Annotated in this window: 53 protein-coding genes and 2 pseudogenes (2 of these 55 running past the window's edge); 24 read left to right on the plus strand and 31 right to left on the minus strand. The window is 62.4% G+C overall.

Features of this window, described 5'->3' with window-relative positions; translation table 11 throughout:
• On the plus strand, positions 1–1028 hold the 3' portion of the coding sequence (gene pqqE / locus H4I97_RS01325; RefSeq protein ID WP_182306176.1) for a pyrroloquinoline quinone biosynthesis protein PqqE. Its footprint begins 103 nt before the window's first position; 1028 of the gene's 1131 nt are visible here — the last part of the coding sequence; its start codon lies off the left edge, out of view; it ends in the stop codon at positions 1026–1028.
• Here the strand turns inward: pqqE and H4I97_RS01330 are convergent.
• The 6 genes and pseudogenes from H4I97_RS01330 to H4I97_RS01355 all read right to left on the minus strand — a co-directional run bounded on the left by H4I97_RS01330 (position 993) and on the right by H4I97_RS01355 (position 6050).
• The gene (locus tag H4I97_RS01330) at positions 993–1616 is read right to left on the minus strand and encodes a hypothetical protein (protein ID WP_182306177.1); all 624 of its coding nucleotides are present in this window, start codon (positions 1614–1616) and stop codon (positions 993–995) included. The genes pqqE and H4I97_RS01330 overlap by 36 nt on opposite strands.
• Complete coding sequence (locus H4I97_RS01335; RefSeq protein WP_182306178.1) at positions 1613–2485, minus strand: ABC transporter permease; 873 nt, start codon at positions 2483–2485, stop codon at positions 1613–1615. Before H4I97_RS01335 ends, H4I97_RS01330 begins: the two co-directional genes overlap by 4 nt.
• Complete coding sequence (locus H4I97_RS01340) at positions 2482–3294, minus strand: ABC transporter ATP-binding protein (RefSeq protein ID WP_182306179.1); 813 nt, start codon at positions 3292–3294, stop codon at positions 2482–2484. Before H4I97_RS01340 ends, H4I97_RS01335 begins: the two co-directional genes overlap by 4 nt.
• A gap of 64 nt (positions 3295–3358) precedes the next feature.
• The gene (locus H4I97_RS01345) at positions 3359–3814 is read right to left on the minus strand and encodes a cupredoxin domain-containing protein (RefSeq protein ID WP_182306180.1); all 456 of its coding nucleotides are present in this window, start codon (positions 3812–3814) and stop codon (positions 3359–3361) included.
• A gap of 28 nt (positions 3815–3842) precedes the next feature.
• Positions 3843–4817, minus strand: a complete 975-nt coding sequence (locus H4I97_RS01350) for a YVTN family beta-propeller repeat protein (protein ID WP_182306181.1) — start codon at positions 4815–4817, stop codon at positions 3843–3845.
• A gap of 22 nt (positions 4818–4839) precedes the next feature.
• Positions 4840–6050, minus strand: a pseudogene (locus H4I97_RS01355) (ABC transporter substrate-binding protein).
• A gap of 170 nt (positions 6051–6220) precedes the next feature.
• Here H4I97_RS01355 and H4I97_RS01360 point away from each other — a divergent pair.
• From H4I97_RS01360 to H4I97_RS01380, 5 genes are read left to right on the plus strand one after another with little or no spacing between them, the layout of a single operon-like run.
• Positions 6221–7405: a (5-formylfuran-3-yl)methyl phosphate synthase gene (locus H4I97_RS01360; protein WP_182306182.1), complete on the plus strand. Its 1185-nt coding sequence runs from the start codon at positions 6221–6223 to the stop codon at positions 7403–7405.
• Positions 7402–8040, plus strand: a complete 639-nt coding sequence (locus H4I97_RS01365) for an amino acid kinase family protein (protein ID WP_182306183.1) — start codon at positions 7402–7404, stop codon at positions 8038–8040. The genes H4I97_RS01360 and H4I97_RS01365 overlap by 4 nt, the downstream gene beginning before the upstream one ends.
• Entirely contained in the window at positions 8037–8588 is a 552-nt protein-coding gene (locus tag H4I97_RS01370; RefSeq protein ID WP_182306184.1) for a flavoprotein, read from the plus strand. The genes H4I97_RS01365 and H4I97_RS01370 overlap by 4 nt, the downstream gene beginning before the upstream one ends.
• Positions 8581–9978: a DUF6513 domain-containing protein gene (locus tag H4I97_RS01375; RefSeq protein WP_182306185.1), complete on the plus strand. Its 1398-nt coding sequence runs from the start codon at positions 8581–8583 to the stop codon at positions 9976–9978. Before H4I97_RS01370 ends, H4I97_RS01375 begins: the two co-directional genes overlap by 8 nt.
• Positions 9975–10538, plus strand: coding sequence for a DUF447 domain-containing protein (locus tag H4I97_RS01380; protein ID WP_182306186.1), 564 nt, complete (start codon positions 9975–9977; stop codon positions 10536–10538). The genes H4I97_RS01375 and H4I97_RS01380 overlap by 4 nt, the downstream gene beginning before the upstream one ends.
• On the opposite strand, the gene H4I97_RS01385 is transcribed toward H4I97_RS01380, so the two are convergent.
• Positions 10535–11614, minus strand: a complete 1080-nt coding sequence (locus H4I97_RS01385) for a hydantoinase/oxoprolinase family protein (RefSeq protein ID WP_182306187.1) — start codon at positions 11612–11614, stop codon at positions 10535–10537. The genes H4I97_RS01380 and H4I97_RS01385 overlap by 4 nt on opposite strands.
• Before the next feature lie 31 nt (positions 11615–11645).
• Here H4I97_RS01385 and H4I97_RS01390 point away from each other — a divergent pair, with 31 nt between their 5' ends.
• Positions 11646–12371: a HisA/HisF-related TIM barrel protein gene (locus H4I97_RS01390; RefSeq protein ID WP_182306188.1), complete on the plus strand. Its 726-nt coding sequence runs from the start codon at positions 11646–11648 to the stop codon at positions 12369–12371.
• A gap of 121 nt (positions 12372–12492) precedes the next feature.
• On the opposite strand, the gene fae is transcribed toward H4I97_RS01390, so the two are convergent.
• The 7 genes and pseudogenes from fae to H4I97_RS01425 form a co-directional block, all read right to left on the minus strand.
• Positions 12493–12999, minus strand: a complete 507-nt coding sequence (gene fae / locus H4I97_RS01395; protein WP_182307507.1) for a formaldehyde-activating enzyme — start codon at positions 12997–12999, stop codon at positions 12493–12495.
• Positions 13000–13159: 160 nt separating this feature from the next.
• Positions 13160–14121, minus strand: a pseudogene (locus H4I97_RS01400) (triphosphoribosyl-dephospho-CoA synthase).
• Positions 14016–14945 (minus strand): ATP-grasp domain-containing protein, encoded by a 930-nt coding sequence (locus H4I97_RS01405; protein ID WP_244658750.1) that lies wholly within the window; start codon positions 14943–14945, stop codon positions 14016–14018. Before H4I97_RS01405 ends, H4I97_RS01400 begins: the two are co-directional and overlap by 106 nt.
• Before the next feature lies 1 nt (position 14946).
• Complete coding sequence (gene mch / locus H4I97_RS01410) at positions 14947–15906, minus strand: methenyltetrahydromethanopterin cyclohydrolase (RefSeq protein ID WP_182306189.1); 960 nt, start codon at positions 15904–15906, stop codon at positions 14947–14949.
• Positions 15903–17033 carry an ATP-grasp domain-containing protein gene (locus H4I97_RS01415; RefSeq protein ID WP_182306190.1) on the minus strand — a complete coding sequence of 377 codons (1131 nt, stop codon included), beginning with the start codon at positions 17031–17033 and terminating at the stop codon, positions 15903–15905. The genes mch and H4I97_RS01415 overlap by 4 nt, the downstream gene beginning before the upstream one ends.
• Positions 17011–17904, minus strand: a complete 894-nt coding sequence (locus tag H4I97_RS01420; protein ID WP_182306191.1) for an NAD(P)-dependent methylenetetrahydromethanopterin dehydrogenase — start codon at positions 17902–17904, stop codon at positions 17011–17013. The genes H4I97_RS01415 and H4I97_RS01420 overlap by 23 nt, the downstream gene beginning before the upstream one ends.
• 15 nt (positions 17905–17919) lie before the next feature.
• Positions 17920–18906 carry a beta-ribofuranosylaminobenzene 5'-phosphate synthase family protein gene (locus H4I97_RS01425; RefSeq protein WP_182306192.1) on the minus strand — a complete coding sequence of 329 codons (987 nt, stop codon included), beginning with the start codon at positions 18904–18906 and terminating at the stop codon, positions 17920–17922.
• 103 nt (positions 18907–19009) lie between these two features.
• Between H4I97_RS01425 and H4I97_RS01430 the strand changes: the two genes are divergently transcribed.
• Entirely contained in the window at positions 19010–19408 is a 399-nt protein-coding gene (locus tag H4I97_RS01430) for a 4a-hydroxytetrahydrobiopterin dehydratase (protein WP_182306193.1), read from the plus strand.
• Between the two features lie 178 nt (positions 19409–19586).
• Here the strand turns inward: H4I97_RS01430 and H4I97_RS01435 are convergent, their stop codons facing one another.
• A complete protein-coding gene (locus H4I97_RS01435; RefSeq protein ID WP_182306194.1) occupies positions 19587–19793 on the minus strand; it encodes a hypothetical protein in 207 nt (68 codons plus the stop codon).
• Positions 19794–19910: 117 nt separating this feature from the next.
• Between H4I97_RS01435 and H4I97_RS01440 the strand changes: the two genes are divergently transcribed.
• The 6 genes from H4I97_RS01440 (at position 19911) to H4I97_RS01465 (ending at position 26239) form a co-directional block, all read left to right on the plus strand.
• Entirely contained in the window at positions 19911–20597 is a 687-nt protein-coding gene (locus tag H4I97_RS01440; RefSeq protein WP_182306195.1) for a molybdopterin-binding domain-containing protein, read from the plus strand.
• Positions 20591–22222: a formylmethanofuran dehydrogenase subunit A gene (locus tag H4I97_RS01445; RefSeq protein ID WP_182306196.1), complete on the plus strand. Its 1632-nt coding sequence runs from the start codon at positions 20591–20593 to the stop codon at positions 22220–22222. The genes H4I97_RS01440 and H4I97_RS01445 overlap by 7 nt, the downstream gene beginning before the upstream one ends.
• A complete protein-coding gene (gene fhcD / locus H4I97_RS01450; protein WP_182306197.1) occupies positions 22210–23118 on the plus strand; it encodes a formylmethanofuran--tetrahydromethanopterin N-formyltransferase in 909 nt (302 codons plus the stop codon). The genes H4I97_RS01445 and fhcD overlap by 13 nt, the downstream gene beginning before the upstream one ends.
• Positions 23115–23930 (plus strand): formylmethanofuran dehydrogenase subunit C, encoded by an 816-nt coding sequence (locus H4I97_RS01455; RefSeq protein ID WP_182306198.1) that lies wholly within the window; start codon positions 23115–23117, stop codon positions 23928–23930. Before fhcD ends, H4I97_RS01455 begins: the two co-directional genes overlap by 4 nt.
• 123 nt (positions 23931–24053) lie before the next feature.
• Complete coding sequence (locus H4I97_RS01460; protein ID WP_244658691.1) at positions 24054–24806, plus strand: pseudouridine synthase; 753 nt, start codon at positions 24054–24056, stop codon at positions 24804–24806.
• Between the two features lie 383 nt (positions 24807–25189).
• On the plus strand, positions 25190–26239 hold the full coding sequence (locus H4I97_RS01465; RefSeq protein ID WP_182306199.1) for a PAS domain-containing protein: 1050 nt from the start codon (positions 25190–25192) through the stop codon (positions 26237–26239).
• Positions 26240–26255: 16 nt separating this feature from the next.
• On the opposite strand, the gene H4I97_RS01470 is transcribed toward H4I97_RS01465, so the two are convergent.
• A complete protein-coding gene (locus H4I97_RS01470; RefSeq protein WP_182306200.1) occupies positions 26256–26867 on the minus strand; it encodes a DNA-3-methyladenine glycosylase in 612 nt (203 codons plus the stop codon).
• Positions 26839–27114: a hypothetical protein gene (locus H4I97_RS01475; protein WP_182306201.1), complete on the minus strand. Its 276-nt coding sequence runs from the start codon at positions 27112–27114 to the stop codon at positions 26839–26841. Before H4I97_RS01475 ends, H4I97_RS01470 begins: the two co-directional genes overlap by 29 nt.
• A gap of 204 nt (positions 27115–27318) precedes the next feature.
• Here H4I97_RS01475 and H4I97_RS01480 point away from each other — a divergent pair, with 204 nt between their 5' ends.
• The 4 genes from H4I97_RS01480 (at position 27319) to H4I97_RS01495 (ending at position 32583) form a co-directional block, all read left to right on the plus strand.
• Positions 27319–27927 carry a TetR/AcrR family transcriptional regulator gene (locus H4I97_RS01480; protein ID WP_182306202.1) on the plus strand — a complete coding sequence of 203 codons (609 nt, stop codon included), beginning with the start codon at positions 27319–27321 and terminating at the stop codon, positions 27925–27927.
• Between the two features lie 52 nt (positions 27928–27979).
• A complete protein-coding gene (locus tag H4I97_RS01485) occupies positions 27980–29125 on the plus strand; it encodes an efflux RND transporter periplasmic adaptor subunit (RefSeq protein WP_182306203.1) in 1146 nt (381 codons plus the stop codon).
• 38 nt (positions 29126–29163) lie between these two features.
• Positions 29164–32301 (plus strand): efflux RND transporter permease subunit, encoded by a 3138-nt coding sequence (locus H4I97_RS01490; RefSeq protein WP_182306204.1) that lies wholly within the window; start codon positions 29164–29166, stop codon positions 32299–32301.
• Between the two features lie 90 nt (positions 32302–32391).
• Positions 32392–32583 carry a DUF3008 family protein gene (locus H4I97_RS01495; protein WP_182306205.1) on the plus strand — a complete coding sequence of 64 codons (192 nt, stop codon included), beginning with the start codon at positions 32392–32394 and terminating at the stop codon, positions 32581–32583.
• Positions 32584–32598: 15 nt separating this feature from the next.
• Here the strand turns inward: H4I97_RS01495 and H4I97_RS01500 are convergent, their stop codons facing one another.
• Together H4I97_RS01500 and H4I97_RS01505 are read right to left on the minus strand one after the other, a co-directional pair.
• Positions 32599–33084: an MgtC/SapB family protein gene (locus tag H4I97_RS01500; protein ID WP_182306206.1), complete on the minus strand. Its 486-nt coding sequence runs from the start codon at positions 33082–33084 to the stop codon at positions 32599–32601.
• A 47-nt stretch (positions 33085–33131) separates the two neighbouring features.
• Positions 33132–33509, minus strand: coding sequence for a hypothetical protein (locus H4I97_RS01505; protein WP_182306207.1), 378 nt, complete (start codon positions 33507–33509; stop codon positions 33132–33134).
• A 211-nt stretch (positions 33510–33720) separates the two neighbouring features.
• Between H4I97_RS01505 and H4I97_RS01510 the strand changes: the two genes are divergently transcribed.
• From H4I97_RS01510 to H4I97_RS01515, 3 genes are all read left to right on the plus strand, one after another.
• Positions 33721–34101 carry a response regulator gene (locus H4I97_RS01510; RefSeq protein WP_182306208.1) on the plus strand — a complete coding sequence of 127 codons (381 nt, stop codon included), beginning with the start codon at positions 33721–33723 and terminating at the stop codon, positions 34099–34101.
• 192 nt (positions 34102–34293) lie between these two features.
• The gene (locus tag H4I97_RS24490) at positions 34294–34434 is read left to right on the plus strand and encodes a hypothetical protein (protein ID WP_244658692.1); all 141 of its coding nucleotides are present in this window, start codon (positions 34294–34296) and stop codon (positions 34432–34434) included.
• Positions 34431–35234 (plus strand): 1-phosphofructokinase family hexose kinase, encoded by an 804-nt coding sequence (locus H4I97_RS01515; protein WP_244658693.1) that lies wholly within the window; start codon positions 34431–34433, stop codon positions 35232–35234. The genes H4I97_RS24490 and H4I97_RS01515 overlap by 4 nt, the downstream gene beginning before the upstream one ends.
• Positions 35235–35258: 24 nt before the next feature.
• Here H4I97_RS01515 and H4I97_RS01520 read toward each other — a convergent pair whose 3' ends face one another.
• The 5 genes from H4I97_RS01520 to ppsA all read right to left on the minus strand — a co-directional run bounded on the left by H4I97_RS01520 (position 35259) and on the right by ppsA (position 42129).
• Positions 35259–36368: an ABC transporter ATP-binding protein gene (locus tag H4I97_RS01520; RefSeq protein WP_182306209.1), complete on the minus strand. Its 1110-nt coding sequence runs from the start codon at positions 36366–36368 to the stop codon at positions 35259–35261.
• A 4-nt stretch (positions 36369–36372) separates the two neighbouring features.
• Positions 36373–37260, minus strand: coding sequence for a carbohydrate ABC transporter permease (locus H4I97_RS01525; protein ID WP_182306210.1), 888 nt, complete (start codon positions 37258–37260; stop codon positions 36373–36375).
• A complete protein-coding gene (locus H4I97_RS01530; RefSeq protein WP_182306211.1) occupies positions 37257–38159 on the minus strand; it encodes a carbohydrate ABC transporter permease in 903 nt (300 codons plus the stop codon). The genes H4I97_RS01525 and H4I97_RS01530 overlap by 4 nt, the downstream gene beginning before the upstream one ends.
• Before the next feature lie 107 nt (positions 38160–38266).
• Positions 38267–39514, minus strand: a complete 1248-nt coding sequence (locus H4I97_RS01535) for an ABC transporter substrate-binding protein (RefSeq protein ID WP_182306212.1) — start codon at positions 39512–39514, stop codon at positions 38267–38269.
• Between the two features lie 221 nt (positions 39515–39735).
• Positions 39736–42129: a phosphoenolpyruvate synthase gene (gene ppsA, locus H4I97_RS01540; RefSeq protein WP_182306213.1), complete on the minus strand. Its 2394-nt coding sequence runs from the start codon at positions 42127–42129 to the stop codon at positions 39736–39738.
• Positions 42130–42726: 597 nt separating this feature from the next.
• On the opposite strand from ppsA, the gene H4I97_RS01545 reads away from it, so the two are divergent.
• Positions 42727–43506 carry a DUF1932 domain-containing protein gene (locus tag H4I97_RS01545; RefSeq protein WP_182306214.1) on the plus strand — a complete coding sequence of 260 codons (780 nt, stop codon included), beginning with the start codon at positions 42727–42729 and terminating at the stop codon, positions 43504–43506.
• 12 nt (positions 43507–43518) lie between these two features.
• Here the strand turns inward: H4I97_RS01545 and H4I97_RS01550 are convergent, their stop codons facing one another.
• The 3 genes from H4I97_RS01550 to H4I97_RS01560 form a co-directional block, all read right to left on the minus strand.
• Positions 43519–45063 (minus strand): bifunctional aminoglycoside phosphotransferase/ATP-binding protein, encoded by a 1545-nt coding sequence (locus H4I97_RS01550; RefSeq protein ID WP_182306215.1) that lies wholly within the window; start codon positions 45061–45063, stop codon positions 43519–43521.
• Between the two features lie 178 nt (positions 45064–45241).
• Entirely contained in the window at positions 45242–46783 is a 1542-nt protein-coding gene (gene amaB, locus H4I97_RS01555) for an L-piperidine-6-carboxylate dehydrogenase (RefSeq protein ID WP_182306216.1), read from the minus strand.
• 54 nt (positions 46784–46837) lie between these two features.
• Positions 46838–48121: an NAD(P)/FAD-dependent oxidoreductase gene (locus tag H4I97_RS01560; protein ID WP_182306217.1), complete on the minus strand. Its 1284-nt coding sequence runs from the start codon at positions 48119–48121 to the stop codon at positions 46838–46840.
• Between the two features lie 219 nt (positions 48122–48340).
• Between H4I97_RS01560 and H4I97_RS01565 the strand changes: the two genes are divergently transcribed.
• On the plus strand, positions 48341–49270 hold the full coding sequence (locus H4I97_RS01565; RefSeq protein ID WP_182306218.1) for a LysR family transcriptional regulator: 930 nt from the start codon (positions 48341–48343) through the stop codon (positions 49268–49270).
• Here the strand turns inward: H4I97_RS01565 and H4I97_RS01570 are convergent.
• Positions 49256–52180 carry an aminotransferase gene (locus H4I97_RS01570; RefSeq protein WP_182306219.1) on the minus strand — a complete coding sequence of 975 codons (2925 nt, stop codon included), beginning with the start codon at positions 52178–52180 and terminating at the stop codon, positions 49256–49258. The genes H4I97_RS01565 and H4I97_RS01570 overlap by 15 nt on opposite strands.
• 116 nt (positions 52181–52296) lie before the next feature.
• Positions 52297–53181: a formyltetrahydrofolate deformylase gene (gene purU / locus H4I97_RS01575; RefSeq protein ID WP_182306220.1), complete on the minus strand. Its 885-nt coding sequence runs from the start codon at positions 53179–53181 to the stop codon at positions 52297–52299.
• Between the two features lie 310 nt (positions 53182–53491).
• On the opposite strand from purU, the gene H4I97_RS01580 reads away from it, so the two are divergent.
• On the plus strand, positions 53492–54565 hold the full coding sequence (locus H4I97_RS01580; RefSeq protein WP_182306221.1) for a glycoside hydrolase family 5 protein: 1074 nt from the start codon (positions 53492–53494) through the stop codon (positions 54563–54565).
• On the opposite strand, the gene H4I97_RS01585 is transcribed toward H4I97_RS01580, so the two are convergent.
• Complete coding sequence (locus H4I97_RS01585) at positions 54513–55802, minus strand: UDP-phosphate alpha N-acetylglucosaminyltransferase (RefSeq protein WP_182306222.1); 1290 nt, start codon at positions 55800–55802, stop codon at positions 54513–54515. The two genes, H4I97_RS01580 and H4I97_RS01585, sit on opposite strands and share 53 nt — an antisense overlap.
• 67 nt (positions 55803–55869) lie before the next feature.
• A protein-coding gene (locus H4I97_RS01590; RefSeq protein WP_182306223.1) for a GumC family protein crosses the window boundary here: on the minus strand, positions 55870–56387 show its 3' end. The gene runs 1465 nt beyond the window's last position; only the last 518 of its 1983 coding nucleotides appear in the window; its start codon lies beyond the right edge, outside the window; the stop codon is at positions 55870–55872.

The raw sequence follows: 56387 nt of genomic DNA on the forward strand, positions 1-56387 counted from the left end.
ACCGGGAACTGCCGACGGAAAGCTGGTTGTCGCTCTTCGAAGAGGCCGCTGATCTCGGGATCCTGCAGGTTCATCTTTCCGGAGGCGAGCCGACGCTTCGGCCGGATCTCGAAGAACTGATCGCCTGTCTCGCCCGCCGCGGGGTCTATTCCAACCTGATCACCGCCGGCGTCGGCATACCGGAAGGGCGCATGCAGGCCATGGCGGATGCCGGCCTCGACCACGTTCAGCTGAGTTTCCAGGGCGTCAATGCTGCGACGACCGAGCTGATCGGCAATCACAAGGGCGCGCAGGAAAAGAAGCTGGAGACCGCTCGCCAGGTGCGTTCCGCCGGCCTTCCACTCACGATCAATGCGCCCATTCATCGGCACAACATGCACGAAGTGCCGGCCTTCATCGAACTCGCCCTGTCGCTTGGGGCGGAGCGGCTTGAAATCGCCAACGTCCAGTATGCAGGCTGGGCGCTTCTCAACCGCAACTCCCTGATGCCGGACAGGGCGGATGTCGAACGGCAGGTGGAAATCGTCGAAGCGGCCCAGGAGCGGCTGCACGGGATCATGGCGATCGACTTCGTGACACCGGACTATTTTGCCGTCTATCCGAAGCCGTGCATGGGTGGCTGGGCGAGGGATGCGCTTGTCGTCACCCCCGACGGAACCGTCCTGCCGTGTCATGCTGCGGCCACTATTCCCTCTCTGACGTTCCAGAGGTTCGGTCAGCGAACTCTTACGGATATCTGGTATCGCTCCGACGCGTTCAATGCCTTCCGGGGCACGGCCTGGATGCCGGAGCCGTGCCGCAGTTGTGATCGCCAGGAAATCGACTGGGGTGGCTGTCGCTGCCAGGCTCTGGCGATTACCGGAGACGCGGCCGCCACCGATCCCGCCTGCGTCAAATCGCCATTCCATCACCGCATGGCGGAACTGGCAGAAGAGAAGGTCGTCGAGCCAGCGAGCCTGCAGTACAGGCGGATCGGGCGTGTCGCGCCGCCGTCAGCTCTTCGGCATGAGTTGGCCGATGAATTTTGACAGGCCGTAAAGCCGCTGCTCGATGATCGTCGGCACCTCGCAGACGTAGCTCAGCGACTGGACGCGCTCCTCGAAGACGCGTGTTTCCCATTTCAGTTGGTCGCTCTGCTTTTCCATTTCGGTGGGGTCGGCATTCGCGTCCCGCCTGAGCTTGTCGACATCCGATGCCTTCTTGCGGAGATCGGCCGCCAGTTGCCGCTGTTTGCCGGCATAGCGGGCAATGCCGGAGATGACCTGTTCCCTTTCCCGGTTGAGTTTCTCGAACAGGCCCTGGAAGACCTGTGCAAGCTTCTCGTCGGTCTGGTCGGCGGGTAGCGTTGCCGCGAAAGCTTCGAGCTGCTTTTGTGCTGCATCCATCGGAGTGCGCCGCGCCGCCAGTTCATCGACGAGTTGCGCGACGTCGGCATCCTTGTTCCAGTCCTTGGCTGTTTCGGGGAGCGCGTCGCCGTTCCATACCTGTGCGACGGAAAGTTCCGGCACCTTGCGCTGGACACAGGGCCAGTCCGGATCGGTGTTGCTGGCGGCCGCCGTTAGCCCCGGCACCATGGTTATGCCGACAGCGACCACGGCAATGATCGAGGTCCTCATGTGTTTCCTCCCGTGTCTTGCTTGCGGGTCGTCAGCCCCAGGCTCGGATTGTAGGCGAGAATGGCGCCTGCCAGGAACAGAAGTGTGACGGCTGCAACCACCAGAAGCGATGTCCATTCGATCTGCCCATAAAAGGCGAAACGGACCAGTTCGACCGCATAGGTGAACGGGTTCAGCAGGCAGATCCGATAGAGCAGGGGAGAGGCTTCCTGCACGCGCCACAGCGGATAGAGCGCCGACGAGGCGAAATACATCGGGAAGATCACGAAATTCATGATCCCGGCGAAATTCTCCAGCTGCCGGATCAGGGAAGACAGAAGCATGCCGAGCGCACCCAGCATCAGGCCCGAAAGAAACAGTGCCGGCAGCACCAGAAAATAGCCCACGACAGGCGCCTTCACATCCCAGAACCAGGCGATGGCCAGGAAAACATAGACCTGCACGATCGACACCGCGACGCCGGCAAGAAGCTTCGAAACCAGCAGGAACCAGCGCGGAAAGGGACTGACGAGAAGGGTTCGCATGTTGCCCATCTCGCGATCGTAGACCATCGAAAGGGAAGACTGCATGCCGCTGAAGAGGAGGATCATCCCGCAGAGGCCGGGTGTGATGTAGACTTCGTACAGCACATAAGTCTGGTAGGGTGGGATGATCGAGACGCCGAGGACCTGACGGAACCCGGCCGCGAAGATGAACAGCCAGAGCAGTGGCCGCACCAGCGAAGAGATGAAGCGTTCCCTCTGGTTCAGGTAGCGCAGGCCCTCGCGCTTCAGAATGCCCTTCAGGCAGACGAGATATTGTACTAGCCCGAGCCGTTCGCGGGGCGCCCAGTGCGGCGTTGATCCGTCATGCCCTGCAATGTCGGTCATGGGCGCACGCCTCCCCCGCGGATGTCAACAATGCCGGTGAGTCTGGAGAATGCCTGATGCAAGGTCGTCGATCCCGTCTGTCGGATCACATCGGCGACGGCGCCGTCGGCGACCACTTTTCCGGCATTCAGGACGACGACGTGATCAGCCTGGTTCACTTCGTCGATCAGGTGGGTCGCCCACAGGACGCTTGTGCCTTCCTGCTCGACGAGACGCCGGATGTCGGCGAGGATCGCCGCTCTCGACTTGATGTCGAGCCCGACTGTCGCCTCATCCAACAGCAGCAGTGACGGACGATGGAGGAGTGCGCGGACGATTTCCACGCGGCGCATCTGGCCACCGGAGAGGCTGCGCGCCTTATCATGCAGCCGGTCCTCCATGTCGATCGAGGCGAGCAGTTCCCGAATCCGATCGCGTGCTGCACCCGTGCCGATCCCGTGGAGCGAGGCGTGGTAGGAGAGGTTCTGCTGGACGGTGAGATCGAGATCGAGGGTTCGGGCCTGGAAGACGATGCCGAGTTGGCGAAGCGCGCTTCCGGCCTTACGGCGGATATCGTGACCGAAAATGCGGATATTGCCGGTTTGTGGTGAGAAGAGGTGACTGATCAGCGAGAAAAGCGTCGTTTTGCCGGCACCGTTGAGACCAAGCAGCACGGTGAACTGGCCTGAATCGATCGAGAACGAAACGTCGTCGAGCACTTTTCTGCTGCCATAGCTATAGCTCACAGTCGTCAACTCGAGCGGCGGCTGGGCCGGCTTCTCCTTCGGCCTGACGTGTGCATCTTCTGGCTGTCCGGCTCTGATGGTCATGGGTTCCGCTTTCCACGGGTGGCGGCACTCCGCGCCCCTTCTGTGTTGCACGAAAAGTGGGCGGTTACTTGATGATGATCTTGCCCTTCATCCCCTTGTCGGCGAGGTCGGGCACGGACCAGGTGTATTCTCCCGGCCGGACGGTGGTGAACTGAACGTTGATCGTTCCCTCGGCGTCGAATTCCAGCCAGGCGGGAGCCCCGTTCATGTGCACTTCCAGATCATCGATGATGATCTGGTTCATCCAGACGTTCCGGAAGAGGTCCGTCGCAAACTTGTATTCAAGCCCCCCTGCCGAAGTGATTTTCCAGCGGTAACCCTGGCCTGCGACGAGTTCGAAGTCCTTCTGGTTGACGGCGTAGATATCCTCCTTCGAACCGAGGACCAGTTCCGGCAGATTCTTGCTGGCGCGAGTAACCTTCGGCTGGTCCTTGTCGTCTTCCTCCTGGGCGGCTGCGTAAGGCTGGATTGAAAGCAGGCTTATGATGGCTGCGCAGGCGACGAGTTTGAGCTTGGACATTCATTCCTCCCGTTTTTCTCGATGCAGATCAGTTTGGTGCCACTGTCACGCCCCAGGGCAGGGCTCCGACAGTCACCGATTTGACTGGCTCGTCGGATTGCGTGTCGATGAAGGTGATGTCGTTTGAAAGCCCGTTCGTGCTGATGACGTACCTGCCGTCAGGCGTGAACGCGAGCTGCCAGACGCGCTGGCCGACCAGCACGTACTTCTCCACCTCGTAGGTTTCCGCATTGACCACCGCGACCCGGTTGGCGGGACCGAGGGCGACATAGGCTTTCTTGCCGTCGGCGGTGATCCGCACGCCGACGGGCTGGATGGCTTCGGACCTCAGCCCCTGGATCTCGAAGCTGATCTTGTGTTTGACCTCGCGGGTGGCATTGTCGATCACCGACACCGTGCCGCCGATCTCCGCACTGACCCAGACCTCCGAACCATCAGGCTTGAACTGTGCGAAGCGTGGGCGTGCATCGACCAGCACATTGGAGACGATCTCGTGGCTTGTCGTATCGATGAAATGGGCCATGTTCGTAGTTTCGGATGTGTTCACCATGGTTTTTCCGTCGGGGCTTATGCCCATCCCTTCCGGCTCCACGCCGACCGGGATTTCGGCAAGCACGGTCTTCTGCTCCACATCGATCACGGTGACGAGGTTGTCGTCTTCGTTGGCGACGTAGAGCGTCTTGCCGTCAGGCGACAGGACGAAGAGTTCCGGGTCCGGCCCGGATGGCAGGCTGCCGACGATTTCGTGGGTCGCCGTGTCGATGATCTCCACGGTATCGTCGTCGCTGGCGCATACGTAAAGGAACTTGCCGTCGCGGGAGACGGTAATTCCCCGGGGACGCTGTCCGACATTGATCGTCTTGACCGGCTCCATCGCGTCGGAGTCGATGATGGTCACCGTGTTGTCCTTTTCGTTGGACACGTAGACCGCATTCGCCCAGGCGGGCTGGGCGATGACCGTCGCCACGGCGGCGCAATAGAGCTGCCTGAGAAGTCCTTGCATTCCTCTCCTCCTCCCACTCTTCCTATTTCAGCTTGCACTTGGTTTCGGGCCGGTCGACACCGAGAGTATCGAGCTCCGAGAATTGATGGAGGAAACCGTCCTGGGGAGAGGTCGAGACGACGCCGCGGCCGTCGCCCAGCAGGATGGGCTGGCGCAACTGCCAGTTCCAGGTGCGGAAGGTGACCTTCTGCCCCTTGAACGCGGCGATCGAGAAGTCGTCCGACTTTATGAAGGCTTCGATCTTCCCGGCATCGTTTCCTTGCGTGCGGGTCGCCGCTTCGCCGAGGATGCGCACCGCCGTCCACGCCTGCATGTCCTTGGACAGCATGCGCCTGCCGGTTGCCTTGGAGAAACGATTCTGGATCTGCGATCCGCCCCACTGTTCACTGGCCGGATGCCAGCTTGAAGGGATGAGCCCGGCGGTGCCGGCGACTGGGCGCGGTGTCCACGTGCGGTACGGGACATAACTGCCGAACACTTCGCTCTCGTCGGCAACGATGACGACGTCATGCTCCGGGAGGTTCTGGGTGAAGACGGGCATCTGGCGCTGTACCTGGATGACGCCCGTATCGGTACGGCGGGCCGAGCCTGTATCCTTGTAGAGGCGCTCCTCGACGATCGTCGCACCGAAGCGCGTGGCAGCGCGACGGATCGCGTCGGCATAAAGCTGGTCGCGCTCGTGGGAGCCGTAGAGCAGCACCCATTTGCGCCATTGCTTCCACACCAGATACTGCGCGAGGCCATCGGCCAGCATGCTTCGGGTCGGCGCAGTGTGGAACACATTCGAGCGGCATTCCTCCTCGCGCAACACGTCGTCGGTGGCGCCGACGTTGAAAAGGAGAGCGCCGTTTTCGCGCGCGAGGTCGGCGATCGAGAGCAATTGCGCGGCGGAGATATCGGTCAGCACGAATTTGTCGCCGCGCGCGAGCATCTCCTTGAATGTGGCGACTACGTCTGCCTCGAACTTGACCTCCACGACGTCGAGACTGAACGACTGGCCGAGGAATTTTCCGGTCGTGTTGTTGTCGTTGATCGCGACGTTCGCACCGGCCACGCCCTCGTCGCGCGGGGGACGTCAAGGATCGACAGCGCCAGTTGCGGTTCGTAAGCGCGCAGGTAACCGATGCTGATTTTGGTCGGCGTCGGCGAGGCGCCGGTATCCTGCGCGCGAAGGTCCGTCGCATTGACGAGCAGCAAAAAAAAGCCCAATAAAAACGCGAGAGTTTCAGGCACCGTGCTCTCCGCAGCAAAACCACTTTCTACGCCGTCACGCGAGTGACGACGGCTGATGCAGTAAAGGTGCCCAACTTGTTTTTATACAACCTATCCGCAATCTCAAGCCTCGATTTACGCTTTTCTCGTCGCCCGGGAGACGCTAACCCTTTCGTGCGAGGAGAATTTTGATGACCAAGATGTTGGCGAGTGTTCGGAACCGCCAGGAAGCTGAAGTTGCCCTGCAGATCGGCGCCGATATTATCGATCTCAAGGAGCCGTCGCGCGGTGCGCTCGGCGCCGTCGAGACCAAGGAGATCGCCGAGATCGTCGCTTTCGTGAAAGGCCGCCGGCTCACCAGCGCCGCTTCGGGTGATCTGCCCATGGATGCGGAGGCAGTGCGCGCAAAGGTCGAAGAGTTGGCCTCGACCGGTGTCGATTTCATCAAGATCGGCTTCTTGCCGTCAGAACGACTCGCGGATTGTGCAACGGCGGTTTCCGGCATTGCGGCGCGTCAGAAGCTTGTGGCGGTTCTCTTCGCCGATCATATGTATCCCGTAAACGTGCTCGACGTGTTCGCTGAAGCGGGCTTCCACGGCGTGATGATCGACACGGCTGACAAGACGAAGGGTCGGCTGCTCCAGCATCTGAGTACCGACCGGATAGGCACCTTCGTCGCTGATTGTCATGCCCGCGGACTCACCTCCGGTCTTGCCGGCTCGTTGGAGGCGCCAGACGTCCCGCGGCTTCTTGCCTATAATCCTGATTTCATCGGCTTCCGGGGTGCACTTTGCAGCAATCTGGAGCGCGGCGCGGCGATTGATCGCGACGCGGCGTTGAAGGTGCGGGCGCTGATCCCGGAGGAACAGCCTGCGGATACGCAATCACGCGTCGATTACAAGCTGCTCGCCGCGCGCGGGTACTTTCCGGATGCGTCCGAACTCGGCCTCGGGACCGACAAGATCTTCGTGCGGGACTTTGTTCTTCCGGTGGAAATCGGAGCCTACAGCTTTGAGCACGGCAAAACGCAGCGAATGCGCTTCGACGTGACGGCGGATGTCTTGCGGGTCACCCGCAACCCCGAGGACATGCGGCACGTCGTCTCCTACGACATCATCATGGATGGCATCCGCTCACTCGTTGCGCGCGGCCATGTCGAGCTGGTCGAAACGCTGGCCGAGCAGATCGCCGCGTTCGTGCTCGAGAATCCGCGTGTGACCAATGTCGTCGTGCGGGCGGAAAAGCTGGAGCTCGGCCCGGGTGGCGTCGGGGTGATCATCGAGCGCAAGCAGGACCGGCAGAATGCAGTGAGGGCGGGGGAGAGATCCGGCGGGCAGGCGGCTGGCCGACAGGGGCAGGGAGCCCTGCCGTCATGAAGCCGCTGGTCGTGAAACTGGGAGGAAGCACGGCCGGCAGCAACGAGATGCAGCAATGGATCGATCTCCTCGCGGATGCTTCCTTGCCTTTGGTTCTGGTGCCTGGGGGCGGTGCTTTTGCAGACCATATACGGGCGATGCAGAAGCCGCTCGGCTATTCCGACGAGGCTGCTCATGACATGGCGATTCTTGCGATGGACCAGTTCGGCCTTGTCGTCGCCGAGCGGAGCGAGCGGTTCCGGCCAAGTATGACGATCCGTGACATGGAGCAGGCGTGGAACGCCGGTCTCGTGCCGGTCTGGCTGCCGTCGACAATGACGCGCGGAGCGCCCGACATCCTGCGATCATGGCGCGTAACCTCCGACTCACTGGCCGCCTGGCTGGCCGGGCGTATCGGGGCTGAAAGTCTTCTCCTGATCAAGCAGGCGACGATTGATCCCGCCGAGATGGAGCTGGATACGCTCGTGGCCCGGCACTTGGTCGACGACTACCTGCCACGTGCCCTGGATGATGAAACGAAGCTTTACCTTGCGGGGCCGGAAAGCCTGGGAAGTGCGCGGGATGTTCTTGCTGCTTCGGACGTTCCGGGCCGTCTCGTTGTCCGCGAGGCACTCGAGGAGGTTCTCGGGTCATGACGCGTCTCGAAACGCCGCGCTGGGCCTGGGTGTTGACCGGCTCCGGACACTTCTTCGTTGAAAGTTTCGAGCTTATCCATGCGCTTACGCACTGCGATATCTTCGTGTCGAAGGCTGCGGCCGAGGTGCTGCGGATGTACAAGCTGAAGCTGGATTTCCCGGATACCATGCGGGTGCTGCACGACAAGACGGCAAGCTCGGTCCCCGTCGGGAGCTTCTATCACGGTGTCTACCACACCGTGGTCATCGCACCCGCAACCTCCAACACGGTCGCTAAATGTGTCGTCGGTATTTCCGACACCTTGGCGACGAACGTCTATGCGCAGGCCGGAAAATGCCGAGTGCCGTCCATCGTCTTTGCCTGCGATACCGCGCCTGAACTCGAAACCATGGCGCCGGGCGGGCTGGTGAAGGTCTATCCTCGCCGGATCGATCTCGAAAACACCGACAAGCTCAAGACCTTCGAGCGTACGCAGGTTGTCGAATCGCTGGCCGAGCTGAGGCTTGCGATTGCACATCGCAAGGAGGCACTTGCCGGCGATGGTTGAACATCTCGTCTTCCTGACCGGACATCTGGCGAAGATCAGGCTCGAGAACGTTCTCGCCGGGCTGGAGAAGAGGGATTTCACCTATGATATCGTCGACATCGGCGTGAAAGTCGCGGCGCTGATGACCGAAGAGATCATTAAACGGCGGCTCAAGTGTCCTTCCGGCGCGGATCGCGTCGTTCTGCCCGGGCGTTTTCGGGGCGACATTGAGCGACTGACGGCGGAATTCGGCGTCCGCTTTGTCCGGGGACCCGATGAGATCGCTGATCTGCCGGCCTTTCTCGGACGCAAGGGCAGGGCGATCGACCTTTCCCGGCATGACGTGCGGATATTTGCCGAGATTGTCGACGCTTCGGCGCTTCCGCTGGACGTTCTGCTGGAGCGTGCCCGCGCCCTGGCTGCGGCAGGAGCCGACGTCATCGATCTCGGATGTCTGCCCGATACGCCTTTCGGGCACTTGCAGGAAGCCATTCGGCGCCTGAAGGCGGAGGGGCTTTCCGTCAGCGTCGATTCCGCCGATCTCGCCGAACTGGAGGCGGCGGCCGAGGCGGGCGCGGATTTTCTCCTGAGTCTTACGGAACACACGCTTGATCTTGCCATCCGTCACAAGGTCACGCCGGTCCTGATCCCTGCCATTCCGGGTGATCTCGACTCTCTCGGGCGTGTCATCGAGATGGCGCGCGAGGCGGGCATCGACTTCATCGTCGATCCGGTCCTCGATCCCATCCATTTCGGTTTTGCAGCTTCGCTCGGCCGCTTCATCGAGGCGCGCCGGCGCTGGCCGGACGCCCCGATGCTGATGGGCACGGGGAACCTGACCGAGCTCACGGATGCGGATTCCTCCGGCGTTACGGCCGTGCTTCTCGGCCTTTGTTCCGAGCTCTCGATCGGCAACGTGCTGGTCGTCAATGTCAGCCCGCACACCGTGCGCACGGTGGAAGAGCATGATCGCGCGCGGCGGATTATGCATGCGGCGAAGCGTGACGGTGCTCTGCCGAAGGGCTACGATCAGGGGCTGCTGCAGGTGCATGATCGCAAGCCGTTTCCCTTTACGACGAATGACATCGAGGCTCTGGCGAACACTGTCCGCGACGCCAACTTCCGCATCATGACGGCGGCGGACGGCGTACATGTCTTCAATGTGCGGGGCCACCGGACCGGACAGGATGTGTTCTCCTTCTTTCCCGATCTCAACGTTGCTACCGACGGTGCGCACGCCTTCTATCTCGGCGCGGAGCTCACCAAGGCGGAGATCGCCTGGAAGCTCGGCAAGCGGTACGTACAGGACGAGCCGTTGGCCTGGGGTGTTGCCGTTCCGGAAAAGACAGACGACCGGACGCGGCTCGCCGAGGCGGGCCACACGCTCCGCGCGAAGAAGGAGGGCAAGTGAGCTATATTCGCGAAGTGATCGTGACCACTGTCGATGCCGCCGGCGCTCCCCACATTGCGCCGCTCGGCATCATTGCCGAGGGCGACGGCTGGGTGATTGCTCCCTTCCGCCCCTCCCGAACGCTCGATAACCTCGCCGCCGTGCCGTTCGCCATCGCAAACTATACGGATGACATGCTGGTCTTTGCGGGTTGCCTCACCGGGCGGAAGGACTGGCCGCTCGTACCTGTCGCCGACTGGCCGGTGCCGCGGCTGCAATCGGCGCTCAGCCATTCACTGCTGCAAGTGGACTCGGTCGATGACGACGGCGGGCGCCCACGGCATTTCTGCAAGGTCGTCGGCGAGGCAATGCATGCGCCTTTCACAGGGCTCAACCGAGCCAAGGCCGCCGTGCTGGAACTCGCCATTCTGGTGAGCCGGTTGCACATGCTGCCCAAGGACAAGATCGATCGGGAGATTGACTATCTCAAGATTGCGATCGACAAGACATCCGGCCCCGACGAGCAGATGGCTTGGAACTGGCTTATGGAGCGGGTCGAGCAGTACCGGGCGGCAGACTAGACCACATCCGCAGACTTGCTGATCTGCGCCGCTGCGAGCAAGGCCACGGCCGCGGCCGGCGCCGCCTTGCAGGCCGCGTCGCGCGCAGGTTCGACGGCGCTGATCAGCGTGCCGAAATCGACAAACGGCCGTTCCAGCCGTGCGGCGAGTCTCCGGATCTGCGGTCGCCCGATGCCGGCGCCAATCACGGGGGCTCCGCGGGCGAGCCGATGATCGGTCGCGACGCGGAAAGCACCGTCATGCACCATGCGCAACTGATGCTCGCTGAACCAGAGCGCGATGTCGCTCCACTCCTCGGTCGAGAGGTCCGGCCCGTCGCGGCCAATCATCCGTGCCAGCCGGCCGATCGATCCGGCGACCGTCTTTTCCCTCCGGTCGGCTGAGGGATACTGGTCATCCGCCTCGTCGAGCATTCCGAGAATACGCGCGATGTCGGCCGTGTTGGCGAAGTATTCATTCATCAGCGGCGTCATCGTGCCACGAACCGGGACAAGATTGGCGATGCCGATCAGTGCCGATCGCGCGAAGCCGGTGTAGACCAGTTCGCCGGACAAGAGGCGTTCCGCGTCGGCATAGCCCGTGTTTGCCACCTTGCCGTCCCGCAGTGCGACGATATCGGTCGTCGTCGATCCCATGTCGACGAACAGTGCTTCTCCGACCACGCTTGCGGCGAGCGCCGCTGTTGCGTGCCAGTTCGCGGAGGCGATGTCGGGCGCGAGGCCGCGTGCACGCAGCGTGTCGACAAAGCCTGAACGGCCGGCGTAGATGAACGTGTTCCGGACGCCGAATTCTTCTTCAATTAGGGTGAGAATACCTTCCACGCCCTCGGATCTGTCGGAAAATCCGTCGGAAAGCTCGGCCGTCATAGTAAAGGCATTTGCCGCACCCGCCGGAACGTCCGTCCGCAGGGTTCCGATGCCGTTGCGGACCTCTTCGATGCCGAGCCACATGGAAGTCTTCAGCGTGGCCGCATGCGTGATGACGCCGTTCTCGCAGAGCGCCATCTTCAGATGAGCGCCGCCGATATCCCATCCGGCGACAAAGCGCTTTCCTTCTGCGAATTTCCGGTCTTCCATGGAGCGGTCGTCCTCTCTGGGGTTTCCGTTCGTGCTTATCATTCCGGTTCTCGACATCAAAGATGCTCTCGTTGTCCATGCCCGCTGCGGCGAACGACAGGCGTATCGCGCGATCGAAACGCCGTTGAGCCTTCGTCCCGTCCTCGAGGATGTCGCGAATGGCTTACGCAGTGTCTATCGCTTTCCCATCTTCTATGTCGCTGATCTCGATGCGATCGCTGGCAGTACGGGAGACTGCAGCGCTGCCCTTCGTCTCGCGCATCTGCGTCCGGCGCCGGGAGTCTGGCTCGACGCCGGCTTCCCGAGTTCGGAAAGCCTTGCGCGTGCGCACGCCTTGCCTGGCGTGGCGCCGGTCGTCGGGTCGGAATCGCTTGCCGACGCCCATTTCCTCGCCCACTTCTCGGCCTATCCTCGCGCAATTCTCTCTCTCGACTTCCGCGACGAGCAGTTCACTGGACCGGACGAGGTCCTTGCCCGCTCGGACCTCTGGCCCTCCCGCATCATTGTCATGACGCTTGCCCGCGTCGGTTCTGGAACGGGACCGGATTTCGCCCGGCTTGCAGAGATCAAGGCGAGGGCGGGTGGACGGCAGGTCGTCGCCGCAGGTGGCGTACGCGACGCGGCAGACCTGAGGCGACTTTCGGACATGGGTATCGCGGCCGCGCTCGTCGCCACGTCCCTTCACGACGGTACCCTGACGCGTGATGTGATTGCCGGAATGATGGACGGGATGGATGTCGTCGTCGAGGACGGATGACAGAATGGAAAGAGGGAGACCTCCCTCTTTCCACGTTTCAGAATCCGAAGATCTTAGCCAACCGGCGCAACAGGCCATCCGAATTCACAGAGGGCGTGCTCTGTGCGGGGTTGTCTCGTGTCTAGGCACCGAAGGGATGCTTGACCTGATCGCGTTGCGCGGTCGCCTCGGCAGCCGTCGGTTTGCCGGTAACGGCACGCTGGATGGCTTCCTTGGTCGCCCTGTAGTTGAAGTCCTGGATCTTGGCGTCGTCATCCGCTTCCCAGTGGATGAATACGCCGACGCAGATGAAGACGTCGTCTGCTTCGTCCGCGGGAATGGTGCCGTCCGCGACGCTGTCCTGTACCGCCTTGGCGACGCCATACTGGGCGGGACCGAACATCTGGACGGCCTGCTTGGCCCCCTTGATGGTCACCTTGTTGAACATCACGGTGTTGGGTTTGCAAGGCAGATTGGGCGCAATAACTGCAAGGAGGGAGGTAAATCCGTCCTTGTTGTTCGTCAGGGCATTGCAGAATGCAGACTCGACCGCACTGCCGCGCGGGCCGATGAGAAGGTCGATATGAGCGACTTCGTTACCGTCGCCAATAAGAGATTCGCCAACCAGAACTTTATTGATTTTTGCCACGGCCATGTACCTCCCTGTACCGTTCCAAAATGGTTTGTCCAAAGATGCCGTACCTTCGAGACACGACGCTCGATGGACAGCTATCCTTGTTCACAGCACCCTTTGTACTCGGGTCGGTTGGCCAGATAGCAGCAGAAGCCCAATCTTCCGCCGGAGAAATTCAAGCACTTACCTGCGAATTATGCAAGACGAAGTTGAGCTTCGCGGTGAAAACTGTCGCGACGGTCAGGTCCGCCGATGTGCCGGGGTTGACGCTTGCAGCCTTCAACCTTCGGTCGAAGTCGACAAGCAATTCGAGCCGCTTCATCTCATCGGAAATCGCGCGCGTTTTTTCCGCAATCGAAGTTGCTTCCAGACGGACGTTCTCAGCCGTTGCGGTGCCATGCTTGCGGGCCACATGGCTGTCGGGAATTCCGAGAGGAAGTGCAGATAGGTAAAGACGGTAGGCCACATGCCCGTTTCTCCACCTTTCTCGGCCGTGCGGTAGGCGGCAAGTCCGCCTGAGAAGATGTTGGCAAAGTCGCTCACGTATTGCCGAGCGATCAGATCGCGGTCAGTGGCTTCCCGCATAGCGACAAGGAGTGGCACTCGCGGCGGTTCCGCGACGTCGTTTTCCGCCTCGCCAAGCCCACCGGGATTGGCGAGCGTGATCGCCCGGAAGACGTCTCGCGCATCGTCGCCGTTCATTGATCCGAGCACATCCGCCAAGTCTCTCTGCAAGTCGTCTCCACTGGCTTCTGCGGCCTTGGCGAGAGGCGCGCACAGCAGGACGATGCCGAGATTTGTGTTGGTGCCGACGACTTCCCGCGTCGCGTGGATTGCGTCCAGAATTCGTCGCCCGACCGGCCACCCGGGATGGCAGACTGCAGACGCCGAGACCTCGGCGCTGTCCAGAAACTGTTGCGCCGACATGCGGTGTCCATCGGCGAAGCGATGCACGTTGCCGGGCTTCAGCGCCTCGATCTCCAGCCGGCAGGCCTCGCGATAGGCTGCGTCGATTTCGGCGGATTTCGGCATCAGGCGGCAGGCCTTTCGCCTTCTGCCGGCGAAAGATGCGCGACCAGCGCTTCCGCTATGTGGTCTGCGACCCGCACGGGGATCACTGACTGCAGGCCCGTCCATGCCGGCATGCTGTTGACCTCGAGAAGCTGGAGCCGGCCGTCGGCCGCCGGGATGATGTCGATGCCGGCAAAATCCGTACCGATCGCGGCAGCCGCCGATAGCGCCAGTGACTCCAGCGCAGGGCGAAGCGGTCCCGTTACCGGCTCCGCATGCGCACCTCTCGCGATATTGGTGACCCAGCCGTCGGCACGGCGTACGATCATGCCGAGGACGGTACCGTTGCAGGTAAAGACGCGGTAGTCGCAAAAGGTCGTGCCCGGCCGCGCCACGTACCGCTGCAGGTAATAGACGTCATCGACTTCAAGGCCATCCGGCAACTGCTCGACCGTTTCGATCAGCCGCACGCCCCGGCCTTGGGAGCCGAAGAGCGGTTTGAGGACCAGCGGCCCCTTCGGAAGCTCCCGTTCCGCAATGGCGCGTGCGTTGGCAATCGTCTCCACGGCGAAGGTCTCCGGCACGGGCAGTCCCGCGCGAGCCATCAAGAACGTCGTTGTCGACTTATCGACGCAGCGCTCGATCGCCTTTGCCGAATTCCACACCGGTACGCCGAGATGGCTGAACGCGTGCAGGATCCCGAGGCGCCGCGTGACGGCTTCAAAACTGCCGGAGGAGATCGAGCGGACGATGACCGCCGCCGGCAAGGCCCCGTCGAATCCCGGAATGGCGATGCCGGACACGTGGCGGGAATCGAACGCGATATCGGCAAGCCGCAGGAAGACGGCGTCCATGCCGAGCCGGGCAAGCGCGGCGCTCAACTGCTGCACCTGGCTGTCGGTGCGGTCGGACGTAATCAGTATCTTGTCCCGCAGGACCGGCGGTGTCATTTCAGCCAAGGGACTGCTCCAACATGTCGATATTCGCCTTGCCGGCGCGGAAGGTTTCACCGGTCTCGATCGCCGTGACGATCACTTCGGCCGGGCTGAAGAGGTGTGGGTCTATGGCGTAGAAGTCGCCGTTGAACTTGCGAAAGATTTCCGAGAATGGCTGGCCGTAGTCTCTCGATCCGTCACTTGTCAGATGTTCGGCAAGATTGCGGGCAGCCGCTACGGAACCCCGGACGAACAGCTGGACGAGGCCGCCATAGATGATTGCATCGTTCGTGCGCCCCATCGCCTTCAGGAAGTCGGGATGCGGTGCCGGGATCGGCGCCTTTCCGATGCCGTCGACGATGGCATCCAGCGGGAATTTCAGGTCGTGTGCCTTGTGCAGCGCCACCTCCAGTACGCGGCCGACGATCTGGACGCAGCCGGCGATGCTCTGCGTCGGCGCATAGACGAAGGTGAGCTGGTCTGGCGCGAGCCCGGCGGCCCTGGCCACCTTTTCGACGATGGCGGCGGGCGGCGGCGTTGCGGTCTCCAGAACGACCACCGAGCTTTCGGTAGCTGGTTCCCTGTAGCCGATTTCATCGAAGAGCGGCTCGACGCGGGCGAGCGCCCGCACAGGTCCCGAGCCCATGGCGAAATATTTCTCGTGGCTCAGTTGCCATCCGGCATACTGGCTGGCAAGGCAGGCGAGGACCGGTTGGGACGAGCGAACCTCGATCGAAAGCGGCCAGCGCGAGGAATGTCGGTCGAGACTTACCGATGTGCTGCCGAGTCCGCCCATGCAGATATCGATCATGCGGAGCCCGGCCTCGAGTGAGCCGTGGCTTTGTGCACCAGCGTCGATCAGGTGTTCTCCGAGGCTGCCGCGGCTGTGGCTGATGCCGAGCCGTCCCGCTTCGGCGACCATCCGGTCGACGACCTGTTGCGCACTTCTATTCAGGAAGGCTTCTCCGTCCCTCATCCTGTGATCTCCTCCCAATGAGGTGCCAGTTCGCTGATCCGCGTCATGACGGCCTTCGTGGCCGCCGCAGCGGAGTGGGCTCGTGCCAGCACGGTGCAGACCGGATCGCCCGCGTCGAGCTCGGAGCCGGGGCGCTGATGGTCTGCCGTCAGCGGCGGCCATTCCAGCTCGGGAAAACGCGGAATCGGCTGCGCGGCATAGGCGATCGCCGACGCCATTGCGCCACGGTAACGGGGGATGTCGATACGCTCGCCGCGCACCGCGCGAAGATGTTGGGTCAGCAGTGGCGTGTCATCTCCGTCGAAAATGTCGAGCGTCGCACCGGGTCTCGGGTTGATCTCCAGAAGAAACGTTCCTTCCGGTCCGTCGATGAAGTCCGCGCTGCAGAGCCCGACCAGCCCCGTCCGGGCGACGATATCATTCAGCCAGCGGCTGATCTTCGCCCCCTTTGCGCGCGGAAGACGCGGGAGGCGAACGGCGCCGCCGTAGCGGAAAGGGCTGCCCATCGAGGGCGAGGGCCACTGGCGGCTGTAGCCGACGATGTATGCACCACCGCGGTCTGCGAGGAACAGTGCGGAAAGGCCGATCCCGGCAACATACCGCTGGAAATAGCTGCCCGGCGGAAAGGGTCCGGCAGAGGTGGCCAGCCGCACATGAGAGCCGCCTGCACCGCCCGAAATCTTGGTCAGCCAGTCCTGCCGATCATCCGGGGCATCGAAGCGTATTTCCGGGTGGAGGATGCCGATCCCGGCGCAGAGCGACGCAAGCGACGAGGGGTCCTTCACCCGCCGGACGGTGTCGGTGCTGTTGCCGGCGACCGGGAAGGCGCTGGCGAGCAGGTCGATAAGGTCCGGTCGTCGTTCGAAACCAGACCCGTAGACCAATGCCTCCGGTCTGTCCTCTCCGACCAGGTTCCGGAGGCTCGGCACGATCTCCGTTCCGTCGATCCCCTCCTGCAAACTGCCCGGCAGGATAGCCACGCGTTCGGCCAGGCGACAGGTGTCCGTGTCGTTGAAGAGATCGGCCACGAGGACGCGATAACCTGCGCGGCGGGCCGCCGTTGCGAGCGACCGTCCGGAAATCGCCACCACCAGGATCACGGGGCTATTTGGCGAGACTGCGAGCAAGGGTGAATGCATCCTGGAAATCAAAGATGACGGGTTTTTCGGCGGAGATCATCCGTGCGAACAGACCCGCTTGGGTCTTGTACTTGACGTTGCCGATCGAGAGGGGACCGATGCCAACCGCCTGTCCATCGAGGGGCTCGCCGTTGGCATTGACCTTGAGCCCTTCGATGCCTGCCGGCGGGACGGCGTTCACGTCCGCGGCAACGAGGAGCGTCTCGGCCGATCTCATTTGTTTCGACGAGATTACCTGTACGCCCGCCTTTGCCGCGGTCAATAGGATTTCCGCCGTCGCGAGGATCGCCGTCTTGTCGTCTTCGCTCGAGCCGTCGACGGCCTCGACATCTACCCCGAAGCGCTCCCTTATGGATCGCGCAATGTGCCGGACACGTTCGACGCCGTCATGGCCGATGATGGTGACAACGGCGCCTTCCTTTGCCGCGATGACGGCGGTGCAGTAGCCGACGACTCCGGTCGCGCCGAAGACCGCTACCTTTGCGCCTTTGAGATCGCGGCCGTGTTGTTTCGTTAGCGCCTTCTCGACCTTGGCCACCATCGCGGCCGCTGTCGTGAAGGAGCCGGCGGGATCGGCGAACACCGAGACCTCGAACGGCGGGACCATGGCCTTTCTTGCTGCGTCGAGCATGTCAAGCGCCAGCGCCGCGTCCTTGCCGGCAAGAAAGATCCCCGTTGCCACGCCTGCCTCCGGCGGCCGCGAGAAGATGGCATCTTGCACGAGATTGCCGACGTCGGCGAGCGTTACGTCGGTATAGGGGATGACGTGATCATATCCCGCATCGAGCGCTATGTTGACGTCGAATGGGCTCATCTGCTTCAGCGGCGTGAGCATGTGGAGAATGGTCTTGCGGCTCAACGTTCGTGTTCCTCCTCAGTGAAAGCGCCCTTGTCTCAAGCCGAACTGCGGCGGCATCACCGTCTGGGTGATTTTCGCACCGAGATTTCGTGCAGGCACGATGCGAGTGCTGAGGCCCGGCTGGTCGATGCCGGCATCGTCGACGATCTGTTCGGCTGCCTCCTGCGACTCGCTGAAGGCAAAACCGGTCGGTCCCCAGGAACTTTGTCCGATACCGACTGCACCGTGAACCGCAAGCTTGCGGACGGCGGTTTCGACCGCCTTGCTGGTGAACAGCCCACCCTGTGCGGGGGCGAAGTAACGGCCGATCTCGTACTGGATCGTCTCGACCGCCTTTCCGAAGCTCGCGAGATCACCTTCCAGCAAGGAGGGCATCAGCGCCATCAATGTCGTGCGGCAGATGGTCGAGGAACTCGTCTCGGCGAACAGTGGAAGGGCACGGAAGGCGGTGATCTCGGCCTCGCCGTGGATGCCCTCATGGTGATGGTCGAACACGAGGATGATCCGCCAGTTCTCCGGAAACGGAATCCGCGAGATCACGGTGGGCGCCTGGTCGTCTTGCCCCTTGCCTGCGTCGATGATCAGACCGCCCCGATCGAAAGCTGCGATGCCTATACCGGAACGGGTGCCGCGGCCGAGAAAGACGGCGTCGTCGCGAACGGCGAACGGGAGTTGATGCAGCGTCCTCAACGCGGCGGATATGGCCAGCGCGAGCTGCGTTCCCGATCCGAGGCCAGAATGACTCGGGATCGTGCGGTGTACGATGACCTTGTGATGACTGTCGATCCCGAGATGGGCGCTCAGCTTAGCGAGATGCGCGCGAATACGCGCCTGCTCCTCGCCCTCGATGCTTGTCTCACGCGACCTGGCGACCGTCAGCACCGTGGCGATCGTCTCGAGCGGAAGGCCTATGCTGCCGAAACGCCCGCTCGACTTTCCCGGAATGTCGAGGAAACCGAGATGCAAGCGTGCAGGGACTTGAATGGTGACGGAGTCCGACATTTGATGTAATTCTAACAATCTAGAATATCGGGCCCGTGGATATGATATCGTCTTTTGGTCGCAGCGCAAGCGGCGTGATCAAAGAATGAGGGAGGCCATGTCGATGAACGACCGCACCGATGCCGCCGGCAAGGCGGACCGCGTCTACTCCGAAGCCGAGATCCTCGAGAGGCTCAAGCGTGAACTGCCGCACTGGCGTTACGAGGATGGCTGGCTGCGCCGCAAGTACAAGACCCACAGCTGGAAATCGACGCTGATGGTCATCAACACGGTTGGCCACCTGGCCGAAGCCGCCTGGCATCACCCTGACCTCAAGGCTTCCTACGCCTGGGTCGAGGTCAAGCTGATGACGCACGTGGCCAAGGGGATCACCGACAAGGACTTCGAACTCGCCCGTAAAATCGAGGAAGTCGTGCAGTGGCAACCCGGCAGGGAAGGCAGTGCCCTGGAAGGTACCCCGCGGACGGATCAGCGGTTTGCCTACTTGAAGTACGACGACTGATCGGCGATTTTGATCTCGGGCGGGGGTTCACTTTCTCAGAGAATTGGCTAGAATCTAGACCGGCACCAGAAAGTTGTGGGGTATGTCGGTTGCGTGGATAGGCAACCAGGCAGTTTCATTGACAGCCGCAATTCAGGAGACGGCAAAGCTTCTGGTTTCGTGCCGCTGCCCGGTTATTTCAGTTGATTCGGATATTCATGGTTGTCGAAGTGTGATCGCGCTGGCCGAACGGGTCGGGGCGGCTTACGATCACGTTCGCGGAAGCGAACTCGCCGAAGAAGCGGCGCTCTTCACCGATCATGGCGGCTTTTTCACGACCCCGCTCGAAACGCGCCGCAGGGCGGACCTGATCGTACTGGTCGGTGAAATTCCGGCCGCTCATCATGAATTGCTCCTCTCTTGGCATGAGGTGCGCCCGGATCTTGCTCCTTCGCATAAGCGGCGCTGGTTCCATATATCGGGCGCAAGACGCGAGGAATCCGCATCCGAGATCTCCTCTGTATTGAAGCGGGTCAAGGCAAGCGTGGTCGAGGCGTCCGCTCAACCGCTCGCTGCCGTTCTCGCCTCCGCACGTGCCGGCCTCGGCGGCAGGAAGAGCGTCGGGACCGTCGAGGGGCTGGATGAACTTGCTGCGGCGCTCCAAAAGGCTGCTTTTCCCGTCTTTGTTTTTTCCGGCCGGCAGCAGGGAATTTTCACGCTTGCCATGCTGCAAGGACTAGTCAGTGATCTCAATCGCAGCCGCCGTGCCACCAGCCTCTTTCTTCCTTCCGACGACAAGGCTTGGGGGCTGCTGCTCGCGTCCGTCTGGATGACCGGCTTTCCGCCGAGGACCGGATTCGGTACCGGCAAGCCAGTCTATGATCCGCGGCTCGCCAATATCGGGCGAATGATCGCGGAGCGCGAAGCCGATTTGCAGCTCTTGGTAATGGACGGAGACGGCGATCCGCCGGCACAGCGACGCGGCCTGCCGCTGGTCGCCTTCCTGCCGACCGACCGCCCGGCCGCCGGTGCTGCGGTGACCATCAAGATCGGACGGGCCGGCATCGACCATGACGGCGTCTTCTATTCCAGCCGTATCGGAACGCTGTCGGCCGTGAACGCGTCCGCGCCCTCCGATCGTCCGCCTCTTTCTGCGGTTCTTCGCGAACTGGCGGATGCCCTGACGGAAAGGGAGGCGCTGCCGTGCTGATCCGACTGGCGGGAGGAGAGGTCGTCGACCCGGTAAACGGCGAGAGCCGACGGCGGGACGTATGGATCCGCGACGGCTTGATCGTCGAGAGGCCGGAAGGCCGGCGTGCCGACAAGACCTTCGACGTTTCCGGCTGTGTGGTGATGGCCGGGGCAATCGACATTCATTCCCATGTCGGCGGCGGCAATGTGAACACGGCGCGCCTGCTGCTGCCCGAGCACCATCGCGCTCATCAGGCCCGCCCGTTGCACACCCCGCTCTCGAACGCCGGCTGGTCGACCTTCCGGACCGGGACGCTCTATGCGCAGATGGGTTTCACCACGGTGGTCGAGCCGGCGATGAACCCGCTCAACGCGCTCCACACGCACCTGGAACTCTCCGACATTCCGATCATCGACAAAGCGACGCTTGCGATCCTCGGCAACGACGATTTCCTCCTCTCGATGATCCGGGACAACGAGCCGGCGGCGATGGTCGACGATTACGTCGCCTGGACCGTCTCGTCCTCACGGTCGCTGGGGGTGAAGGTGATCAATGCCGGTGGTGCGGCGGCTTTCAAGGAAAACGTTCGCGCTTTTTCCTTCGACGATGTTGTGCCGGCCTATGGCGTCAGCTCGCGCAGGATCGTCAAGACGCTGCAGGCTGCCGTTGGCCGTCTCGGCATTCCGCATCCGCTCCACGTTCACGCAAACAATCTCGGCATACCCGGCAATGCCGCAACGGCGGCGGAGACCATCAGCGCCGCCGAGGGGGAACGGCTCCACCTCGCGCACTTGCAGTTCTATGGGTACGGGACGGAGGGGAAACGTGGCTTCTCCTCCGAGGCGACACGGCTCGCCGAACTCGTCAACGGAACTCCCGAAGTCACGATCGATGTCGGGCAGGTCATGTTCGGCCAGACGGTGACGATCTCCTCGGACGTTACTCGCCAATTCTCGGCCATCGGCCATGCGAGCCCGCGCAAGTCCGTCATCTATGACGGAGATGCGAACGGTGGCGGGATCGTGCCCTACCGCTACAAGCAGGACTATTACGGCTCGCTCCAATGGGCGATCGGGCTCGAACTTTTCCTGCTGATCAACGATCCCTGGCGCGTGTTCTTCACTACGGATCATCCGAACGGTGCGCCGTTCACCACCTATCCGGAACTTTTTGAACTCCTGATGAGCCGCGAGGCGCGGGATATCCAATCGGAGAAGCTCAACCAGTCGGCGTTGCGGCACTCGACGCTTTCTTCGATCACGCGTGAATACACGTTCGACGAGATTGCCATCATGACCCGCGCCGCCCCGGCGAGGCTCCTCGGCCTCAAGGATCGTGGTCATCTCGGTGCGGGCGCCGTTGCCGACGTTGCGGTCTACAGGCGGGGCAAGGACATCGCCCGGATGTTCCGCGAGGCGGCGCTGGTCTTCAAGAACGGCGATCTCGTGGTTCAGGACGGAACCGTAACTCACTATCGGTGGGGCAAGGCACTGCGGCTCGATCCGCCGCAGGACAGGGCGATGACCCGCCGCCTCGCCGACTATTTCGAAAGCCGCTACGGGCTCGGCCTCGACTGGTTTACGTTTCCGGAAACGGCCATCTCCCGCGCCGACGCCTTCGCGGAGGTCCCATGCAACAGCTGATCCGCAATGGAGTCGTTATCGACGATACGTTTGCCGAGGCCTTCGGCATGCGGGCGACCGCCATCATCATTACCGCTCCGACGCTCAAATGGGCCCGGCAGGCGGCGATCACGATGACCGGCTTTGCCACCTCGGTCATCGGCTGCGGATGCGAGGCGGGCATTGACATGGACCTGTCCGAGACCGAGACGCCGGACGGCCGCCCCGGTTGCCGGGTCATGCTGTTCGCGATGGGAACGGACGAGTTGCAGAAGCAGCTGAAAACGCGTCTGGGGCAATGTGTTCTGACCTCGCCCGGCAGCGCCTGCTTTGCGGGTCTGGAAGGCAGTGCTCCACTCGATCTCGGTTCGGCACTCCGCTACTTCGGCGACGGCTGGCAGATATCCAAGAAATTCGGCGGCAGGCATTACTGGCGTGTCCCCGTGATGGATGGAGAGTTCCTCTGTGAGGCGACGACGGGGCTGACCAAGCAGGCCGTGGGCGGCGGCAACATGCTGCTTCTCGCCGCCGACTGGGCGCGAGCGCTCAAGGCAGCCGAGACCGCCGTTGCCGCCATCGAGAAGGTTCCGGGGGTCATCATGCCCTTCCCGGGCGGGATCGTGCGCTCCGGCTCGAAGGTCGGCGGTAAGTACAAGGGGATGATGGCGTCGACCAACGACGCCTTCGCGCCGACGCTCAAGGGAGCTGTGAAGACGGCGCTCGAGCCCGGCACCAATGCGGTGCTGGAGATCGTGATCGACGGCGAGACCAGCGATGCGGTCTCGGACGCGATGCGTGCGGGACTGAAGGCCGTCGTCAAACTCGGACCGAAACAGGGGGCCCTCAGGATCAGCGCCGGCAATTACGGCGGCAAGCTCGGCAAGTTCCATTACCACCTCAGGGAGCTGCTGCCATGAAGCCGCTGACGTTTAGGCTTCTCGCGGAGCCCGGGGAAAGGCTCGATCTATCGGCGCTCGTTCCGGATCGTTTGGCAGGTCAGCCGGTGTCGGATATCGCCGCCCTTCCGGTCGGAACGACGCGGACTGGCGTCAAGGTCGGCGACCTCTTCAGGATAACGGGCAAGGATGCATCGTCCCTTGTCTTTGACGGAGGATCGCGGCGCTTCGATCAGGTCGGAGCGGGCATGACGTCCGGCAGCATCCGGGTCGTCGGGGACGTCGGTTTCAGGGCGGGACGGGCAATGGGCGGCGGTACGCTGGTCATCGAGGGCAGCGCGGGCGAGGAACTCGGTTCCGGTCTCTCGGGCGGCCGTATCGAGGTGACCGGCAATGCCGGGGATCGCCTCGGTGCTCCGCTGGCCGGTGAGTTGCAGGGTGTCAGTGGCGGGACGATCGTCGTTCGTGGCAAAGCCGGGCATCGTGCCGGAGAGAAAATGCGGCGCGGACTGATCGCGGTGCTCAAGGGATGCGGCGATCATCTCGGCCTCGGCATGATCGCCGGAACCATCGTCGTCACGGGACGGGTCGGTGCCATGCCCGGTTATCTGATGAAACGTGGCTCGTTGCTCCTCGACCGGCGGCCGGACGTACTTTCGCCGACATTCGTCGACGGCGGCAACGCGGACATCGCGTTCTCCGGCCTGTTCGACCGTTTCCTGATTGCGGAAAAAATTCTCGACAAGCCGTTGCTGGGAACCGCGCCGACCCGCATTTGCGGCGACAATGCCGTGTTCGGAAAGGGCGAGATCATGTTTCGCCGCCGCCGATGAGCTTTCCGCAGTCGAGCCTCCTGCTTGACTTGTCGCTTCGTTCGATCAATGGCCTTTGGTCGTCGTGATCCTCTGTCACGGCGGTAGATCCGAACAACCTCGAACCAGCGCGGAAGACCACTCGTGGCAAGATCGGCAAAAGGCGGAACAGGCAACCGGGTGACGATCACCCGCGCGCTCTCGAAGCTCGGCTATTGCTCCCGCACCCAGGCGGAAAGGTTGCTAGCGGAAGGGCGGATCTCGGTCGCGGGGAAACCCGTTACGGATTTTGACACCTGGGTAGACATCCGCTCGGACCGTATCGAAGTCGACGGGCGTGCCGTCGCGGCGGAGGAGAAGGTCTACGTGATGCTGAACAAGCCGCGTGGCCTCGTCACCACCAGGGATGATCCGGAGGGGCGGGAGACTGTCTTTTCTCGTCTCGAAGGTACCGGGTTCGGCTTTCTTTCCCCTGTCGGGCGGCTCGACAAGGCAAGCGAAGGCTTGCTGTTGTTTACCAATGATACGGTTTTCGCCCAGAGGCTCCTCGACCCTGCAACCCACGTGCCGAAAGTCTATCACGTGCAAGTCGGCGGGCACCTCGATGACCGCCAAGCCAGGCAGCTGGAGACTGGCGTGCTGGTGGAGGGGGAGACATGGCGTGCCGCTTCCGTCCGGGTCATCCGCCAGGGGGAAAAGAACACCTGGCTGAAAGTGACGCTCGAGGAAGGGCGAAATCGCCAGATCCGCCGGATGCTGGAGGCGATCGGTGTCGAGTGCCTACGCCTTGTCCGCGTGGCGATCGGCGAAATCGAACTCGGTGATTTGCCGAAGGGGGATGTCCGTCGCCTGACCACCGACGAGATCGCCATCCTGCGGAAAGCCACCGGATTTTGATGCCGGTGACGGTCGCCACCGTCCGGTAGGACTTCGACTTCTGCGATCTTGGGATTCAGAATAGTTTTGGATCGCAGATCTGCACACAAATGCGGCAGATTCGTCGCGGGTACGCTCTCCGTTCTGGGAAGCCATGCGTCTTGCGGGACATACCAAAAAAGGTCGCAGCCTCGTTATCCTGCATTGCGGGACGGAATCTCAAATCTAAAACAACCGCTTATTGAACAACGAGATCACGAGGCGGATTCTCGCATACGCAAAAAGGCCAATTTCAGCTTTCTCTTTCGTAGCGTATTCGTAAATAGAGAGGTGGAGAGCTGGTTTACGGCCGGATCGTCCCCATCTATTGCCGCGGCGAAACTCTTCGGACTGTTTGGGCAGGAATGAATACCGTCATTGTTTTGGACAAGCATGCGCTCGCGCGGTTTCGGGCGGATCATCCCTGGTTGCACCTCTCAGATGACGTTGTTGAAGTCTCGCTCTATCTGGACGACAACGGAGCTCCCCTGCGTCTTGCCGGGACACGACTGAATGAGGGAATACTCGAAGAGGCCGACTGCGACCGGTTGCCGGCGTCGACAGCCTTCGCCATCGTGCGCAGCGCGCCGGCGATCGGGAAGGTAAGGTCCTGGATGCCTGCCGGCGAACAGGATGTGTGGCGCATCTTGCAGGACCTGATCGACATGCCGTTCGCCGTGCCCGGCGGCAGTGCCAACAAGGCCCGCTACGATCTGCTCGACGATGGCTACCGGATCGCCCGGCAGCTGACGCTCGAGGCCTTGAATTGCCGCGCCTTAAAGACGGAAGTACCGGCTGAACGTATGCGTTTATGTCGCGCGGCCAGCTCTGTGCCGCGGACTCTAGCCGACGTCCGAGAATCGAGCAGGTCGGTTTTTCTGGAGGCGGATACCTGGCGAATGGTGGCCGTACTCAGAGACGAGTTTATGCTCGCCGGTGGCAAGAACTATCTAACTGCGGTCTCGATTCCAGAAAATGGAAAGCCGGGTATTCCTGCGGGCCTGCAGAAGGTCATCGACGAGGCGCTCTTCGACACCGCGCCCGTGGCCTTTTCTGTATCCACGACGGGGTACCAAAGCTCCCGTTTCATGAGCGTAAATCAATCCTATCTGGACCTGACCGGGCGTTCTTGGGCGGACCTCAGCGGCCGCGAAATGTTGGCAAGTGGCGTGGCCGTCGACAGCCCCGGACGCAAACGCCGTCTCGAACTGCTTCAGCAGCAGGGCGGCTACGATTCCGAGACTGCGGAGATTCGGAGAGGTGATGGCAAAACGCTTCCCGTCGTGATCTCCGCGAAACGCTTGCTTGTTGCCGGCGAGGCCTACGACCTGGAGGCCATTTTTGCTCTCCATCGGAATGCGCCCGTACCAGACGGCTCCGGCAATGTCGTTCGCCTTCTGCAGCCTGCCGGCTGATGCGCTGCAGAAGGTTTTAGGCCGGCTTATCGACGAATTTTCGGCTCACGAAGGGCGATCCGACGAGCCCGAATCTCCAAGGGCGGTCGGTTGCCTTGGTGATGCCTATTCGCCTGCCGACTGCAACAGGAGGGGTCGCAGTCGGCAGAGCAAAACCGAACGGTGGCGAAAGGAGTGGCAAGCCATCGTGTTCCCGTGTGACCGCCAACGCCTCGCACAGACGGCCGGGCCCCGAACAAAGCGTTCTGAGGTCGGTACGACCGCGCCGCATCTGCATCTCTTCAATGGCGCACCCTGGTTCGATTGCGCGGATCAGGACGGCGCTCGCCGGCCGGCAGACCACGTTGAGGCACCAGTGGATTCCATAGGAGCGGTAAACGTAGACGTGCCCGGCCGCGCCGAACATCGAACGATTTCGCGGTGTCTGGCCGCCGAAGCTGTGCGAGGCCGGATCGTCCGGCTCGTAGGCCTCCGTTTCCACTATGATGCCGCCGACGCCTTCCAGCGTAAGGGTTGCCCCTATGAGATCCCGTCCGACATCGATGGCGCTGCGGTCGAAGAAGCCGTCGAGGGCACTTCCATGCAGCGGCAACAACGGATCAGAAGTCCGGGAAGATGTCTCTGACATAGCGTCTGACGATCGTGAGGCTTCTGTCCTGTTCAATACGGTAGACCTCGATGACGGTTCGCCCGAAGCGGTCCTGGAAGCGGTGTTCGAACGTGCTGCCGACGGGTGCCTTGGTCAACTTCGTGCGCGGCTGTCCGCCATAGGTGATGCTGCCCGGCACAGGCTCCAGTTGGGGACCGCCGAGGTGCGGCGTCGCCGTACAGGATGAAAGTACGACCGCGGTCAAAACGGCAATGGTCCTTCGCATGCCCATTCTCCTTGAACGATGACCTGAGATACCGCGAGCAACGGTGTCTGGGCAAGGAGGTTCCTCTGCCATCGTCGATGCCCCAGGCGCGGCGACATCTTTTTCCATCCGGGCGGTTGTGCTTTCGTGGTTGACGAATGTCGAGTTTTGACTTACGACTGACGAAAAATGAAAAACGTCACAAATAACCAGATGGCAAGAAAGATGTCCGAAGCTGCTGACAATACCGCAGAGAACGCCAGGCAGGAAAACGTCACGCGTATCCTCGATGCGGCGGAGCGGTTGTTTCGCCACTATGGCTACTACAAGACCAACGTCGCGGACATCGCGAAGGATCTCGGGATGTCGCCGGCGAACGTCTACCGGTTTTTTTCATCGAAGACCGAAATTCACCAGGCGCTGGCGCAGCGGATGCTGGATGCGGGCTATGAGGTGGCCCTGGCGATTGCGCGCTTGCCGGTCACTGCCGAGGAGAGGCTCCGTCGGTACGGACATGCGATGCACAACATGACCGTCGAGACGATGCTCGATCAGGAGAAGGTCCATGAGATGGTGGTTGTCGCCATCGAGGAGGAGTGGCCGGTCATCGACGCGCACGTCACCCGCCTCGACGAGGTTATTACCTCGATTATCAGGGACGGTATCGAGACCGGCGAGTTTGCGCCGCAGGACCCTGAATCTTCCGGTCGTTGCTTCAGTGCCTGTCTTGCCGTCATCGTTCATCCGCAGATGGTGACCCAGTGCCTGATGAAGCAGAACCGCCCGAATGCTGAAGAGCTGATCGAGTTCGCTCTGAAAGCGGTGAAGAACTAGACCCGGTCGCTAACACCAGCCCGTCAAGCTGACAAATCAGGAGCATAGTGTGATGTCGAGTGTCAAAGGAGTCGCAGGTAGGCTGCTGATCGGCCTGTCGCTGATGGCGACCGCGGCGTTGGCCTCCGGGTGCAGCGAACAGGAAAGCAAGGCCGAATCCGTTGTTCGCCCCGTCAAGGTGATCGAGGTCGCGGCCAGCGAGAAGGGGCGCAGACTGGAATACTCGGGCGCGGTCAAGGCTCGCTACGCGATCAATCTCGCTTTCCGCGTCAATGGCAAGATCACCGAACGCCCGGTTGACATCGGCGACAGGGTCCGTCCGGGAGATATTCTGGCACGACTTGACGCCGCGGACTACGAGCTTGCGGTCACCCGTGCCGAGGCCGACCTTCGCTCGGCTACCAAACAGGTCGGCACGCTCAGGCTGTTCAAAGAGCGCGCCGAGACCCTTTATGCGAAGAATGCTGCGTCGAAATCGGAACTCGATCAGCGCACGCTCGCCTACGACCAGGCCCTGTCGACCGAGCAATCGGCCATTTCCGCTCTCGAACAGGCAAAAAACCAGGTCGCCTATACGAAGCTTCACGCCGACATGGCCGGCATCGTCACGGCGGTCAATGGTGAGCCCGGTCAGGTGGTCGGTTCGGGTACGCCAGTCGTGACCATCGCGATGGACGGAGAGAAGGAAGTCCAGGTTGCCGTGCCGGAGACCGACATAGCGAACTTCGCGGCGGGCGCCGCCGTCAAGGTTCGGTTTTGGTCGCAGCAAGGTACAGTGCTGGACGGTACCGTCCGGGAAGTCGCCGGCAGCGCCGATCCCCGCTCCCGAACCTTTTCCGTGCGAGTCCGCATCCCTGACGACCAACGCGTGCTGCTGGGAATGACCGCGACCGTGGAAGCACGGGTCGGGGGCGGGCCGGCAGGGTTCGACATTCCCCTGAGCGCGCTCGCAGAAAGGGATGGCGGTCCCGTGGTCTGGCTGGTCGACCGGGACGCCGGCACCGTCCGTCCGCGCTCCGTCCGGCTCGGCGAGTTCTCTGATGACGGCGTGATGGTGAACGAGGGACTTTCGCCCGGTGACATGGTCGTTTCGGCTGGCACCCAGTTCATGAGTGACGGCCTCAAAGTGAAAGTCTCCGCGGCCGATGCACAGCAGACGGCCGTGAATGCCGCACCGGCCGCCGCCGTGGCGCGCTGACGCCCGCTTCCGAAAATGTCTCTACCAGAGGGCTCCCTATGAGCACGTCCGACCGAGAAAAGACGCCGTTCAACCTGTCGCGCTGGGCGATTGCGCACGGTAGTCTCGCCCGATTCCTTTTCGCGTTGATCATCGTCGCGGGAGCACTCGCGATTGCCAATATGGGGCAGAAGGAAGATCCAGACTTCACGTTCCGTGTCATGGTCGTCCAGACGGTCTGGCCCGGCGCCAGTCTCGACGAGATGCAGGATCAGGTCGTCAACAAGATCGAACGGAAGCTGCAGGAGACCCCGCACCTCGATTACATCCATTCCTATACGCGCGCGGGGATGGCGATCACGACCGTCAACATCAAAGGCGACACCAATGCCGCGGAGGTGAAGGACGCCTTCTATCAGGTTCGCAAGAAGGTCGGCGACATCGAGCAGGAGCTGCCCGAAGGCCTGATGGGTCCTTACTTCAATGATGAATTCGGCGACACCTTCGTCACGATGCACGCTCTCTCCGGCGAGGGATACAGCTTCCCTGAACTCAAGGAGTTCGCCGTTCGGGCGCGCGACATGCTGCTCGCCACGCCGGGTGTCGAGAAGGCGGTGATCCTCGGTGATCAGCCGAGAGAGATCCACATCGACGTCTCCTCCAAGGTGCTTGCAGAGCGGGGGCTGACGCTCGCTGACCTGCAAGCCGCGCTCGCCGGGCAGAACAATGTCGACTCGGCGGGCTCGGTGGAATCCGCCGTACGGTCAGTGCGCGTTTCGGTGGAAGGCGACCTTCGCTCGGAAGACGATGTGCGTGAATTGCGGATCAAGGCCGGCGGCCAGGTTATTCGTCTCGGTGACATTGCCTATGTCTCGTCGGGTCTCGCCGAGCCGTATACCCGAAAGTTCCGTTTCAACGGTCATGACAGCGTCCAGATCGGCGTCGTGATGGCGCCTGGCTTCAAGGTAACCGATGTCGGCAAGGCGATCGAGGCGACCTACGAGCGCTTCACAGCGTCGCTGCCGGTCGGCGTCTCCGTCGACCAGATTTCCAATCAGCCGGAGGTGGTGCACGAGGCTGTCGGCGAATTCTCCAGGGCCTTGATGGAGGCGCTGGTGATCGTGCTCGTCGTCTCGCTGCTATCGATCGGTTGGCGGTCGGGGATCGTCATCGCCATCACCATACCGCTGGTGCTCGCCGCGACCCTGGCCATCATGTACCAGCTCGGGATCGAGCTACAGCGCATATCGCTCGGCGCGTTGATCATTGCGCTCGGGCTGCTGGTCGACGACGCCATGATTGTCGTGGAGCTCATGGAGCGGAAGCTCGACGAAGGACTCGAGAAACTCGACGCGGCGACCTTCGCCTACTCGTCGACCGCGTTTCCGATGCTGACGGGCACGCTGATCACCGTCGCCGGCTTCATTCCGGTGGGCTTCGCGGCGTCGACGGCAGGCGAATATGTCCGGTCGTTGTTTTACGTCGTGGGGATCGCGCTCATCACGTCCTGGTTCGTCGCCGTCTATTTCACCCCGTGGCTCGGCCACATGATCCTCAAGCAGCGCGCGCATGCCGGGCAGGGGCACCACGATGTCTTCGACACGCCCTTCTATCGGCGACTGCACAGCGCGGTCGGCTGGGCCGTCCGGCACCGCGTTATCGTCCTGATGCTGACACTTGCAGTTTTCGTGTCGAGCCTCTTCTCATTCACCGTCATCACCCAGAGCTTCTTTCCGAGGTCCTCTCGTCCGGAAATTCTCGTCGACATGTGGTTGCCCGAGGGAACCAGCGTGCTCGAGGTCGAACGGCAGGCGAAGGCGCTCGAAAAGCAGATTCTCGACGACCCCGACAAGACGTTCGTCGCGACCTACATCGGCGAAGGCATCCCACGCTTCTTCCTGCCGCTGGACCAGCAACTGACCAATCCCAATTTTGCGCAGTTGCTGGTAATGGCGAAGGACGAGGATGCCCGGGAGCGTATGATCGCCAAGCTGCGCGGCATATTGGCGGAGGATTTCCCGTCCGTTCGCTCGAAGGTCGACCGCCTCTTCCTCGGCCCTCCGGTCGGCTGGCCGGTGCAGATCCGCGTCGTCGGACCGGAAAGCAGCGAGGTTCGAGCAATCGCTGACCAGGTGAAGAGCTATTTTACGCAGGACCCGCTGATCGGAACCATTCATGACGACTGGCTGGAGCCGGTGACGACGATGAAACTCGTCATTGACCAGGACAGGGCGCGGGCGCTCGGCGTTACCTCGCAGCGCGTCAGGCAGATGATCCAGGCTGCGGTTTCCGGTGTTCCGCTCGATACCTTCCGCGATGGGGATGAGACGGTCTCGATCGTCGCCCGCGAACCGGACGCTTCGCGCAATCTGCTCTCAGCGGTCCAGTCCGTCTATGTCCCGACCGATTACGGTGGCTTCGTTCCGGTCTCGCAGCTTGCGAGGGTCGAACCCGTGCTGGAGCAGGGAATCGAGTGGCGCCGCAACCGTCTACCGGCGATCACGGTGCGTGGTACGATCCCGGACGGCGCGGAAGGCAGCGAGGTTGGGCTCAAGCTTTTCGAGCGCATGAAGGATCTGCGTGAGAGCCTGCCGGCCGGCTATGCGATCGAGATACAGGGCGGCGCGGAGGAATCGGCCGAGAGTCAGGCGTCCATCGCCGCAAAACTGCCGATCATGCTGCTGGTCACGCTGGTTCTCCTGATGGTGCAGTTGCAGCACTTCGGCAAGGCGTTGCTGGTGCTGGCGACCGGGCCGCTCGGGATCATCGGCGCGGCTGCCGCGCTGCTGATCACCGGAGCGCCCTTCGGCTTCGTGGCCATCCTCGGGGTGATCGCGCTTCTCGGCATAATCATCCGAAACTCGATCATCCTGATCGACCAGATCGATCAGGACATTGCCGCGGGGGTCTCGCGGCAAGATGCGATCATCGGTGCCGCCGTGCGGCGTTTCCGGCCGATCGCGCTCACGGCGATGACTGCGGTGCTCGCGCTCATCCCCATTTCGCGGGGCGTGTTCTGGGGGCCGCTCGCTTATGCGATGATGGGCGGCATCCTCGTCGCGACACTGCTGACGGTGTTTGCTCTTCCTGCCGGCTACGCATTGTTCTTCGGTCGCGAGCCGAAAAGGGCACATGCGCCGGAGGCGGAGCAGGAGCCCAAACCCAGACAAGAGGAACTCCCGCTCGCGGCAGAGTGAGCGACACTGGCCGAAGTGGAACATTTTCGCACTTCTCCGGTTGCAGCCCTGACGGTTGTCACATGGTTGCGACCGGAAAAGGAGGCACTCATGCCAGCGAAATCGAAAGCACAGCAGAAGGCGGCCGGCGCTGCCCTGGCGGCGAAGCGCGGCGAGGCCAAGAAGAGTGATCTGAAGGGGGCATCGAAGGGGATGCTGAAATCGATGACGGAGAAGGAGCTGGAGGATCTGGCGTCGACCAAGCGGAAGGGAAAACCGGAGCACGCCTCCAAGGACGATTGAGCGTGACCGATGCGGTTAGCCCTTGTCCCGGAGGTTTAGCCGAATCTCCAGAACGTGCAGTAGCCAGAGCACGATCAGTGCCAACGTGGTTGCCAGGAACGCAAGCCTCAGAAGACCGAGACCGCAGGCGAGCCCTGTCGCGCCGGAAAGCCACAGGCCCGCTCCGGTCGTGAGCCCTTTCACCTCGCCCTTGGTGAAGACGATCAGCCCGGCGGCAAGAAACGCGACACCCGAAGTGACTGCCTCGATCAGTCGAATCGGATCGACGCGGATGGACTGCTCGGCGAAATCCTTGTGGTGGGTGATTTCGATCGTCAGAAGCGCAACGAGTGCGCTTGCGAGACATACGAGCATATGAGTGCGCAATCCCGCCGCCCTGCTGCGACGCTCGCGCTCGTATCCGACGGCAGCGCCGCAGAGAAGCGCCGCGAAGAGGCGGATTGCGACGAGCGAGTCCGGAAGCCAGCTCTTCGCACCGAGATCGGTCAGCAAGTTCTCCATCCACGATTCCTAATGATCCTCGTGGTCCTCACGGGCGGGGTCGTCGCTCATTTATCCGTCGGCTTCGCCCCGCCCGGCGTCGAGGAATAGGCCGCCGAAACGGGGTCGCTTGCAGGAAAGGTGCTTTCCAGCCCCTCCTGCAGCTCCTCCTCAAGCTCGGCGGAGTCGCCTTTCTTGCGGGCGCTTGGCGTCCACTTTTCGGCACTTTCCCTCGTCGTTACTCCGCCCTCCTCGCCGTCCGGCATGCCGCCAACCTGGAGAAGAAGCACCTTCGCCTTCTCGACCGCGTTGAGCCGGTTCAACTGCCCGGTCTCGGACTGGCGCATCAAAACGGAGATGACCTCTCCGCCGTCGCCGACGAACTCGACGGTGTAACCGCTCTTGCCGCCCATTTCTTCGTGGACCTGAATTCCGACAATCTGCATCACCTTTTCTCCCCTGCTGTGCATTCCAGGGAAACGCGGATCGTGTTCCGGAAGTTCCCCGCCGGTGGCTGCTGTCGCGTTTCATGGCAGCTGACGGTGCGATCTTGTGTCAATCTGGCGCAAGATTTTGTTTACCATATCGAATTCGCTAACCAGCAAGGACTGAACAAACAGAGGTGCATCGCGTTCTGAGGTCAAAAGGAGCCGACCGATGTCCAGGAAGCAAACTCTTGTTCTGATTGTCGAAGACGATGTCTTCGTTGCCATGGATGCTGTCGACAGCGTGAGCGGCGCAGGTATTGAGGCGCTCACCGCCGAAAGCGTCACCGATGCGATAGGCATCCTCGAGCGCGAGGAAATTTCCGCCGCCATCCTCGACTTTCATGTCCGCGACGGAATAGTGACGCCGCTCATCGAACGTCTGCGCGAGCGACATATCCCTTATCGGGTCGTCACCGGATCGCCCGTCGCCGAGCTTTTGGAAAAGGGTGTTCCGTTGAACCTCTGCGCACCGAAACCGGCGGACTACCGGGCGATCGTGGGAACTCTGGTCCCGATCGGCTCCGCGAGTTCTCCTTCGGCTCCGAGATGACGCCGGTGACATGCTTTGCGTCTCTTCATTTGCATTTACCGGTTGGACAGCGAAGCGTGCTAAGAAATGCACGACGCAGGCAGACGTCGGGTGGATCGGGACACGATCCCGTTCAGCCCGGCGCGACCTCCTCCGCAGTGATGGGATCCCTTCCCGTTTCCGCAATCGACACCTTGGAACGCTGGCACTCATATGGCAAAGATACTCTCGATCGCACTCAATCCGGCCATCGACATCGCAAGCGAAGCGGAGCAGATACGGCACACGCACAAGACGAGAACCCATAACCAGCAACAGTTCCCCGGTGGGGCGGCATCAATGTTGCTCGCGTGATCGCCGAGCTCGGCGGCAAATGCGACCTCGTCTATCTTTCCGGCGGGGCGACGGGCGAGCTGCTCGAGAACATGTTGAAGCGCATCCACGTGCAACATTTCCCCGTCCACATCAAGGATCCGGTGCGCATCGCCTATATGGTGCATGAATCGTCGACCGGACTCGAGTATCGTTTCGTGCCGGAGGGACCCGTCGTCAGCGAAGAAGAAGTAAAACCGCTCTTCGACTTCATGGAGAAGAGCGACGCGGAGTATTTCATAGCAAGCGGCAGTCTCCCGCGGGGGGTCGAGACGGACATCTACTCGCGCATGGCCGACATCGCCTCGCGCAAGGGAGCGCGGTTCGTGCTGGACACTTCCGGCGATGCGCTGAAGGTGACCTTGTCGAGGTCGTGTGTCTTTCTGGTCAAGCCGAGCGTCGGGGAACTTGAAGGGCTGGTCGGACGCCGGCTCAATCACGGCACGGCCGGCGAGGCCGCACGCGAGATCGTCCAGAGCGGTGCAGCCCAGTATGTCGCCCTCACGATGGGCAAGGATGGAGCTCTGCTAGCGACCGCCGACGATGTCATGCGTTTTCCGGCGATCCAGGTGCCGGTCCAGTCCGCCGTCGGGGCCGGAGACAGTTTTGTTGCCGCCATGACCTGGTCGCTGGCCGAGGGACACGATATCGGCGAGGCATTCCGCTTCGGCCTCGCGGCGGGTGCGGCCGCAGTGATGACGCCGGGAACCGAGCTCTGCCGGAGGCACGACGTGCTCGAACTCTACAAGACCCATGCGGAAAATGCCAAGGCGCGGCATTGACCTGCAGCGGGTAAAGCCGAGGCACTAGAGGCGGTTCCCGCTCCCGGCGTCGAACAGCTTCGCTTTTGCCATATTGACCTCGAACGAGAAGAACTCGCCCGGCTGCACCTTTTCTTCCGGCCGTACTCGTGCAATCGCTTCCATGCCACCGAGCGTGAAGACGAGCATGGTGTCCGGACCTGTGGGTTCGACCACGTCGACCTTGCGTTGGAAGACGAAAGTCTCGCCGTCGTCAGCTCCATGGGCTCCTCTGTGGGTGATCGTTTCCGGGCGCATGCCGAGATAGATCTCGCCCCCGAGCCGGTCTGCGACTTTCTCCGCCTGTCGCGGGGAAAGCGGGAATTGCACAGTTCCCTCGTCATCGCTCACCTCGACGAAGGTTCCGCCGTCTCTCGTCACCCGGCCGCGAACGATGTTCATCGAAGGTGACCCCATGAAGCCGGCGACGAAGAGATCGACGGGATTCTCGTAGATTTCCTCGGGCGTGCCGAACTGGCGGATGTGACCGTTGTCCATAACCGCGATGCGGGATGCGAGCGTCATCGCCTCGATCTGGTCGTGGGTAACATAAATGATTGTCTTGCCCAGCCTCAGATGCAGCTTCTTGACCTCGGTGCGCATCTCGATGCGGAGTTTCGCGTCGAGATTCGAAAGCGGCTCGTCGAACAGGAAGACGTCCGGATTGCGCACCAGTGCCCGGCCCATCGCCACGCGCTGGCGCTGGCCCCCGGAAAGCTGGCCGGGCTTTCGCTCGAGCAGCTGGTCTATATGCAGCAGTTGCGACACGTCCGCGAGGGCGCGCTCCTGCATGTCGTGCGCTATCCGACGGGTCTGCATGCCGAAGGTGATGTTGTCCCGAACCGATTTCGTCGGGTAGAGGGCGTAGGACTGGAACACCATCGCGATATTGCGGTCCTTCGGAGGGACGTCGTTGACGACATCCTCGCCGATACGGATGTCGCCGCTCGTCAGGGTCTCGAGACCGGCCACCAGATTGAGCAGGGTGGACTTGCCGCAGCCGGACGGACCGACGAGCACGATGAACTCTCCGTCCTCGATGTCCAGGTCCACGCCCTTGATGACCTCGACGGGGCCGAATTTCTTCCAGACGTTGCGCAGTTCCACGCGAGCCATTGCATCAACCTTTCACCGCGCCGGCGGAGAGCCCGCGGACGAAGTACTTTCCGGCGATAATATAGACGAGGAGCGTCGGCAGGGCCGCGATGATCGCGGCCGCCATGTCGACATTGTATTCCTTCACGCCCGTGCTGGTCGCCACGATGTTGTTGAGGGCGACCGTCACCGGATTGCTGTCGCCGACCGTAAAGGCGATCCCGAACAGGAAGTCGTTCCAGATCTGGGTAAACTGCCAGATGACCGTCACGACGATGGTCGGCAGCGACATCGGCAGGAGGACGCTGAAGAAGATTTTGAAGAAGCCAGCGCCGTCGATTTTCGCAGCGTTCACGATGCCGTCGGATACCCCGACGAAGAAGTTGCGGAAGAAGAGCGTGGTGAAGGCAAGTCCGTAGATCGTGTGGACGAGGATGAGGCCGTAGACGCTGCCCGCCAGTCCGAAATAGCCGAGCATGCGGGCCATCGGCAGCAGGACCACCTGGAAGGGAATGAATGAGCCGAAGAGCATCAAGGCGAAGATGATGTCCGCTCCGCGGAAACGCCATTTGGTGAGTGCATAGCCGTTGAGCGCCCCGAGGATGGTGGAGATGATCACCGATGGCACGACCATCAGCACCGAATTCATGAAATAGGGTTCGAGGCCGGTGCAGCGCACACCGACGCAGGCCGATGACCATGCCTTTGCCCAGGCATCGAAGGTGACGGCCTGTGGCAGGCTGATGAGCGAGGATGTGCGGATCTCGTCCAGCGACTTGAGCGAGGTCGAGACCATTACGATGAGGGGCATGAGGTAGTAAAGACAGAAGAGAATGAGCACTGCAAAGAGCAGGCCGCGCAACATGACCTGCCGCAGGCCCTTCCGACGGACGATACCGGACTCCTGGCTCATTTCGCAGGCCTCCGAAGTTCCGAATAGAGGTAGGGCACGTAGATCGCCGTAATCGTGACCAGCATCATGACGGCGCTGGCTGCGGCCGTGCCGAGTTCACTCCTCTGGAAAGCGAAGGAGTACATGAAGGTTGCCGGTACGTCGGTGGCATAGCCCGGCCCACCGCCCGTCAGCGCCATGACCAGGTCGAAGCTCTTGATCGCCAGGTGCGACAGGATCACGAAGGCTGAGAAGAAGACCGGCCGGACGATGGGCAGGATGATGGAGCCATAGGTGCGTACCGGCCCGGCGCCGTCGATCGCTGCGGCCTTGATGATCTCGTCATCGACCGAACGCAGGCCGGCGAGGAAGAGCGCCATGACATAGCCTGAGGACTGCCATATCCCGGCGATGACGACGGTGTAGATCGCCATTTTCGGGTCTACCAGCCAGTCGAAATTGAAATTCTCGAAGCCCAGTCCCTGGATGATTTTCTCGATGCCGAGCGTCGGGTTCAGGATCCATTTCCACGCCGTACCGGTCACGATGAAGGAAAGCGCCATCGGATAGAGATAGACGGTACGGACCACGCCCTCGGAACGGATACGCTGGTCAAGCAGGATGGCAAGCAGCAGCCCGATGACCATGCAGCCGATAATGAACAGGCTCGTAAAGATGAAGAGGTTCTCCAGCGCCACGAGCCAGCGCGGCGTGGTCCAAAGCCGGATGTACTGGGAGAGCCCTGAAAAGGTATAGTTCGGCATCACGCCGGACTTGGTGAAGGAGATATAGACGGTCCAGGCGATGAAGCCGTAGACGAAGAGAAGGCTTGTCGCGAAAAGCGGCGACACCACGATCTGCGGTAACCACCGCTCAAGGAAGCGGTCGAATACGACCCGCCCGGTCTTTGAACCTGCCATGGTTTGGGCTCCTCCCTTCCCGTGATCCCACGCCTGCGCCGCCTGCCGAACGGTCTTTCTTACGAGCCGGGCCCCGTGAGGGCCCGGCTCAGTTGGCGAACGGTTCGTTACTGTGCCCGCTTGACCGCGTCTGCGAGCGCCTTTGCGGCGTCGGCAGAACTCATGTCGGAGTTGAAGAAGTTCGTCACGACGTCGAGGAACTCGCCGCGAACTGTCCGCGGGATCGCCATCTCATGCGCCATCGAGGGCACGAACGCATTATTCTTTACGGATGCCGTCAGATCTTCGTGCGATTTCAGGGCGCAGGAGTCGAACTTGTCTAGGCTGACGTCGGTGCGTGCCGGGATCGAACCCTTGGCAAGGTTGAAGGTTTCCTGGAACTCCGGCGACATGATCAGGCTCGCCAGCACCTTCTGTCCTTCGATTTGGTCCTCTCCGGAAACCTTGAAGAAGGCGAAGCTGTCGGCATTGAATATATAGCCATTGCCGGGTGTCGGAGCGCAGAGGAAATCCTTGCCCGGCACCTTGCCGGCGGCGAGGAACTCGCCTTTCGCCCAGTCACCCATGATCTGGAATGCCGCCTCGCCATTCATGACCATGGCGGTGGCAAGATTCCAGTCCCGTCCGGAGAAGCCGGGGTCGACGTAACCGCGCAACTTGCGAAGCTGGTCGAAGACCTTGACCATCGTCTCACCGGAAAGTGCGTCCTGGTCCAGTTCGACGAGCGCCTTGCGGTAGAAGTCCGCGCCCTGGCTGAGGACGATTGTCTCGAACACCGTCGCGTCCTGCCACGGTTGGCCGCCATGGGCGAGCGGGGTGATGCCGGCGGCTTTCAGCTTGTCTGCGACGGCATTGAACTCTTCCCAGGTGGTCGGGACCTCGGCACCGACCTTCGCCAGCACGGCCGGATTGACCCACATCCAGTCGACGCGGTGGATGTTGACCGGCGCGGCGACGTATTTGTCCTTGTACTTCATGATTGAAGCGAGGCTCGGCGGCAGGACCGAATCCCAGTTCTCCGCCTTGGCGACGTCCTCGACGTCGTTCAGGCTGCCCTGGTCGGCCCATTCCTGTATGCCGGGACCTTTCAGCTGCACCGCGGCCGGCGGGTTGCCGGCCATGACCCTCGCCCGCAGGGCGGTCATCGCGGCATCACCGCCGCCGCCGGCGATCGGAGAGTCGATCCAGGTGCCGCCCTTTTTTTCGAAGGCTTCCTTCAGGGTCCCGACGGCCTTCGCCTCGCCTCCCGACGTCCACCAGTGAAGCACTTCAACAGTTCCGCCGGCATAAGAAGATGCCGGCAACATCAATGCGGTGACGGCTACCGCCGCCATAAGCGATCTTACCGAAAGCATGGTGACCTCCCGGAGCTTTCATCGATTGCCGGAAACACTCCGGAACCGCTCGTTGAAAATCTGCCTGTATTTCGACGTTGTTTCATTCATCCCGCGTTGCAGCAGGAAACGGATGAACACTGTCGAGATTATAGCTAATTTTCGAATGTCCTTTGATAAGGATCAAGTGAAATAGACTTTCCGGTGCCGGGCCGGAAAGCTTTCGCCGGTGATTGCTTCCGCTATTTTTTCTTCAATCGCGCTTCCGTCTCTGCGACCTTGCGCTTGACGGCGATGAAGCTGTCGGGGCTGACCGACATCGAATTGATCCCGCACTCGACGAGGAATTCGGCAAATTCCGGATGGTCGCTCGGGGCTTGCCCGCAGAGTCCGATCTTGGCGCCGGCCTTGCGCGCCTCGGAAATCACCTTCTCGATCATCCACTTTACCGCCTCGTCCTGTTCGTCGAAGAGTTCGGCGAGCTCACCGGAATCGCGGTCGACGCCGAGCGTAAGTTGCGTCAGGTCGTTGGAGCCGATCGAGAAGCCGTCGAAGCGGTCCGCGAACTTGGCGGCGAGGATCACGTTCGACGGGATCTCGCACATGACGTAGACCTGAAGTCCGTTCTCGCCGCGTTTGAGGCCGTTCTCCGCCATAACGCCGAGAACCTTGTCGGCCTCGCCCACGGAGCGGCAGAAGGGGATCATCACGACGACGTTGGTGAAGCCCATCTCGTCGCGCAGGCGCCGTATCGCCCGGCATTCGAGTGCAAAGCCTTCGCGGTATCGGGGCGAGTAGTAGCGGGAGGCGCCGCGAAAGCCGATCATCGGGTTTTCTTCCTCCGGCTCGAATTCGGCGCCCCCCACGAGGCCGGCATACTCGTTGGTCTTGAAGTCACTCATGCGGATGATCACCGGTTTCGGGAAGACCGCTGCGGCCAGACGTGCCAGTCCGCGGGACAGCTTGTCGACGAAGTAGTCCGGCTTGTGGTCATAGCCGGTGGACAATGCTGCGATCTCGGCTTTTGCAGCTTCGTCCTTCAGCTTCTCGAAGTGCACCAGCGCCATCGGATGAACGCGGATGGCGTTGCTGACAACGAATTCCATGCGGGCGAGCCCGATGCCGTCGGAGGGCATTCGCCACCAGCGGAAGGCCGAGCCCGGATTGGCGAGGTTCAGCATTACGTCGGTTGCCGTTGCGGGCAGGTCGCTGACGTCGAGATCGTTGACGGTCACGTCGGCGATGCCTTCATAGATGAAGCCCTCGTCCCCTTCCGCGCAGGAGATGGTCACCTCCTGCCCGGAGTGGAGGAGCTCGGTCGCGTTGCCGGTTCCGACGACGGCCGGCAATCCGAGTTCGCGGCTGACGATCGCCGCGTGGGAGGTACGCCCGCCGTGGTCGGTGACGATCGCTGCGGCGCGCTTCATGATCGGAACCCAGTCCGGGTCAGTCGTCTGGGTGACGAGAATGGAGCCGTCGACGAACTTGCCGATGTCCTTGGCCGTCTCGATCAGACACACCTGGCCGGTCGCCACTGCGTCGCCGATCGAGAGACCGTTTGCGAGCACCTTTCCCTTGTTCTTGATCTCGTAGGTCTTGAAGACGCCGGCGCCGCGCCTTGCCTGGACCGTTTCCGGTCGGGCCTGAACGATGTACATGGCGCCGGTCTTGCCGTCGCGAGCCCATTCCATGTCCATCGGGCAGCCGTAATGCGCCTCGATCGTCGTGGCCCATTCGGCAAGCGTCAGAATCTCCGGATCGCTCAGGACATAGGCTGCGCGCTCGGCCTTTGACGTCGGGACGTTACGTGTCGGCGCCTCGCCGGTCCCGTAGATCATCTTGATGTCCTTGGCACCGCGCTTCTTTTCGATGATCGGGGTGAGCGAGGGCTTTCCGAGCAGGGGCTTGAAGACCTGGTATTCGTCGGGATCGACGGTCCCCTGGACCACGTTCTCCCCGAGTCCCCACGCAGCATTGATCAGGACCACCTTGTCGAAACCGGTTTCGGTATCGATCGAGAACATGACGCCGGATCCACCGAGGTCGGAGCGTACCATCTGCTGCACGCCGATCGACAACGCGACTTTCATGTGGTCGAAGCCCTTGGCTTTCCTATAGCTGATCGCCCGATCGGTGAAGAGCGAGGCGTAGCAACGCCGACAAGCATCGATCAGAGCCTTTTCACCCTTGATGTTGAGGAATGTCTCCTGTTGCCCGGCAAAGCTAGCATCCGGCAGATCCTCTGCAGTGGCGCTGGAGCGGACGGCAACTTCGACTTCGGCCACACCGGCGCGTCGTGAGAGTTCGCGGTAGGCTTCGAGGATCGCCTTTTCCGTTTCCGCGGGCCAGTCTCCGCGCAGGAAGATCGCGCGGATGGCCTGGCCCGTTTCGGCAAGGTTCGCCTTGCCCGCTTCCCAGTCGGCGAGCAGGCCCGTCATGCGGTCTTCCAGCTTGTTGGTCGTGACATAGTTCCAGTAAGCGTCCGCCGTCGTGGCAAAGCCAGGCGGGACGTCGATACCTTTCGACGAAAGCGTCTGCACCATCTCGCCGAGAGAGGCGTTTTTGCCGCCCACTCTTGGAACGTCGCGGCGGCCAAGGGTTTCGAACCAGGCAATGGATTGAACGACTGCAGACATGGGTAGCCTCCCGAACAGATGAGGATGTGGCGAACATGATCGATGACGTCTCGACCATAGGCGCTACGGGCGCCGGTCTCTTTGACAAAAATCAACATGCAAGTCCGCCGGGCGAGGATCGGCAATTGTCGCGTGTCCTTCATCGGCCAAGAATCGTACTTTTATGGGCTCTTTGTCGATTTCGACCCGGTCTAACCCAATAATACCCCTTGAATTATACGGTGGTTTTGCGCTTATTCGATGCCTAGTCTGGCGCAAGGGGTGGGACTTTACGCGGATCGACGTCCTGGGGATGGATGTCGGGTCGTCTCACCGCCGGTGACGGCGGTCGATGAGACGGAATCCGCTCGGATCTCGTAGATGATATCCACTGCCAGGGTGAATGACTGCTTGTCAGTATTCGCAAGGATACTGATGGCCTCCGGCTGACGGTATCGTGCGTTGTCGTACGGTTCTTCGCCGGTCGTGCCGATAAAAAAGAAGAATTGGAATTGCCCTCCTGGAAACAGCGGGGCGCATGCCGGACGGGCGACCTCACCATCGCCCTCTCCGGCTCAAGGGGAACATAATGAAGATCGCATTGGTGGGCTTCGGGACGTGGGGCAGGCGTTCGCCACCGAATTGTTGAAGTGGAACCATGTGTCGGTCGCCGCTTTCGACACCCAGTTTCTGGGCAAGGGTGGCTGGCTCTGGGATCACGCCTGTGCCATGGGCGTTCAGGCGGTCGATTGCCCCTCACTCAGTGCGTGCCATGCCGACGTCGTGATCTCTGCAGTCACTGCCGACGAATGCGAGGAAGCGGCGATGGCGGCGGCGGACTGCATCAACCCCGGGCAGTATTACTTTGATCTCAACTCCTCTTCGCCGAAGACCAAGCAGAGGGCTGCATCGCATATCGAATGCGCCGGTGGTCTCTATGTCGAGGGCGCGATCATGGCTCCGGTCGCCGCGCGCGGTTTGCACGTTCCAATTCTTTCGGGCGGCGCTCACGCGATGGTTCTTGCAACCCGCCTCAATCCTCTCGGCATGAGTATCACGCCCGTCTCCGCCGATATCGGACGTGTCTCCGCGGCGGCGCTCTGCCGCAATCTTCTGGTCGAAGGGCTCGAAGCCCTGCTCGACGATTGTCTGGCGATCGCGCGCCATGCCGGCGTCGAAAAGGCTGTGTACCAGAGCCTCGCGGAGGACTTTCCATCCATCGACTGGACGGGCCTCGTGCAGGTAATGCGCCCCGAGAATACCGAATACCAGCCAGTGACTACGGCGGAGATGCTGGAGGCGGCCGACATGATGGACGAGTTCGGCTATGACGGCCGTCTGGAACGGGCGCTCGCCTTCCACAGGAAATGCGGTACGGCGGGCAAGATCGCGCAATAGAAGGCGGCAAATTCAACGCCGGGAGATTCCCACGGCGGTTACGGCGAGCCGCTCCGCTTCTCCGACGAGTTCGTCCAACGTCGTGCCGCTGTCCAACTGGTGCCAGTCGATCATTCCCCGGTCTCTTTCCATTTGCCGCTCGAGGATTTCGACGGTCGCATCGGATGCGCCTTGCGGGCGGGCCTTGATCCGGCTTTTCAACGCCTCGGGCGCGGTGTCGAGCCAGATCCCGGTGAAGGGAACTCCAAGCCTTGTCGCCACCGCTTCGATCGCGTCGCGGTGTTCTTCTGTGTCGTAGACGGCATCTACCAGGACCTGTCCGCCGCCAGCCAAAATGACGCCCGCCTTTTCGCAAAGTGCATTGTAGACCCTGGTCGAAATCTCGGGCCGATAGGCCTCTGGTGGCAGCCGCTCGTTCAGGCGCAGCCCGAACATCGCCTTGCGCAGTCGGTCGCTTTCCAGAATCCGCGCGCCCGGCGCGCTGCCGAGCCGTGGAGCCAAGGCGTCGGCGAGTGTCGACTTTCCCGATCCGCTCAGCCCGCCGATGACGACGAGCCGCGGTGAGCCGGGGTGCAGGAGTTCGCGTGCGAAATCGAAATAACCCTTGGCGGACCGGGTTAGTGCGCCGTCCGGATCTGCATCCTCTTCGACCTGCGTGCCGGTGACATGGGCGCGAACGGCGGCGCGCACTGCCATGAAGAACGGCAGAAGCCGGAAGCCTGCGTCCTCGCCGGTCAGGTCGAAATAGCGGTTCATGACGGCGTTGGCGAAGGCATGGAAGCCGCGATGCCACAGGTCCATCAGCAGGAAGGCAAGATCGTAGAGCACGTCAACGGTCGCGATCCGATCGTTGAAATCGATGCAGTCGAACATGCGTGGTCCGGCATCGCCCATGAAGATGTTGCGGAGATGCAGGTCGCCGTGGCAGAGCCTCACCTTTCCTGCCGCCTCGCGCTCGTTCATCAGCGGGGCAATGTCTTCCCAAGCCTTCCGGAAGGCGATGGCGAGAGCGTGAACATCCGTCTCGGCAAAGACATGGCTGGTGGCGAAGCCGGCCTCGTTAATATCGAGAACACCCGCCATGTTCGCCGCGCCGCCGGTCTCATGGACCACTGGCGCCGTTGCGTGGAAGGCTGCAACGATCTCGGCCGTGTCCTCCATCATGGCGGTCGTGAGCTTGCCCTCCGCGGCCATGCGCTCGAACAGCGAATGCTGGGCGAAGCGCTGCATCTCGACCACTGCGTCGATCATCTCGCCCTTGCCGTCGAAGGCAAGGCTGCCGTCGGCCTCTCGGGTGATCTGCCGGACGCCGAGGTAGAGTTCGGGCGTCGCACGGCGGTTGAGTTCCATCTCGCGGTGGCAGAAGGCGAGCCGGAGTTCGGGCGTGGAGAAGTCGACATAGGGGAGTTTCACCGCGCGCTTGAGCTTGAAGGCGAGCCCGTCGATCAGGAAGACGATCGAGATATGGGTTTCGATGATTTTGACGGGACCGGAAAGGCCGTAACTTTCACCCCGTGTAAGAAAATCGATCGTCGGGGACTGGTCGTGGATATCCATTCACTCTCCCTGCGTCTCGGCGGCATTCTTACCTTGTCCGATTCCGCCGCCGATGGCCATATGAGATGGCGTGCCTGCGACGATCGGCGGATGGCTGTCCGCCCGGCGACCAAAAGGAAAGGCCGCACGACGTGTCGGTCGCGCGGCCCTGCAGTTGCCGGAATGTCTCGTGCGGGGATCAGCCGACGTCGAACTTCACACCCTGTGCCAGCGGCAGCGTCTTGCCGTAGTTCACGGTGTTGGTGGCGCGGCGCATATAGGCCTTCCAGGCGTCGGAACCGGATTCGCGGCCGCCGCCGGTTTCCTTTTCACCGCCGAACGCACCGCCGATCTCGGCGCCCGACGGGCCGATATTGACGTTGGCGATGCCGCAATCGGAGCCGCGGGCGGAGACGAAGGTCTCGGCTTCCTGCATGTTGTTGGTGAAGATGGACGAGGAGAGGCCCTGCGGCACGTCGTTGTTGAGTGCCAGCGCCTCGTCAAAGTCGCTGTACTTCATGACATAGAGGATCGGGGCGAAGGTCTCTTCCTTCACCGGTCCGGTCTGGGCCGGCATCTCGACGATCGCTGGTCGGACGTAGAAGGCATCCGCCGCTTCATTTTGCAGGGTGCGTTCCCCGCCCGAGACCTTGCCACCGGCAGCCTTCGCCTCAGCCAGCGCCTTCTGCATGCGGTCGTAGGAGCCGCCGTCGATCAGCGGGCCGACGAGCGTCGACGACTGGAGCGGATTGCCGATCGTGACGGAGCCATAGGCCTGGACCAGTCGCGGCACCAGCTTGTCGTAGACGCTCTCGTGCACGAAGAGGCGACGAAGCGTCGTGCAGCGCTGGCCGGCGGTACCCATCGCCGCGAAGGCGACGCCGCGCAGCGTCAGGTCGAGATCGGCCGTCGGGCAGACGATCGCGGCATTGTTACCGCCGAGTTCGAGGATCGAGCGGGCGAAGCGCGTGGCGAGCCGCGGTCCGACGGCACGGCCCATGGCCGTCGAGCCGGTTGCCGATACGAGCGGGACGCGCGGGTGATCGACTAACACTTCGCCGACGTCGCGGCCGCCGATGAGCAGGGTGGACAGGTTGGCGGGTGCCTTGCCGCCTTCGGCGACATAGCGAGCGAGCGCCTTTTCGAAGATCGCTTGGGTCGCGAGCGCGGTGAGCGGGGTCTTTTCAGACGGCTTCCAGACGGTCGAGTTGCCGCACACGAGGGCAAGCGCCGCGTTCCACGACCAGACTGCAACCGGGAAGTTGAAGGCGGAGATGATGCCGGTGACGCCGAGAGGGTGCCACGTCTCCATCATGCGGTGGTCGGCGCGCTCGGTGGCAATCGTCAGACCGTAGAGCTGGCGGGAGAGGCCGACCGCGAAGTCGCAGATGTCGATCATCTCCTGGACCTCGCCGAGGCCTTCGGAAAGGATCTTGCCGACTTCGATCGAGACCAGACGGCCGAGGTCGGCCTTGGCGGCACGCAGTTCCTCACCGAGCAGGCGAATGAGTTCGCCGCGCTTCGGCGCCGGAACCAGCCGCCATTCCAGGAATGCCTGGTGCGCCGCGGCGATCGCCTTGTCCGCATCGGCCGAGCTGATTTCGGCGAGCTTCGCCAGTTCTTCGCCGTTGACCGGGGACCGGACGGCAAGCGTGCCGCCGGAGAGCTTCGCCTGCGGGACACCGAGGCGGGTGAGGATGGCGCTGACTTCGGTCGAGAGACCAAGATGGGCGAGGGTCATTGGGGTCCTTCCAGTTCTTTCGTTTTGTTATGGCTGGGGAGCGGCGACTCTTGTCTAGACGCGGGCTCCCGCGAAATGGGCGATTTGCGCGCCAGCTTCGTAGTAGGCGCCCTTCAACGTGCGCAGCGATGCCTTTTGGACCGCGGTCACCGGCAGCGGCAGATCGGCCTCGGGGAGCTCGCCGAGAACGCGGCGTGCAATCGTCTTACCGAAAACCGTGCCCGGTGCAATCCCGCGGCCGTTGTAGCCGGAGAAGCCTACGACCTTCGGGGCGAAAGCGTGGAAGCGCGGCAGTGCGTCGCTCGTCATGCCGATGCGGCCGTACCACTCGGCCTCGAATTCGATGCCGGCGAGCGCCGGGAAGAGTTTCTTGAGTGCTCGCTTCGCCCAGGCACGGTGGACGGCGAGGCCGGTGTTGCGCAGCGCTCCGACGCTTCCGAAAACGAGGCGACCGGCCCGGTCCATGCGGAAGGAGGAGAGCACTTCCCTGGTATCCCAGCAGCCCTCGCGGCCTGGCAGGATCGTCTTCAGGAGTTCTTTCGGCAGAGGAGCCGTGGCGAAATTGAAATAGGGGAGCAGTACCTGCTCGTTGCGGACGGCTTCCCAGGGGCCGGTCGAATAGAATTCCGAGGCGACGATAATCCAGTCGGCGGAAACCGAACCGCCTTTCGTGCGAACGATCCAGCGGTCGCCGGTGCGCTCCGTCGAGACTGCGGCGCTGCCGGTATGAATGGTGGCGCCTGCCGCGATCGCTGCCTTGGCCAGGCCGCGGACATAGGCGAGTGGCTGCAGCGTTCCTGCGCGCATGTCGAGCAGGGAGCCTGCATAAGCGGTTGTGCCGGTGCGCCTCGCCGTTTCCTCCGCCGAAAGGATGCGAACGTCGGCGCCCCGTTCCGCCCACTGCCGGCATCGCTCCTTGATTTCGTCGAGCCCGGATTTGCCGACCGCGCAATGCAGCGTTCCGTTCTTCTCGATTTCGCAATCGATGCCGTGCTTCTCGACCAGTTCACGCACCAGCAGCGGTGCATTCCCAAGAAGGTCGAGCAAGCGCTCGCCGTAGATTGGTCCGAGCACACCCGGGATCTCCGAAGGCATGACCCACATGCCGCCGTTGATCAGGCCGACATTGCGTCCGGCGCCGCCGAAGCCGATTTCCGTCGCTTCGAGAAGAACGACTTTCACGCCCTTCTCGGCGAGATGCAGCGCCGCCGAGATACCGGTATAGCCGCCGCCGACGATGGCGACATCCGCCGTAAGGTCGCCGGCAAGAGGAGATGTTCGTGGAGCCGCGGGAGCGGTCTTTTCCCACAAACCGTGGGAACGTGGATCATTCAACATGAGTGTCGTCCGTGTGAGGCCTGCCGGAAGCTTCGCTCCGGCGCGGCGGGTAAATCCTTCGGCTCGACATCGGGATGCCGCAAGGTCGATATCGGTCCGGGTCCGCTGCCGGTCCAAAGCGGCCATTCATTCCGTGCGCGCTGTCTTGCGGAAATTAGAAGAGGATTTTATCCAGCAGTACCGATAAATTCTCAAGAGTTCATTCCCAAGGGGTATAACATGCTGCCCGCCCGGCGCTTCCTGCCTTCGCTCTCTCTGCTGGCTGCCTTCGAGGCGGCGGCGCGGACGGGAAGCATCACCGCAGCCGCCAAGGAGCTCGATCTCACCCAGAGTGCCGTGAGCCGTCAGATCAAGGCACTGGAGAACCAGATCGGGGTCGATCTCTTCGTACGCGAGCGGCAGACCATCCGTCTCACCGTCGCCGGCGAAAGCTACGCTCACGAGATCCGCGAGGCGTTGCGCCGCATTTCCAGCGCCTCGCTGAACCTCAGGGCCAATCCGCGCGGCGGCACGCTGAACCTCGCCATCCTCCCGACCTTCGGCGCGCGCTGGCTGGCGCCCCGGCTCGGACGTTTTCTCGATGCCAATCCGGGGATCACCATCAATCTCGTCACCCGGCTGTCGCCCTTCGATTTCCGTCTCGACGCAATCGATGCCGCCATCCACTTCGGCCAGTCGGTCTGGCCGGGCGCGGAACTGACGCTGCTGATGAAGGAGACGACAATCCCTGCCTGCAGCCCGGCCTTCAAGGCTGCCCACAAGATCGAACAGCCGGCCGACCTTCTCGACGTATCGCTGCTGCATCTCACCACCCGGCCGGATGCCTGGGAAAAGTGGTTTGCCCGCTCCGGCGTGCATGCGGAAAGCGTCCACGGCATGCTCTTCGACCAGTTCGCCACCGCTTCGCAGGCAGCGATGGGCGGGCTCGGCGTCGCGCTCCTGCCGGTCTTCCTCATCCGCGAGGAACTGCGGCGCGGAGAGCTGGTGCCGGCGATCGACAAGGAAGTCGAGAGCAGCGAGCGCTATTATCTCGCCTACAGCCGCGAGCGGGCGAACTATCCGCCGCTCGTCGCCTTCCGCAACTGGATCGTCGAGGAAGCCGAGCGTGAGCCGCAGGGGCAGGTGCGGGAACCGTCACCAGCCCTCTGACAGCACCTTTTCCAGCATGACGGCGAAGAAGTCGGCACTCTCGCGGGAGAGACAGAGCGGCGGCTTGATCTTGAGAACGTTGAGATGGTCGCCGGTCGGCTGCATGATGACGCCGAGATCGAGCAGGCGGTCGCAGATGCCGGCCGTCTCTTCGGTCGCCGGTTCCAGAGTCTCGCGGTCGCGAACGAATTCAAGCCCGAGGTAAAGCCCCATGCCGTGGACCGCGCCGACGAGCGGGAAGCGCTGGCCGAGCGCTTCCAGCCGCGCCTTCAGGTGGTCGCCGGTCTCGCGGGCGTTTTCCTGCAGGCGCTCCTCGCGCATGATGTCGAGCACGGTCATGCCGACGACGCAACTGACCGGACTGCCGCCGGCGGACGAGAAGAAGTAGCCTTCCTGTTCCAGCGCATCGGCTATCTCCCGGCGGGTGATCACGGCGCCGAGCGGCTGGCCGTTGCCCATGCCCTTGGCGACAGTGATGATGTCCGGCACGACGCCCTGTTCCTCGAAACCCCAGAAGTAATGCCCGAGGCGGCCGTAGCCGACCTGCACCTCGTCGGCTATGCAGACCCCGCCGCGCTCGCGGATCATGCCGTAGACCTGCTGCAGGTAGCCGGGCGGCAACGGGATGCCGCCGGCGTTGCCGTAGACCGTCTCGCAGATGAAGCCGGCGAGTCCGCCTCCGCTATCGTCGATCCGCTGCAAAGCCTTTGCCATGGCGCCGATATAGTCCGCGGTTGAATCCTTGCCGCGGAAGGGACCGCGATAGGTGTTCGGCGCCGTGACCGGATGCACCCAGTCCGGCCGTGTCTCGAGCGCTCTCGGATTGTCGGCGATCGAGGTGGAAACGGCGTCGCTCGCCACCGTCCACCCGTGATAGGCCTCGAGCAGGCTGACGATGTTGCGCGCGCCGGCATAGGCCCAGGCGAGGCGGAGGGCGAGGTCGTTTGCCTCCGAACCGCTGTTGACGAGGAAGACCGTGTCGAGCCCTTCGGGCGCAAGCTCGGCTAACCGGTTGGAGAACTCCGCGACCGCCGCGTAGTGGAAGCGCGAATTGGTGTTGAGCAGCGACCACTGCCGGCCGACGGCGCGCGCCAGCCGCGGATGGCCGTGGCCGAGAATGGTGACGTTGTTGACCATGTCGAGATAGGCGCGCCCGCAGACGTCGAACATGTGCTCCTTCCAGCCGCGTTCGATCTGCGGTGGGTTGGTATAGTAGTTCTTCTGCGGCTGGGCGAAACTCCTCTGCCGCATCGCAAGGAGTTCTGCACTGTGCGGCGCGGGAGCGTCGAGGCTGACCCCGAGCAGTGGCGATGGTGAAGGGCAGAGCACTGACCATGCGGCCGCCTGTTCGGATGTCGCGAAGAGCGGTGGCACGAGGTCCGCGTCGCGGCAGAGCTGCAGGCGCAGGCCGCCGACCGCGCCGGCGGCACCCGCGACATGGCCAATGGACTGGCCCGCGGTCACAGCCTCGCCGGCTTCGAGCGCGCAGTCGAGACCATCGATGTGAAGGCACATGTCGTCTGACACAAGCGCGAGGTGATGGCCGTTGCGAGCAATCGTGGCGTCGAAGGGCGCAACCGCCTCGGCACCTGCCGGCAGGCAGATATCGACGTGCAGTGCGCAAGTCGCCGGCGCCCGGTCGCTGCGTAGCCGCGTGTAGGAAAGCCGGTATTCGCCGTAGCGGGTCGAGGCGACGTCGGTCTCCGCCGCGGCCTTGGCTAGGAGCTTCCAGTCGATCTCGTGATCCGACCAGTTGTCGTTGACGAAGTCGAGGCTGAGGACCGAAAGATCGGTGAGGCGGACGTCCTCGGGGGCGATGCCGGGCAGAAGCCGGCCGATCGCTGGCATCGGCTTTTCGGCGGAGAACCCGACCGCTTGCAGGATCGCGGCCTCCATCAGTGAGAAGGGCACCGCGTTTGCGACCTCGAAGATCTTCCGTTCGTGGTCGATATTGCCGAGCACGTAAGCGTTGTCGGGCTCGATCGTCAGCTGTTGCTCGCTGCTCGCGACGAGGATCACCGCCCGTGCGACGACCAGCGGCCAGAGCGCCCGCAACTCCTCTTCCTTCAGCGGATAGAGCGCATGGAAGGCGCGGATCGCCGGCAGTATGAAGAAGGGGTCACCGTCGGCGTGATGCAACAGGGAGGCGCAGGTGACCGCGAGATCGGCCACCAGCCAGCCGGTCATGACATCACCGAAGTCGATGACACCGTCGGGGAGGAAGCGACCATGCTGGTCCCGCCGGCTGACGACATTGTCGTCGGTCACGTCGTGATGGATCGGCTGCGTCCTGAAGGCGGCCTGCAGCGGGCGGATGTGCTTTACCGCGGCGATCATCGCTTTGGCGATGGCGTCGCGCCTCGCATGGTCGGTCACGGAGCCGAGGAGCTGGAGCGCCACCGGCCCGGCTCGGCGCAGGTCCCATTGCAGGTCACGGTCAAGCCCCGGATGAGAGAAGTCGCGCAATCCGAGAGCGATCTGTGCCGAGAGGGTGCCGAGCGCCGAAACCGCCTGCGTCGGTAGGAAGTGCTGCCGTGTCAGCGGTTCGCCGTCAAGATAGGTGAGGAGACGGACCTGGCAATCCTCTCCGTCAAGGGAAAGCGCAAGAATGTGCCTTCCGGCGCTGTCGGCGAGGGGGACGGGCACGCGCGGCATGTTCTGGAGGCCCGCGAGGTGGTGCATCGCGGCATTCTGCGCCTCGAGTTCGATCGTCGCGTATTCGGCGCGGGCGATCTTCAAGACGAAGCGCGAGGCGCTGGTGTCGATCAGGTAGTTGCGGTCCTGCTGGCTGCCGAGTTCGCGGATCGCGCCTGCCAGTCCGTAGTGCTCCCGCAGGATTGCCGCCGCCTGTTCGGCACTGACGTTCGGCCGCGGCAGCCGGGCGCGCTGCATAGAAGCATTGTCGGACATGATTGGTCTCCCTCGAGAATCCTTGAACGGAGATTATCAGAGGAAAAGCAGGCGTCTATCCCGGCGACGCGTTCGTGCCGGGATAGACCTTTTCTGCGGACAATGGTCGCTGGGGCTCAGCCCATGCGCTCGGAGGCATAGGAGCCCGGGGAGGCGGGGAAGACGACGGTGCGGTTGCCGTTGATGAAGGTGCGGTGATGGATGTGGGCGTGGATGGCACGCGCCAGCACCTGGCTCTCGACGTCGCGGCCGATCGAGACGTAGTCCTCGGCCGACTGCGCATGGGTGATGCGGGCGACGTCCTGCTCGATGATCGGGCCCTCGTCGAGATCGGCGGTGACGTAGTGGGCGGTCGCCCCGATCAGCTTCACGCCGCGCTCGAAGGCCTGCTTGTAGGGGTTGGCGCCCTTGAAGCTCGGCAGGAAGGAGTGGTGGATGTTGATGATCTTGCCCGACATCTTCTTGCAGAGACTGTCGGAAAGGACCTGCATATAGCGTGCGAGCACGATGAGCTCGGTGCCAGTCTGCTCGACGAGGTCCAGCAACTGCTTCTCGGCCTGCGGCTTGTTCTCCTTGGTCACCTTGATGTGGTAGAAGGGGATGTCATGGTTGACGACGACCTTCTGATAATCGAAGTGGTTGGAGACGACGCCGACGATGTCGATCGGCAGTGCGCCGATCTTCCAGCGGTAGAGCAGGTCGTTGAGGCAGTGGCCGAAGCGCGAGACCATCAGCAGCACCTTCATGCGCTCGCTGGCGTCGTGCATGTCCCATTCCATGCCGAAGGTCTCGGCGATTGCGCCGAAATCTGCGACGAGCGCTTCGCGCGCGGCACCCTCTTCCGAAATGAAGCTCACCCGCATGAAGAACTTGCCGGTGTCGAGGTCGTCGAACTGCGAGGAGTCGACGATGTTGCAGCCTTTCCCGGCAAGGTAACCCGATATCGCCGCGACGATGCCGCGGGTCGACTTGCAGGAAACCGTCAAAACGTAACTCTTCATGTTCTCTCACCCTTTTACCGTCGCGAGCGGACTGGCGACTGCTCTAGCGCACTCGCCCACGGCACGCAAAGCCGTTGGCCCTTGTTTTCTGACTGCACGGGTTCGGTTTCCGGCGTTCGGTCACCTCCCGTTCCTTGAGTGTGAGCTTAGGGGGATGACAGAAAATTCCGTTCCGGTTGCGTCTTCTGCAAGCGATTTCCCGTCGTCGGGCTGCAAGGACCCGATCCGGACGGATTGTCCTCTGGCTTCCTTGACCTTTCCTCGCTGCCGGTCCTAACGTTCGCTTCGTCGTCGTCACGGGTGGGGTCGCATGTTCGCCGGTTCTTGTCTCAGGAGCTTTTCCTTTGTTTGCGCCGCGGCGGTGATCGCTGCTGTCTCTATCGTGGGCTCGCCGACGCAGGCGATGGAGGGGTGCTTTCGCGGCATTAATCTGTCGGGCGCCGAATTTGGCGAGCCGCCGGGGACGGCAGGCAAGGATTACGTCTATCCCTCGAATGAGACCATCGACTATTTCGCATCGAAGGGTTTCACCTCGGTGCGCCTTCCGTTCCGCTGGGAGCGCCTCCAGCCCCGGTTGGAAGCGGAGCTCGACACGGCCGAGCTCGCGCGTCTCGTCGATACGGTCGGACGCCTGCGAGAGCGAGGGCTGCGGATCGTGCTGGATCCGCATAACTACGCCCGTTATCGGGGCGAGCCGATCGGTTCGACAGCCGTGTCGGTGGCGGCGTTCGCGGACTTCTGGAGCCGGCTTGCGCGCGTCTTTGCAAACCAGCCGGATGTCTCCTTCGGATTGATGAACGAACCGCACGACATTTCAGCCGGCCAATGGTTCGAGGGCGCCAATGCTGCAATAGCCGGGATCCGCGAGGCCGGTGCCGACAATCTGGTGCTCGTTCCCGGGACGGCCTGGACCGGCGCCCACAGTTGGCAGACATCTCCTTCGGACGGAGCCAACGCCGACGTGATGCTCGGCGTCGTCGATCCGTCGGACAACTATGCCTACGAGGTCCACCAATATTTCGACTCCAATTTCTCCGGAACGAGTTCGAGCTGCGACCGCGCTTCGGATGCCGTTGCAGCCGTCGAGGCGTTCACGCGGTGGCTGCGCGATCACGGCAAACGCGGCTATCTCGGCGAATTCGGCGTGCCGGCCGGCGAGGCCTGTATCGGAGCTCTCGCCGACATGGTGAAGGTCGTCGAAGGCAATCGTGACCTTTGGGTCGGCTGGGCGTACTGGGTGGCGGGTGACTGGTGGCCGCCGTCCGAGGCGCTGAACATCCAGCCGACGATCGAGGGCGACCGTCCACAGCTCGCGGGGCTCGCCCCGGCGCTCAAGGATTTCTCGTCGTCGGCTGCGGAATGCCCGGCGCTCGATCGTCCCTGACACGCCCCTGGGCAAGTGCCCGCCAGTCTATACGATCGGCGGTTCCGAGGATGAACCACAAAAGTGCGGCCGTCTTGATGGAGTAGAGCGAGTTGCTGATGACCATCAGCAGCAGAAGGTAGATGATGACCATCGAGTGGAAGGACCAGGCCTTCGCATCGCGGATCGGTGCCATGACCATCAGGGCCCAGAGCGCGATGAAACCGAAGAGGCCGAACTTGGTGAGGGTGTAGGCAAGGCCTGAGTCGGCGGTGAACTGGTCGGTCACGGCGATTCCGAGAACCACCGGCAGGTCGAGATGCGTCAGGATTCCGGCAGTGACCTTGAGGCGCCCGCCGACGTCGTTTGCCCCGCCTTCCGTGCCGGTGGCGAGCCCGTAGACCGCGATGATTGCCAGCATGAGGAAGGGCAATACCAGCCATACGGTCTTCGGAATGATGCGGTAGAAAGGAATCATGACCGTCATCAGAACGCAGGTGAAGAAGCCGAAGCGGGCGTCGGCGAGGATGACGGTCAGGATCGCGCCGGCCATGACGACGAAGCGGTAGCGCATGCCGGAGCGAAAGAGCGCCCAGGCGAAGACGATGGCGCCGAAATTGCCCGCCGATACCGGTTCCAGGAAGACAGACGAGACACGGTGCTGACCGAGGAACGAGAAGAGTGAGCGCGGTTCCGGCCGCATGCCGCTGATGAAGAGACCTCTCGTCGCCCCGAAAGCCTCCTCGGGCGTGACCGTGCCGCGGGCGATGAAATAGCCGAGCACGTTGAAGAAATCGAGATAGAGATCCGTCAGCAGGTATTCGAAGAGTCCGAAGACGACCACGATCGCGATCGATGCGGTGACGAGCCGGTCGGCCAGCCGCAGATCCTGCACGCGCGTCCCCATGAAATAGAAGGCGATCGGGATCAGGATGTCGCGGAGTGCCTTGAGGTCGACCGCACCGCGCAATGCGAAGAGCAGAACCATGTAGCTCACGTAGAGCGCCAGAATGAGATAGATGTCGAGCTTGCGGGTGAACGCTGCCAGGAAGGCACTGCCGATCAGCAGCATCTCGAACAACATCACGTGGCTGTCGCGTATGCCCGTCACGCGCGTGTTCACGAAGCAGAGAAAGAGGTTGAACGTAAGACCGCCCATTACCGTGAAGACGGCGACATGGTGCCTTGCCCGGCTCATCCAGCCGGGGCCTGTGACCTCCGGGGCCAAAGGTGCCGGGAAGACGTCAGCGGTACCCATATTGCTTCCCGTCGTCGCGTGTGGCGGGCAGAAGGACTGCTGCAGGTGACGAGCGGGACCGCATGGTCTACGCCTCCACCAGGACTGTCCCGAGAACGATTTCCGCCTTCCCCCCGAGCGCGTCGACGTAGCCCGAAAGATGTTCTTGCGGCGTGTCCCTCATGTCGAGGATCGGTACGAGCGCATCCGCGTGGTTCATCAGCGAGGGCAGGAAGTCAGCGGCTTGCGTGCTGCAGGCGTTGACGATCACGATGCGGTGGCTGCCTTCCTCCGCCAACGCTTGGCCGGAGCCTCGGCGAGCGCGGAATAAATCGTATCTCAGGAGATCGCCGAAGGGACCAGAGTCTTCGCGGTCGCGCTCAAGGGCGCCGCGCAGGCTCGGTCGACCGAAGCGCGTCGGTCGCTGCGAGCGTTCGGCGAGATCACCGGGTGCGTAGAGCACGTCATGGCCGAGATCGAGGAGTGCCTGAACGGTGTCAGCGACGATACCGGTCGCTTCCGGCATCGGCTTCGGGGTCGAAAAGATTACCATCGCCGGCTCGCCGAGCCTTTCGATGAGCTGGCCGGCCAGCGCGCGGATCGCCG

Origin of the sequence: Ciceribacter thiooxidans (assembly GCF_014126615.1) — a bacterium.
GTDB lineage: Bacteria > Pseudomonadota > Alphaproteobacteria > Rhizobiales > Rhizobiaceae > Allorhizobium > Allorhizobium thiooxidans.

What these genes read in the sequence shown, in the direction of transcription:
- H4I97_RS01330 (WP_182306177.1), bottom strand. Translation starts at nt 1,616, where the DNA reads ATGAGGACCTCGATCATTGCCGTGGTCGCTGTCGGCATAACCATGGTG.
- H4I97_RS01335 (WP_182306178.1), bottom strand. Translation starts at nt 2,485, where the DNA reads ATGACCGACATTGCAGGGCATGACGGATCAACGCCGCACTGGGCGCCC.
- H4I97_RS01340 (WP_182306179.1), bottom strand. Translation starts at nt 3,294, where the DNA reads ATGACCATCAGAGCCGGACAGCCAGAAGATGCACACGTCAGGCCGAAG.
- H4I97_RS01345 (WP_182306180.1), bottom strand. Translation starts at nt 3,814, where the DNA reads ATGTCCAAGCTCAAACTCGTCGCCTGCGCAGCCATCATAAGCCTGCTT.
- H4I97_RS01350 (WP_182306181.1), bottom strand. Translation starts at nt 4,817, where the DNA reads ATGCAAGGACTTCTCAGGCAGCTCTATTGCGCCGCCGTGGCGACGGTC.
- H4I97_RS01360 (WP_182306182.1), top strand. Translation starts at nt 6,221, where the DNA reads ATGACCAAGATGTTGGCGAGTGTTCGGAACCGCCAGGAAGCTGAAGTT.
- H4I97_RS01365 (WP_182306183.1), top strand. Translation starts at nt 7,402, where the DNA reads ATGAAGCCGCTGGTCGTGAAACTGGGAGGAAGCACGGCCGGCAGCAAC.
- H4I97_RS01370 (WP_182306184.1), top strand. Translation starts at nt 8,037, where the DNA reads ATGACGCGTCTCGAAACGCCGCGCTGGGCCTGGGTGTTGACCGGCTCC.
- H4I97_RS01375 (WP_182306185.1), top strand. Translation starts at nt 8,581, where the DNA reads ATGGTTGAACATCTCGTCTTCCTGACCGGACATCTGGCGAAGATCAGG.
- H4I97_RS01385 (WP_182306187.1), bottom strand. Translation starts at nt 11,614, where the DNA reads ATGGAAGACCGGAAATTCGCAGAAGGAAAGCGCTTTGTCGCCGGATGG.
- H4I97_RS01405 (WP_244658750.1), bottom strand. Translation starts at nt 14,945, where the DNA reads ATGACACCGCCGGTCCTGCGGGACAAGATACTGATTACGTCCGACCGC.
- mch (WP_182306189.1), bottom strand. Translation starts at nt 15,906, where the DNA reads ATGAGGGACGGAGAAGCCTTCCTGAATAGAAGTGCGCAACAGGTCGTC.
- H4I97_RS01425 (WP_182306192.1), bottom strand. Translation starts at nt 18,906, where the DNA reads ATGTCGGACTCCGTCACCATTCAAGTCCCTGCACGCTTGCATCTCGGT.
- H4I97_RS01430 (WP_182306193.1), top strand. Translation starts at nt 19,010, where the DNA reads ATGAACGACCGCACCGATGCCGCCGGCAAGGCGGACCGCGTCTACTCC.
- H4I97_RS01435 (WP_182306194.1), bottom strand. Translation starts at nt 19,793, where the DNA reads ATGATGAGCGGCCGGAATTTCACCGACCAGTACGATCAGGTCCGCCCT.
- fhcD (WP_182306197.1), top strand. Translation starts at nt 22,210, where the DNA reads ATGCAACAGCTGATCCGCAATGGAGTCGTTATCGACGATACGTTTGCC.
- H4I97_RS01455 (WP_182306198.1), top strand. Translation starts at nt 23,115, where the DNA reads ATGAAGCCGCTGACGTTTAGGCTTCTCGCGGAGCCCGGGGAAAGGCTC.
- H4I97_RS01465 (WP_182306199.1), top strand. Translation starts at nt 25,190, where the DNA reads ATGAATACCGTCATTGTTTTGGACAAGCATGCGCTCGCGCGGTTTCGG.
- H4I97_RS01470 (WP_182306200.1), bottom strand. Translation starts at nt 26,867, where the DNA reads ATGTCAGAGACATCTTCCCGGACTTCTGATCCGTTGTTGCCGCTGCAT.
- H4I97_RS01475 (WP_182306201.1), bottom strand. Translation starts at nt 27,114, where the DNA reads ATGCGAAGGACCATTGCCGTTTTGACCGCGGTCGTACTTTCATCCTGT.
- H4I97_RS01480 (WP_182306202.1), top strand. Translation starts at nt 27,319, where the DNA reads ATGTCCGAAGCTGCTGACAATACCGCAGAGAACGCCAGGCAGGAAAAC.
- H4I97_RS01485 (WP_182306203.1), top strand. Translation starts at nt 27,980, where the DNA reads ATGTCGAGTGTCAAAGGAGTCGCAGGTAGGCTGCTGATCGGCCTGTCG.
- H4I97_RS01490 (WP_182306204.1), top strand. Translation starts at nt 29,164, where the DNA reads ATGAGCACGTCCGACCGAGAAAAGACGCCGTTCAACCTGTCGCGCTGG.
- H4I97_RS01495 (WP_182306205.1), top strand. Translation starts at nt 32,392, where the DNA reads ATGCCAGCGAAATCGAAAGCACAGCAGAAGGCGGCCGGCGCTGCCCTG.
- H4I97_RS01500 (WP_182306206.1), bottom strand. Translation starts at nt 33,084, where the DNA reads ATGGAGAACTTGCTGACCGATCTCGGTGCGAAGAGCTGGCTTCCGGAC.
- H4I97_RS01505 (WP_182306207.1), bottom strand. Translation starts at nt 33,509, where the DNA reads ATGCAGATTGTCGGAATTCAGGTCCACGAAGAAATGGGCGGCAAGAGC.
- H4I97_RS01510 (WP_182306208.1), top strand. Translation starts at nt 33,721, where the DNA reads ATGTCCAGGAAGCAAACTCTTGTTCTGATTGTCGAAGACGATGTCTTC.
- H4I97_RS24490 (WP_244658692.1), top strand. Translation starts at nt 34,294, where the DNA reads ATGGCAAAGATACTCTCGATCGCACTCAATCCGGCCATCGACATCGCA.
- H4I97_RS01520 (WP_182306209.1), bottom strand. Translation starts at nt 36,368, where the DNA reads ATGGCTCGCGTGGAACTGCGCAACGTCTGGAAGAAATTCGGCCCCGTC.
- H4I97_RS01525 (WP_182306210.1), bottom strand. Translation starts at nt 37,260, where the DNA reads ATGAGCCAGGAGTCCGGTATCGTCCGTCGGAAGGGCCTGCGGCAGGTC.
- H4I97_RS01530 (WP_182306211.1), bottom strand. Translation starts at nt 38,159, where the DNA reads ATGGCAGGTTCAAAGACCGGGCGGGTCGTATTCGACCGCTTCCTTGAG.
- H4I97_RS01535 (WP_182306212.1), bottom strand. Translation starts at nt 39,514, where the DNA reads ATGCTTTCGGTAAGATCGCTTATGGCGGCGGTAGCCGTCACCGCATTG.
- ppsA (WP_182306213.1), bottom strand. Translation starts at nt 42,129, where the DNA reads ATGTCTGCAGTCGTTCAATCCATTGCCTGGTTCGAAACCCTTGGCCGC.
- H4I97_RS01550 (WP_182306215.1), bottom strand. Translation starts at nt 45,063, where the DNA reads ATGGATATCCACGACCAGTCCCCGACGATCGATTTTCTTACACGGGGT.
- amaB (WP_182306216.1), bottom strand. Translation starts at nt 46,783, where the DNA reads ATGACCCTCGCCCATCTTGGTCTCTCGACCGAAGTCAGCGCCATCCTC.
- H4I97_RS01560 (WP_182306217.1), bottom strand. Translation starts at nt 48,121, where the DNA reads ATGTTGAATGATCCACGTTCCCACGGTTTGTGGGAAAAGACCGCTCCC.
- H4I97_RS01565 (WP_182306218.1), top strand. Translation starts at nt 48,341, where the DNA reads ATGCTGCCCGCCCGGCGCTTCCTGCCTTCGCTCTCTCTGCTGGCTGCC.
- H4I97_RS01570 (WP_182306219.1), bottom strand. Translation starts at nt 52,180, where the DNA reads ATGTCCGACAATGCTTCTATGCAGCGCGCCCGGCTGCCGCGGCCGAAC.
- purU (WP_182306220.1), bottom strand. Translation starts at nt 53,181, where the DNA reads ATGAAGAGTTACGTTTTGACGGTTTCCTGCAAGTCGACCCGCGGCATC.
- H4I97_RS01580 (WP_182306221.1), top strand. Translation starts at nt 53,492, where the DNA reads ATGTTCGCCGGTTCTTGTCTCAGGAGCTTTTCCTTTGTTTGCGCCGCG.
- H4I97_RS01585 (WP_182306222.1), bottom strand. Translation starts at nt 55,802, where the DNA reads ATGGGTACCGCTGACGTCTTCCCGGCACCTTTGGCCCCGGAGGTCACA.